This window comes from Roseateles asaccharophilus, assembly GCF_004362405.1.
In the GTDB taxonomy this organism is placed as follows: Bacteria; Pseudomonadota; Gammaproteobacteria; order Burkholderiales; family Burkholderiaceae_C; genus Kinneretia; species Kinneretia asaccharophila.
Map to the genome: position 1 here is coordinate 220,817 of NZ_SNXE01000003.1, position 56,050 is coordinate 276,866.

Annotated in this window: 52 protein-coding genes (2 of these 52 cut by a window edge); 28 read left to right on the forward strand and 24 right to left on the reverse strand. The window is 68.4% G+C overall.

Going from position 1 to position 56,050, the window contains the following annotated elements:
• The 8 genes from DFR39_RS08870 to DFR39_RS08905 form a co-directional block, all read right to left on the reverse strand.
• On the reverse strand, window positions 1–1,042 hold the 5' portion of the coding sequence (locus tag DFR39_RS08870) for a phenylacetate--CoA ligase family protein (RefSeq protein WP_133603195.1). The gene continues 221 nt to the left of window position 1, outside the view; only the first 1,042 of its 1,263 coding nucleotides appear in the window; its start codon is at window positions 1,040–1,042; its stop codon lies off the left edge, out of view.
• Window positions 1,035–1,331, reverse strand: coding sequence for a hypothetical protein (locus tag DFR39_RS08875; protein ID WP_133603196.1), 297 nt, complete (start codon window positions 1,329–1,331; stop codon window positions 1,035–1,037). The genes DFR39_RS08870 and DFR39_RS08875 overlap by 8 nt, the downstream gene beginning before the upstream one ends.
• A 122-nt stretch (window positions 1,332–1,453) precedes the next feature.
• Window positions 1,454–2,263, reverse strand: a complete 810-nt coding sequence (locus DFR39_RS08880; RefSeq protein WP_133603197.1) for an ABC transporter ATP-binding protein — start codon at window positions 2,261–2,263, stop codon at window positions 1,454–1,456.
• A 164-nt stretch (window positions 2,264–2,427) separates the two neighbouring features.
• The gene (locus tag DFR39_RS08885; RefSeq protein ID WP_133603431.1) at window positions 2,428–3,756 is read right to left on the reverse strand and encodes an ABC transporter substrate-binding protein; all 1,329 of its coding nucleotides are present in this window, start codon (window positions 3,754–3,756) and stop codon (window positions 2,428–2,430) included.
• Window positions 3,757–3,814: 58 nt separating this feature from the next.
• Window positions 3,815–4,891, reverse strand: coding sequence for a branched-chain amino acid ABC transporter permease (locus tag DFR39_RS08890; RefSeq protein WP_133603198.1), 1,077 nt, complete (start codon window positions 4,889–4,891; stop codon window positions 3,815–3,817).
• A gap of 94 nt (window positions 4,892–4,985) precedes the next feature.
• On the reverse strand, window positions 4,986–5,915 hold the full coding sequence (locus DFR39_RS08895) for a branched-chain amino acid ABC transporter permease (RefSeq protein ID WP_133603199.1): 930 nt from the start codon (window positions 5,913–5,915) through the stop codon (window positions 4,986–4,988).
• Window positions 5,916–5,925: 10 nt separating this feature from the next.
• On the reverse strand, window positions 5,926–6,711 hold the full coding sequence (locus DFR39_RS08900; RefSeq protein ID WP_133603200.1) for an ABC transporter ATP-binding protein: 786 nt from the start codon (window positions 6,709–6,711) through the stop codon (window positions 5,926–5,928).
• Window positions 6,711–8,669, reverse strand: coding sequence for an AMP-dependent synthetase/ligase (locus DFR39_RS08905; protein ID WP_246030756.1), 1,959 nt, complete (start codon window positions 8,667–8,669; stop codon window positions 6,711–6,713). The genes DFR39_RS08900 and DFR39_RS08905 overlap by 1 nt, the downstream gene beginning before the upstream one ends.
• Window positions 8,670–8,850: 181 nt before the next feature.
• Here DFR39_RS08905 and DFR39_RS08910 point away from each other — a divergent pair, with 181 nt between their 5' ends.
• The 8 genes from DFR39_RS08910 (at window position 8,851) to DFR39_RS08945 (ending at window position 17,725) form a co-directional block, all read left to right on the forward strand.
• Complete coding sequence (locus DFR39_RS08910) at window positions 8,851–9,588, forward strand: Crp/Fnr family transcriptional regulator (protein ID WP_133603202.1); 738 nt, start codon at window positions 8,851–8,853, stop codon at window positions 9,586–9,588.
• 154 nt (window positions 9,589–9,742) lie between these two features.
• Entirely contained in the window at window positions 9,743–10,573 is an 831-nt protein-coding gene (gene imuA, locus DFR39_RS08915) for a translesion DNA synthesis-associated protein ImuA (RefSeq protein WP_133603203.1), read from the forward strand.
• Window positions 10,518–11,906 (forward strand): Y-family DNA polymerase, encoded by a 1,389-nt coding sequence (locus tag DFR39_RS08920; protein ID WP_246030757.1) that lies wholly within the window; start codon window positions 10,518–10,520, stop codon window positions 11,904–11,906. The genes imuA and DFR39_RS08920 overlap by 56 nt, the downstream gene beginning before the upstream one ends.
• Before the next feature lie 15 nt (window positions 11,907–11,921).
• Window positions 11,922–15,095 carry an error-prone DNA polymerase gene (locus DFR39_RS08925; RefSeq protein ID WP_133603204.1) on the forward strand — a complete coding sequence of 1,058 codons (3,174 nt, stop codon included), beginning with the start codon at window positions 11,922–11,924 and terminating at the stop codon, window positions 15,093–15,095.
• A gap of 90 nt (window positions 15,096–15,185) precedes the next feature.
• Window positions 15,186–15,986, forward strand: a complete 801-nt coding sequence (locus DFR39_RS08930; RefSeq protein WP_133603205.1) for a CHAP domain-containing protein — start codon at window positions 15,186–15,188, stop codon at window positions 15,984–15,986.
• Between the two features lie 65 nt (window positions 15,987–16,051).
• Window positions 16,052–16,612 (forward strand): hypothetical protein, encoded by a 561-nt coding sequence (locus DFR39_RS08935; protein ID WP_133603206.1) that lies wholly within the window; start codon window positions 16,052–16,054, stop codon window positions 16,610–16,612.
• Window positions 16,613–16,637: 25 nt separating this feature from the next.
• Window positions 16,638–17,126, forward strand: coding sequence for an META domain-containing protein (locus tag DFR39_RS08940; RefSeq protein WP_133603207.1), 489 nt, complete (start codon window positions 16,638–16,640; stop codon window positions 17,124–17,126).
• Window positions 17,123–17,725, forward strand: coding sequence for a GNAT family N-acetyltransferase (locus DFR39_RS08945; RefSeq protein ID WP_133603208.1), 603 nt, complete (start codon window positions 17,123–17,125; stop codon window positions 17,723–17,725). Before DFR39_RS08940 ends, DFR39_RS08945 begins: the two co-directional genes overlap by 4 nt.
• On the opposite strand, the gene DFR39_RS08950 is transcribed toward DFR39_RS08945, so the two are convergent.
• A complete protein-coding gene (locus tag DFR39_RS08950; protein ID WP_133603209.1) occupies window positions 17,683–18,675 on the reverse strand; it encodes a LysR family transcriptional regulator in 993 nt (330 codons plus the stop codon). The genes DFR39_RS08945 and DFR39_RS08950 overlap by 43 nt on opposite strands.
• A 102-nt stretch (window positions 18,676–18,777) precedes the next feature.
• Here DFR39_RS08950 and DFR39_RS08955 point away from each other — a divergent pair, with 102 nt between their 5' ends.
• Window positions 18,778–19,815: a zinc-binding alcohol dehydrogenase family protein gene (locus DFR39_RS08955; protein ID WP_133603210.1), complete on the forward strand. Its 1,038-nt coding sequence runs from the start codon at window positions 18,778–18,780 to the stop codon at window positions 19,813–19,815.
• 12 nt (window positions 19,816–19,827) lie between these two features.
• On the opposite strand, the gene nudC is transcribed toward DFR39_RS08955, so the two are convergent.
• On the reverse strand, window positions 19,828–20,649 hold the full coding sequence (nudC, locus tag DFR39_RS08960; protein ID WP_133603211.1) for an NAD(+) diphosphatase: 822 nt from the start codon (window positions 20,647–20,649) through the stop codon (window positions 19,828–19,830).
• Between the two features lie 156 nt (window positions 20,650–20,805).
• Here nudC and DFR39_RS08965 point away from each other — a divergent pair, with 156 nt between their 5' ends.
• Both DFR39_RS08965 and DFR39_RS08970 read left to right on the forward strand, forming a co-directional pair.
• Entirely contained in the window at window positions 20,806–22,368 is a 1,563-nt protein-coding gene (locus tag DFR39_RS08965; RefSeq protein ID WP_133603212.1) for a methyl-accepting chemotaxis protein, read from the forward strand.
• Between the two features lie 143 nt (window positions 22,369–22,511).
• Complete coding sequence (locus tag DFR39_RS08970; RefSeq protein WP_162849468.1) at window positions 22,512–23,387, forward strand: hypothetical protein; 876 nt, start codon at window positions 22,512–22,514, stop codon at window positions 23,385–23,387.
• A 25-nt stretch (window positions 23,388–23,412) separates the two neighbouring features.
• Here the strand turns inward: DFR39_RS08970 and DFR39_RS08975 are convergent, their stop codons facing one another.
• The gene (locus tag DFR39_RS08975; protein WP_133603214.1) at window positions 23,413–25,407 is read right to left on the reverse strand and encodes an SDR family oxidoreductase; all 1,995 of its coding nucleotides are present in this window, start codon (window positions 25,405–25,407) and stop codon (window positions 23,413–23,415) included.
• Window positions 25,408–25,613: 206 nt separating this feature from the next.
• Here DFR39_RS08975 and DFR39_RS08980 point away from each other — a divergent pair, with 206 nt between their 5' ends.
• From DFR39_RS08980 to DFR39_RS09005, 6 genes are all read left to right on the forward strand, one after another.
• A complete protein-coding gene (locus tag DFR39_RS08980; protein WP_133603215.1) occupies window positions 25,614–26,324 on the forward strand; it encodes a phasin family protein in 711 nt (236 codons plus the stop codon).
• A gap of 24 nt (window positions 26,325–26,348) precedes the next feature.
• Entirely contained in the window at window positions 26,349–27,548 is a 1,200-nt protein-coding gene (locus tag DFR39_RS08985) for a patatin-like phospholipase family protein (protein WP_133603216.1), read from the forward strand.
• A gap of 121 nt (window positions 27,549–27,669) precedes the next feature.
• The gene (locus tag DFR39_RS08990; RefSeq protein ID WP_133603217.1) at window positions 27,670–28,287 is read left to right on the forward strand and encodes a DUF642 domain-containing protein; all 618 of its coding nucleotides are present in this window, start codon (window positions 27,670–27,672) and stop codon (window positions 28,285–28,287) included.
• Window positions 28,288–28,680: 393 nt separating this feature from the next.
• Window positions 28,681–29,274, forward strand: a complete 594-nt coding sequence (kefF, locus tag DFR39_RS08995) for a glutathione-regulated potassium-efflux system oxidoreductase KefF (protein WP_133603218.1) — start codon at window positions 28,681–28,683, stop codon at window positions 29,272–29,274.
• Entirely contained in the window at window positions 29,264–31,084 is a 1,821-nt protein-coding gene (locus tag DFR39_RS09000; RefSeq protein WP_133603219.1) for a cation:proton antiporter domain-containing protein, read from the forward strand. Before kefF ends, DFR39_RS09000 begins: the two co-directional genes overlap by 11 nt.
• Window positions 31,085–31,218: 134 nt before the next feature.
• Window positions 31,219–31,842: a DUF642 domain-containing protein gene (locus tag DFR39_RS09005; RefSeq protein WP_162849469.1), complete on the forward strand. Its 624-nt coding sequence runs from the start codon at window positions 31,219–31,221 to the stop codon at window positions 31,840–31,842.
• A 27-nt stretch (window positions 31,843–31,869) separates the two neighbouring features.
• Here DFR39_RS09005 and DFR39_RS09010 read toward each other — a convergent pair whose 3' ends face one another.
• Both DFR39_RS09010 and DFR39_RS09015 read right to left on the reverse strand, forming a co-directional pair.
• Complete coding sequence (locus DFR39_RS09010) at window positions 31,870–33,363, reverse strand: carboxypeptidase M32 (protein WP_133603221.1); 1,494 nt, start codon at window positions 33,361–33,363, stop codon at window positions 31,870–31,872.
• Window positions 33,364–33,394: 31 nt separating this feature from the next.
• A complete protein-coding gene (locus DFR39_RS09015; RefSeq protein WP_133603222.1) occupies window positions 33,395–33,883 on the reverse strand; it encodes a YqaA family protein in 489 nt (162 codons plus the stop codon).
• 105 nt (window positions 33,884–33,988) lie between these two features.
• Here DFR39_RS09015 and dusB point away from each other — a divergent pair, with 105 nt between their 5' ends.
• The 7 genes from dusB (at window position 33,989) to DFR39_RS09050 (ending at window position 41,665) form a co-directional block, all read left to right on the forward strand.
• Window positions 33,989–35,047, forward strand: a complete 1,059-nt coding sequence (dusB, locus tag DFR39_RS09020; RefSeq protein ID WP_133603223.1) for a tRNA dihydrouridine synthase DusB — start codon at window positions 33,989–33,991, stop codon at window positions 35,045–35,047.
• Window positions 35,044–35,277: a Fis family transcriptional regulator gene (locus DFR39_RS09025; protein WP_133603224.1), complete on the forward strand. Its 234-nt coding sequence runs from the start codon at window positions 35,044–35,046 to the stop codon at window positions 35,275–35,277. The genes dusB and DFR39_RS09025 overlap by 4 nt, the downstream gene beginning before the upstream one ends.
• 41 nt (window positions 35,278–35,318) lie before the next feature.
• Window positions 35,319–36,902 (forward strand): bifunctional phosphoribosylaminoimidazolecarboxamide formyltransferase/IMP cyclohydrolase, encoded by a 1,584-nt coding sequence (gene purH / locus DFR39_RS09030; RefSeq protein WP_133603225.1) that lies wholly within the window; start codon window positions 35,319–35,321, stop codon window positions 36,900–36,902.
• Window positions 36,903–37,233: 331 nt separating this feature from the next.
• On the forward strand, window positions 37,234–37,992 hold the full coding sequence (locus DFR39_RS09035) for a substrate-binding periplasmic protein (protein ID WP_133603226.1): 759 nt from the start codon (window positions 37,234–37,236) through the stop codon (window positions 37,990–37,992).
• A gap of 96 nt (window positions 37,993–38,088) precedes the next feature.
• The gene (locus DFR39_RS09040) at window positions 38,089–39,501 is read left to right on the forward strand and encodes a coniferyl aldehyde dehydrogenase (RefSeq protein ID WP_246030758.1); all 1,413 of its coding nucleotides are present in this window, start codon (window positions 38,089–38,091) and stop codon (window positions 39,499–39,501) included.
• Between the two features lie 5 nt (window positions 39,502–39,506).
• A complete protein-coding gene (locus DFR39_RS09045; protein ID WP_162849470.1) occupies window positions 39,507–40,052 on the forward strand; it encodes a hypothetical protein in 546 nt (181 codons plus the stop codon).
• The gene (locus DFR39_RS09050) at window positions 40,052–41,665 is read left to right on the forward strand and encodes a GMC family oxidoreductase (RefSeq protein WP_133603229.1); all 1,614 of its coding nucleotides are present in this window, start codon (window positions 40,052–40,054) and stop codon (window positions 41,663–41,665) included. The genes DFR39_RS09045 and DFR39_RS09050 overlap by 1 nt, the downstream gene beginning before the upstream one ends.
• Here DFR39_RS09050 and DFR39_RS09055 read toward each other — a convergent pair.
• The 8 genes from DFR39_RS09055 to ssuE all read right to left on the reverse strand — a co-directional run bounded on the left by DFR39_RS09055 (window position 41,593) and on the right by ssuE (window position 48,168).
• Entirely contained in the window at window positions 41,593–42,213 is a 621-nt protein-coding gene (locus DFR39_RS09055) for an RBBP9/YdeN family alpha/beta hydrolase (RefSeq protein ID WP_133603230.1), read from the reverse strand. The two genes, DFR39_RS09050 and DFR39_RS09055, sit on opposite strands and share 73 nt — an antisense overlap.
• Window positions 42,210–42,428, reverse strand: a complete 219-nt coding sequence (locus tag DFR39_RS09060) for a TOBE domain-containing protein (protein WP_133603231.1) — start codon at window positions 42,426–42,428, stop codon at window positions 42,210–42,212. Before DFR39_RS09060 ends, DFR39_RS09055 begins: the two co-directional genes overlap by 4 nt.
• Window positions 42,429–42,475: 47 nt before the next feature.
• A complete protein-coding gene (locus tag DFR39_RS09065) occupies window positions 42,476–43,348 on the reverse strand; it encodes an ATP-binding cassette domain-containing protein (protein ID WP_133603433.1) in 873 nt (290 codons plus the stop codon).
• Between the two features lie 41 nt (window positions 43,349–43,389).
• Window positions 43,390–44,187, reverse strand: coding sequence for an aliphatic sulfonate ABC transporter permease SsuC (ssuC, locus tag DFR39_RS09070; RefSeq protein ID WP_133603232.1), 798 nt, complete (start codon window positions 44,185–44,187; stop codon window positions 43,390–43,392).
• Window positions 44,188–44,197: 10 nt separating this feature from the next.
• Window positions 44,198–45,367, reverse strand: a complete 1,170-nt coding sequence (gene ssuD / locus DFR39_RS09075) for an FMNH2-dependent alkanesulfonate monooxygenase (protein ID WP_133603233.1) — start codon at window positions 45,365–45,367, stop codon at window positions 44,198–44,200.
• Window positions 45,368–45,400: 33 nt separating this feature from the next.
• Window positions 45,401–46,396, reverse strand: a complete 996-nt coding sequence (locus DFR39_RS09080) for an aliphatic sulfonate ABC transporter substrate-binding protein (RefSeq protein WP_133603234.1) — start codon at window positions 46,394–46,396, stop codon at window positions 45,401–45,403.
• 17 nt (window positions 46,397–46,413) lie between these two features.
• Window positions 46,414–47,409, reverse strand: a complete 996-nt coding sequence (locus DFR39_RS09085) for a sulfonate ABC transporter substrate-binding protein (protein ID WP_133603235.1) — start codon at window positions 47,407–47,409, stop codon at window positions 46,414–46,416.
• A gap of 183 nt (window positions 47,410–47,592) precedes the next feature.
• A complete protein-coding gene (gene ssuE / locus DFR39_RS09090; RefSeq protein WP_133603236.1) occupies window positions 47,593–48,168 on the reverse strand; it encodes an NADPH-dependent FMN reductase in 576 nt (191 codons plus the stop codon).
• Window positions 48,169–48,327: 159 nt separating this feature from the next.
• On the opposite strand from ssuE, the gene DFR39_RS09095 reads away from it, so the two are divergent.
• From DFR39_RS09095 to ruvC, 4 genes are all read left to right on the forward strand, one after another.
• A complete protein-coding gene (locus DFR39_RS09095) occupies window positions 48,328–48,957 on the forward strand; it encodes a lysophospholipid acyltransferase family protein (RefSeq protein ID WP_133603237.1) in 630 nt (209 codons plus the stop codon).
• Complete coding sequence (locus tag DFR39_RS09100; protein ID WP_133603238.1) at window positions 48,954–49,940, forward strand: phosphatidate cytidylyltransferase; 987 nt, start codon at window positions 48,954–48,956, stop codon at window positions 49,938–49,940. Before DFR39_RS09095 ends, DFR39_RS09100 begins: the two co-directional genes overlap by 4 nt.
• A 103-nt stretch (window positions 49,941–50,043) precedes the next feature.
• Window positions 50,044–50,961: a substrate-binding periplasmic protein gene (locus DFR39_RS09105; RefSeq protein WP_133603239.1), complete on the forward strand. Its 918-nt coding sequence runs from the start codon at window positions 50,044–50,046 to the stop codon at window positions 50,959–50,961.
• Between the two features lie 49 nt (window positions 50,962–51,010).
• Window positions 51,011–51,568, forward strand: coding sequence for a crossover junction endodeoxyribonuclease RuvC (gene ruvC, locus DFR39_RS09110; RefSeq protein WP_133603240.1), 558 nt, complete (start codon window positions 51,011–51,013; stop codon window positions 51,566–51,568).
• 30 nt (window positions 51,569–51,598) lie between these two features.
• Here ruvC and DFR39_RS09115 read toward each other — a convergent pair whose 3' ends face one another.
• The 3 genes from DFR39_RS09115 to DFR39_RS09125 all read right to left on the reverse strand — a co-directional run.
• Window positions 51,599–53,428 (reverse strand): S8 family serine peptidase, encoded by a 1,830-nt coding sequence (locus tag DFR39_RS09115; protein WP_162849471.1) that lies wholly within the window; start codon window positions 53,426–53,428, stop codon window positions 51,599–51,601.
• A 171-nt stretch (window positions 53,429–53,599) separates the two neighbouring features.
• Window positions 53,600–54,097 (reverse strand): PEP-CTERM sorting domain-containing protein, encoded by a 498-nt coding sequence (locus DFR39_RS09120; RefSeq protein ID WP_133603242.1) that lies wholly within the window; start codon window positions 54,095–54,097, stop codon window positions 53,600–53,602.
• Between the two features lie 22 nt (window positions 54,098–54,119).
• Window positions 54,120–56,050 carry the 3' portion of an ExeM/NucH family extracellular endonuclease gene (locus DFR39_RS09125; protein WP_133603243.1) on the reverse strand. Its footprint extends 898 nt past the window's final position, so only the last 1,931 of its 2,829 coding nucleotides appear in the window; its start codon lies off the right edge, out of view — the gene reads right to left on this strand; the stop codon is at window positions 54,120–54,122.

The following is a 56,050-nucleotide window of genomic DNA, read 5'->3' on the forward strand; positions in this document are numbered from 1 at the left end:
CCGGAAAGCGGCGCAGCAGCTCGGCCACCTGGCTGGCATGCACAAACATGCCGCGCACCTTGGCGCTCTGGTCGGCCCGGCCCATCCAGCCCTTGATGCGGGTGTTGCTGCGACCCGTGGGGCAGGCGCCGGGCAGCACGGCCGAGAGATCGCCGGTGCCGAAGCGTATCAGGGGGTAGTCGGGGTTAAGGGTGGTGACGACCACCTCGCCCACCTCGCCCTCGGGCACCGGGTCGCCGGTGCCGGGTCGCACGATTTCCAGGATCACACCCTCGTCCAGCACCAGGCCCTCGCGGGCCAGGGTTTCATAGGCGATCAGGCCGATATCGGCCGTGGCATAGCACTGGTAGGCCTGCACGCCGCGCTCGATCAGCCAGTCGCGCAGCGAGGGCGGAAAGGCCTCGCCGCTGACCAGGGCCTTGGCAATGGACAGGCGCTGGCCCGACTCCTGGGCCTTGTCCAGCAAGATCTTGAGGAAGCTGGGCGTGCCCACATAGCCTTGAGGCCGCAGCTCGGCCATGGCCTGCAGCTGCAGCTCGGTATTGCCCACGCCGCCGGGGAAGACCGTGCAGCCCAAGGCATGGGCACCGGTTTCCATCATGGAGCCGGCCGGCGTGAGGTGGTAGCTGAAGCTGTTGTGCAGCAGCTCACCGGCCCGCATGCCGGCCGCATGCAGGGCGCGGGCCACACGCCAGTAGTCGCCGCGCGCGCCCTCGGGCTCGTAAATCGTGCCGGGCGACTGGAACACGCGCCGCGCCGCGCCCCAGCCTATGGCCGAGAAGCCGCCAAAGGCATCGCCCCCGGCCGCACGCGACGCCTGCTGGCGCGCCAGCAGCTCGGACTTGCGCGTGACCGGCAGGGTAGCAAGCGTCGCGCGGGAGGCGATGCGCGCCGCCTCCACGCCCTGCAGCAGGCCCGCGAAGGCCGGTGCCCGCGCCTGGGCATGGGCGATCTGGGCCGGCAGCGCGGCCATCAGCGCCGCCTCGCGCTCGTCGGTCCCACGGGTTTCCTGCGCGTCGTAGAAGGACTCACTGCTACTCATCGCCATCACTCCATCCCGACAGGTTTTTCTTCAGCGTGGCCACGAAGTCGCGCAGCTGCGCGTGGTCCTTGACCGTCTTGCCCACCCACTCCGGCGTGCGCGCCGGCCGCTTGACCAGGGCCAGTTGCAGCACCGCCCCGTCGACCGCCGCCTTGGCAATGGCCTGCCCCTTGCGCTCGAACACGCCCGCGCGCTCGCTCAGCCCCAGATCGCGCAACTCCCGCCGCAGCTTGAGCAAGGCCTCCTCCGGCTTGAAAGCCGGCGGGGCAAAGAAGTCGTTTTCACTCATGTCGAAGTCCGCATCGGTCACACGAATCCCACGCTGCGACTGAGCGGAGCCCGAGGGTCCGGCTTTGCCGGCCCTACGGGCTCGCCCCCTTGAGGGGGCGCGCGCAGCGCGTAGGGGGTGGGCTAGGCCAACCAGCGCTTGCGCCGCTTGTAGCTCTTCACATCCTTGAAGCTCTTGCGATCGCCACCGCCCACGCCCAGGTAGAACTCCTTGACGTCCTCGTTCTCGCGCAAGGCCTTGGCCTCGCCGTCCATGACCACGCGGCCGCTTTCCAGGATGTAGCCGTAGTCGGCATAGCGCAGGGCCATATTGGTGTTCTGCTCGGCCAGCAGGAAGGTCGTGCCTTCCTTGGCATTGAGATCCTTCACGATCTCGAACACCTCTTCCACGATCTGCGGCGCCAGGCCCATGCTGGGCTCGTCCAGCAAGACCATCTTCGGATTGGCCATCAGGGCGCGACCGATGGCGCACATCTGCTGCTCGCCGCCCGAGGTGTAGGCGGCCTGCGAGGTCCGCCGCGTCTTCAGGCGCGGAAAGTAGTTGTAGACCTTCTCCAGCGTGGCCGCCACTGCGGCCTTGCCGTCCTTGCGGGTGTAGGCGCCGGTGAGCAGGTTCTCCTCGATGCTGAGGTGGGCAAAGCAATGCCGCCCCTCCATCACCTGGATCACGCCACGCTCCACCATGTCCGAGGTCGTGAGCTTCTCGATGCGCTCCCCGCGCAGCTCGATGCTGCCCTTGGTCACCTCGCCGCGCTCGCCGGCCAGCAGATTAGAAACGGCCCGCAGCGTGGTGGTCTTGCCCGCGCCATTGCCACCCAGCAGGGCCACGATGCCGCCCTCCTTGACCTGCAGGGACACGCCCTTGAGCACCAGGATCACATGGTTGTAGATCACCTCAATGCCATTGACGTTCAGAAGCACATTGCTACTCATGTCTTGCCTTTCAACTCAGCACAACGTCGCGCGCGGCGCTGTGATGAGCCCCCTCCCCTCGGGGGAGGGACGGGGTGGGGTTGCTGACCCCGCCCTCCCGGAGGGCGGGGCAGGGGTGGGAGCGAACAGGATCTGGCGCAGCCAGAGCTGATCCGCCTCGCCGATCAGCTCTGGCAGTCCGCCGGGGTGCGGCGCTCCAGCTTCTTCTCGGTGGCGTACTTGTCGGCGGCCTGCTTGACCATGGGCTTGAGGATCATCTCGTCGGCCTGGTACCAGTCGGAGCTGAAGGCCCACTTCTTGCCGTCCCAGGTCTGCACCCGCGCCCAGGCCGAGCCCATATGGTCGGCGCAGGAGGTGGACACCGGGCGCATCACGCCGGCAAAGCCCAGGCCGTCCAGCTTCTTCTGATCCAGGGCCAGGTTCTCCAGACCCCAGCGCACCTGCTCACCGCTCATGACCTTGCCCTTGCCGAAACGCTCCTGGGCGCGCTTGACGCCTTCGACGGCCAGCATCGCGGAGATCATGCCGCGCATATAGAGCACCTGGCCCACCTCTTCCTTGGGCCCCGTGCCCTGGCCCTTGGCATGGACCAGCTTGAGGATGTCCTGGGTCACCTTGGCATCGGGGTGCACGCCGTGCTGCATGGTCAGGGCGCTGTAGCCCTTGGCGCCCTCGGCCACGTCCTTGACATCGGGCTCTGCGCCGGCCCACCAGACGCCGAACATCTTCTCGCGCGGATAGCCGGTGGCCTGGGCCTCCTTGAGCGAGGTGGTGTTCATCACGCCCCAGCCCCAGAGCAGCACATAGTCGGGACGCTGCTGGCGGATCTGCAGCCAGGCCGACTTCTGCTCCACACCGGGGTGGGTGACCGGAATCGCGTTCAGCTCGAAGCCATGCATCTTGCTGCGCTCCTGCAGCAGGGGAATCGGCTCCTTGCCATAGGGGCTGTCGTGATAGACCAGGGTGATCTTCTTGCCCTTGAGCTTGTCGAAGCCGCCTTCCTTCTTGGCCAGATGCTGGATCAGCACGTCGGCCGCCATCCAGTAGGTGCCGATCAGGGGGAAGTTCCACTTGAAGACGCCGCCGTCCTGGCTCTCGCTGCGGCCGTAACCGGCGGTGATCAGCGGAATCTTGTCGGCCGGGGCCTTCTCGGTGAGCGCAAAGGTCACGCCGGTGGACAGGGGCTGGAACACGGTGGCGCCGCCGTTCTTGCCCTTCAGGCGCTCATAGCACTCCACGCCGCGGTCGGTGGCATAGCCGAACTCGCATTCCTCGTAGGAGATCTTCACGCCGTTCATGCCGCCCTGGGCATTGACCAGCTTGAGATAGTCCACATAGCCATTGGCCCAGGGCGTGCCATTGGGGCCATAGGCGCCGGTGCGATAGACCAGGACCGGGAAGAACTGCTCCTTGGCCTGGGCCAGAGCCTCTCCCACGCCGGCCAGACCGGCGGCAGCCAGCAGGGTCGCGGCGGCGACTTTCTTCAGTTGCATCATGACGCTTGTCTCCTAGGAAAAAGCACTCTGCGGTGCCGGGTTGAACTGCTGCAATTCAATGCGGGAAGGGCCAGAGCCGCAACTTCTCCTTGGCCGTGGACCAGAGCTTGGCCAGGCCATGCGGCTCGACGATCAGGAAGAACACGATCAGGGCGCCGAACACCATGAACTCCACATGGCTGACCAGGGCCGTATCGACATGGAAGCCGAACAGGCCGCCCAGGGCCGGCAGGGCCTGGTTCAGGAAGATGGGCAGCACCACGATGAAAGCCGCGCCAAAGAAGCTGCCCATGATGGAACCCAGACCGCCGATGATGACCATGAAGAGCAGCTGGAAGCTGCGGTCGATGGAGAAGGCCGCCGGCTCCCAGGAGCCCAGGTGCACAAAGCCCCACAGCGCACCGGCCACGCCCACGATGAAGCTGCTCACCGCAAAGGCGCTGAGCTTGGCGTGCACCGGCCGGATGCCGATCACGGCCGCCGCCACATCCATGTCCCGCATGGCCATCCAGGCCCGGCCGATATGGCCGCGCACCAGGTTCTTGGCGCCCCAGGCAAAGACCACCACCACGGCCAGGCAGAACAGGTACTTCTGCAGCGGGGTCTCGATGGGCTGACCCAGCACCTGCAGACCCGACACGCTCACCGAGCCCGAGGCCGAATCCAACGTGAACCACTTGATGCGCAGAAAGGCCCAGTCGCTGAAGAACTGCGCCGCCAGCGTGGCCACGGCCAGGTACAGGCCCTTGATGCGCAGCGAAGGGATGCCGAAGAAAACGCCCACCACCGTGGCACACAAGCCCCCCAGCAGCAGGGCCGGGATCAGGGGCATGCCGGGCACGCGGGCAAAGAAGTTGTAGGCCGCATAGGCGCCCACCGCCATGAAGGCCCCGGTGCCCAGGGAGATCTGACCGCAGTAGCCCACCAGGATGTTCAGGCCGATGGCCGCCAGGGACAGGATCAGGAAGGGAATGAAGATGGCGCGCAGCAGGTACTCATCGGCCATGGCCGGCACCAGCAGCACGGCCACGCCAATCAGGGCCCAGATCGCGAGGCGGTCCTGGGCAATCGGAAAGACCTGCTGGTCGGCGCGGTAGGAGGTCTTGAACTGACCGTTTTCTCTGTAGAGCATGACTTGTCTCTTTTCGACTGATCTTTTGGTTTCGACCCGCTTCGCCTAACTTCGCTGCGCGAAGTTAGTCTTCACCGGAAGATCATGGCCCGCGTCAGACGCGGTCAATGATCTTCTCGCCGAACAAGCCCTGCGGTCGCACCAGCAGGAACACCAGGGCCAGCACATAGGCAAACCAGATCTCGATGCCGCCACCCAGCATGGGGCCGATATAGATCTCGGAGAGCTTCTCGCCCACACCAATGATCAGGCCGCCGATGATGGCGCCGGGCACCGAGGTCAGCCCGCCCAGAATCACCACCGGCAGGGCCTTGAGCGCCACCAGGGACAGCGAGAACTGCACCCCCAGCTTGGAGCCCCAGATGATGCCGGCCACCAGGGCCACAAAGCCCGCCACGCTCCAGACGATGACCCAGATGCGCTTGAGCGGAATGCCGATGGACTGGGCGGCCTGGTGGTCATCCGCCACCGCACGCAGGGCGCGGCCGGTGGCCGTGTACTGGAAGAACAGGGCCAGCACGCCCACCAGGGCGGCAGCCACCAGGGCGGCGATCAGATCCTCCTGGCTCACCAGCACACCGCCCTCGAAAACCTTCTCGAACAGGAAGATCGGGTCCTTGGGCATGCCCACATCGATCTTGTAGATGTCCGAGCCGAACAGGGTCTGGCCAAAGCCGTCCAGGAAGTAGGTGATGCCCAGGGTGGCCATCAAGAGGGTGATGCCCTCCTGGTTGACCAGCTTGCCCAGCACCAGGCGCTCGATGGCCCAGGCCAGCACCACCATCAGGCTCATGGCCACGATGAAGGCCAGCACATTCACCAGCAGCTTGCTCTCCAGCCCGGTCCATTGCGGGATCCATTCGGAGAAGCGCGCCATGGCCAGGGCCGCGAACAGCACCATGGCGCCCTGGGCGAAATTGAACACGCCGCTGGCCTTGAAGATCAGCACAAAGCCCAGGGCGATCAGGGAGTACAACATGCCGGCCATCAGGCCGCCGATCAAGGTCTCGAGAAAGAATCCCATGGTCGTGGCCTCAGTGAGAAGTGCCCAGATAGGCGCGGATCACGTCTTCGTTGGCGCGCACCTCATCGGGTGCGCCGTCACCGATCTTCTTGCCGTAGTCCAGGACCACGACCCGGTCGCTGATGTCCATGACCACGCCCATATCGTGTTCGATCAGCACGATGGTGGTGCCGAACTCGTCATTCACGTCCAGGATGAAGCGGCACATGTCCTGCTTCTCCTCCACATTCATGCCGGCCATGGGCTCGTCCAGCAGAAGCACCTGCGGCTCCATGGCCAGGGCGCGCCCCAGGTCCACACGCTTTTGCAGGCCGTAGGGCAGGCGCCCCACCGGGGTCTTGCGGTAGGCCTGGATCTCCAGGAAGTCGATGATGCGCTCCACCTTCTCGCGCTGCGCGGTCTCCTCGCGCTCGGCGGCACCGAAGCGCCAGGCCTGCTGGAAGACATTGGTCTTCATCTGCAGATTGCGGCCCGTCATGATGTTGTCCAGCACGCTCATGCCCTTGAACAGGGCCAGGTTCTGGAAGGTGCGGGCCACGCCCATCTCCGCCACCTGGCGCGAGTTCATGTGCTTGAAGGTCTGGCCGCGAAAGGTGATGGAGCCCTGCTGCGGCTGGTAGACGCCGTTGATGCAGTTGAGCATGGAGCTCTTGCCCGCGCCGTTGGGGCCGATGATGGCGCGGATCTCATGCTCGCGCACATTGAAGCTGATGTCGGTGAGCGCCTTCACGCCACCGAAGCTCAGCGAGATGTTCTGCACGTCGAGGATGACCTCGCCGATCTTCTTGCTCGCCATCAGGCTGCCCTCCGGGCCGGGGTAAAGGTTTTCACATCAAGAATCTTCAGGTCCGCCGCCACGCTGCCCGTGCGGCCATCCTCGAACTTGACCGCCGTCTCGATGTACTGCGAGCTCTTGCCGCCGTACAGCGCATCGATCAGCACGGCGTACTTCTCGGCAATCGCGCCGCGGCGCACCTTGCGGGTGCGGGTGAGCTCGCCATCGTCCGCGTCCAGCTCCTTGTGCAGCACCAGGAAGCGGGTGATCTGGCTGCCGGCCAGGCGCTCGTCCTGGGCCAGATCGGCATTGACCTTTTCCACGCAGTCGCGGATCAGCTCATAGACCTCGGGCTTGGAGGCCAGATCGGTGTAGCCGGCATAGGGCAGGTTGCGGCGCTCGGCCCAGTTGCCCACGGCCTCGAAGTCGATATTGATGAAGGCGCAGACGCGGTCGCGCTGGTCGCCGAAGGCCACGGCCTCCTTGATATGGGCAAAGAACTTGAGCTTGTTCTCCACATACTTGGGCGCGAACATGGCCCCGTCGAACACGCCACCGCGCAGGCGTCCCACATCCTTGGCGCGGTCGATGATCTTCAGATGCCCGCCGGCATCGATGAAGCCCGCGTCCCCCGTGTGGTACCAGCCGTCGGCGGTGAGCACCTCGGCCGTTGCGGCCTCGTTCTTGTAATAGCCCTTGAGCAGGCCGGGCGAGCGCACCATGATCTCGCCGTTGTCGGCCAGCTTGATCTCCACGCCCTCGATGGGCACGCCCACCGTATCGGCCTTGGCCTCGTGGTCGGGCTGCAGGCACACGAACACCGCGGTCTCGGTGGAGCCGTAGAGCTGCTTGAGGTTGATGCCGATGCTGCGGTAGAAGCTGAACAGATCGGGGCCTATGGCCTCACCCGCCGTGTAGGCCACGCGCACCCGGGACAGGCCCAGGGTGTTGCGCAGCGGCCCGTAGATCAGCACATTGCCCAGGGCGTACTTGATGCGGTCCAGGCTGCTCACGGCCTGGCCGTCCATCAGAGCCGGACCCACGCGCCGCGCCAGGCTCATGCACTGGGCGAAGAGCCAGCGCTTGATCGCGCCGGCATCCTCCATGCGGATCATCACGCTGGTCAGCAGGCTCTCGAAGACCCGCGGCGGTGCGAAGTAGTAGGTGGGCCCGATCTCCTTGAGATCGATGGACACCGTGGTGGCCGATTCCGGGCAGTTCACCACATAGCCGCAGGCCAGCCACTGCGCGTAGCTGAAGATGTTCTGGCCGATCCAGGCCGGCGGCAGATAGGCCAGCACCTCCTCGCGCTCGGTCAGCTTGTCGAAGCGCATGCCGGCCTGGGCCCGGTCGATCAGGGTGGCATGGGTGTGCACCACGCCCTTGGGGTTGCCCGTGGTGCCCGAGGTGAAGAACATCGCGGCCACATCACCCGCCTGCCCCGCCTGCACCTGGGCCTCGAAGAAGCCGGGCTGGCTGGCCAGGCGCTGGCGGCCACGCTCGCACAGGGCGTCCAGCGACTCCAGGCCGCTCTCGCGGTAATTGCGCAGACCGCGCGGATCATCGAACCAGATGCGCGTGAGGCGCGGGCACTGCTCACGGATCTCCAGCAGCTTGTCCACCTGCTCCTGGTCCTCCACCACGGCGAAGGCCACCTCGGCATTGTTGAGCGGGTAGGCAAACTCCGCGGCCACCGCATCCTGGTAGAGCGGCACCGGAATCGCGCCCAGGGCCTGGGCCGCAAGCATGGTGGCGTAAAGCCTGGGCCGGTTCTCGCCCACCACCACCAGATGCTGGCCGCGGCCCAGACCGGCGTCCGCCAAGCCATGGGCCAACTCGCGCACCAAGCCCGCCAGCTGTACCCAGCTGAGGGTCTGCCAGATGCCGTACTCCTTCTCGCGCAGGGCCGGCGCGTCGGGGCGCCGGGCTGCGTGCTCGAGCAAGAGCTGGGGAAAAGTCACTGCTGCTGCTGTCGTCACCACCGCTGTCTCCTGTACGGTGCGCGGCACCCATCTGTGGGGCATCTCGCGCTGGACTGACACGCATACTAGGACTAGCTTTGACGTCATGTTGTCGTTAGGACGACATTCCTAGGGTCTATCCGGGGGCGAGATAACCCGGAGTCCGAAATCGAGGCTTTATCGCCATGCTTGCAGCCCCATGAGTGCCACTGGCTTTCTTGCCGAACCCGCGGTGCCGGCCCCGCTGCGCCAGCGGGCTCGCCGCGCCACCAGCGCCGAGCTGGCGGCCATCCCCTGGCTGGGCGTGCTGGACGCCAGCCAGCGCCAGCAGGCCATCGCCCAGCTGCAGGTGGCCGATGCCGAGGTGGGCGAGCGCGTCTGCCGCATCGGCAAGCCCGCCAGCTACTGGTTCGGCGTGGTGGACGGCCTGCTCAAGATGAGCAATGACGACAGCAGCGGCCAGGCCATCACCTTCACCGGCGTGCCGCCCGGCGGCTGGTTCGGCGAAGGCACCCTGCTCAAGCGCGAGGTCTACCGCTACAACATCCAGGTGCTGCGCAAGAGCGTGGTGGCCGGCCTGCCCCTGGACACCTTTCACCAGCTGCTGGAACAGAGCATCGGCTTCAACCGCTTTGTGCTCAACCAGCTCAACGAGCGCCTGGGCCAGTTCATCGCCGCGCGTGAGACCGACCGCATCGGCAACCCCGATGTGCGCGTGGCTCGCAATCTGGCCGCCCTCTTCCACCCCCTGCTCTACCCCGGCGTGGGCAGCCTGCTGCGCATCACCCAGCAGGAGCTGGCCTATCTGGTGGGCCTGTCGCGCCAGCGCGTGAACGAGGCGCTCAAGCGCCTGCAGCAGCAGCGCCTGATCAGCGTGGAGTACGGCGGCGTGCGGGTGCTGGATCTGCAGGGGCTGCGGCAGTACCAGTACCCATAAGACTCCGCCCGCGGGCGATGGCCCACATGCGCTGGCGCGGCTTGCGGCATTGAACTGCGCCCGGGACTTGGCAGGCTCCAGCCTGTAAACTACTGTACATCTATACAGCACCACGCCATGCCACCGGCGTGCCTCCCGCGCCCGGCCTGCCCCCATGTCCCTGCCTATCGCATCAGCCGCGTCCTGCGGCCCTGCCCCGGCTTGCTCCGCGGCCGCCAGCCTGCTCCAGGGCCCCCTGGGCCGGGCGCTGTGGCGCGGCTCGGAGCTGGCCGGCGGCCCGGCCAGCGCCTGGTCCAGCGGCTTTGCCGCGCTGGATGCCGTGCTGCCCGGCGGCGGCTGGCCGGCGCAGGCGCTCAGCGAAATCCTGCAACCCAGGCCCGGGGTCTGCGAATTCCGCCTGCTGGGCCCGGCCCTGGCACCGGCCCTGGCCGGCGGGCGCCCCCTCTTGCTGATCAACCCGCCCTTCACCCCCCATCTGCCCGGCCTGGCGGCCTGGGGCCTCGCGCCGCGCCAGCTGCTCTGGCTGGCGCCCGCCACACCGCTGCAAGCGCTCTGGGCCCTGGAGCAGGCGCTCAAGTCCAATGCGGCCGGCGCCCTGATGGCCTGGCTGCCCGAGGCCAGTCCCGAGCAGCTGCGCCGCCTGCAGGCCTGCGCCCTGGGCGCCCATGCGCCCTGCTTTGTGTTCCGCCCAGAGGCCGTGGCCACCCAGTCCTCGGCCGCACCGCTGCGCCTGCGGCTCAGGCCGCAGGCGAACTGGGAGCTGGAGCTGCATCTGCTCAAGCGCCGCGGTCCGGCCCTGGCGGCCCCGTTGCGCCTGCGCGCCGTGCCCCCGGCCCTGGAGCCCCTGCTCTCGCAGCGCCTGCTGCAGGACGAGCCGCTGCCGCTGGCCACGCCCACCCCCATCACCCTGACCGCCCCGGAGTCCCGCGATGTCCTCGCCGCACTGGCTCGCCCTGCTCGCCACGCCCAGGGACTTGGGGTCTGAGCCGGCCGCCGGCACCGGGCCGGCGGTGGCCAGCACGCGGGCGGCCCAGATGGCCCAGGCAGCCCAGGCGGCCGAGCAGGAGGCCGCCCTGCGCGCCCTGGGCTGGTGGGCGCTGCAGTTCACGCCGCGCGTCGCGCGGCTGGAGGAGGCCGTGGTGCTGGAGGTGGGCGCCAGCCTGCGCCTGTTCGGCGGCGCCCAGCGCCTGCACCGGCGCCTGTGGCGCGAGGCCCGGGCCCTGGGCCTGAGCGGCATGGCCTGGGCCCCCACCAGCCTGGGCGCCCTGGCCCTGGCCCGCGCCGGCCAGCACGAGGGCCTGGCCCGGCCCCTGGATGAGCTGCTGGACGCCCTGCCCCTGGCCTGCCTGAGCGCGGCCCAGGCCCACCACGCCATGCTGCTGCGCCTGGGCTGCCGGCGCCTGGGCCAGCTGCGCGCCCTGCCGCGCCGCGCCCTGGGTCGGCGCTTTGGCGACGGCCTGCTGCTGGCCCTGGACCGGGCCTACGGCCACAGCGCCGAGGCCCATGTCTGGCTGCAGCTGCCCGAACGCTTCGAGGCGCGGCTGGAGCTGCCTTTTCGCATCGAGCATGCCCCGGCCCTGCTGCACTACGCCGAGAGCCTGCTGCGCCAGCTCTGCGGCTGGCTGGCCGCGCGCCAGGCCGGCGTCAAGCGGCTCACCCTGAGCTGGCAGCACGACGCCATGCGCGGCCGCGATGTGGCCCTGGACGGCGCCCTGCAGCTGGGCACCGCCGAGCCCACGCGCGAGCCGCGCCATCTGAGCCGCCTGCTGGGCGAGCATCTGGCGCGCCTGGAGCTGGCCGCGCCGGTGGGCGAGCTGAGCCTGCGCGCCGACGAGATCATGCTCAAGCCCGAGCAGGCGGCCAGCCTGCTGCCCAGCGCGCCCGACGAGGCCACCGAAGCCCTGCCCCAGCTGCTGGAGCGGCTCTCGGTGCGCCTGGGGCCGGCCCAGGTGCGCGCCGGCCAGCTGCTGGAAGACCACCGCATGGAGCTGATGCAGCGCTGGCAGCCCTGGCCCGGCCCCGCCCGGCCGGCCGCCGCGCGGCCACCGCTCTACCCCCAGCCCGCCTGGCTGCTGGAGCCGCCGCTGCGCCTAGACGCGCCGCGCAGCCAGCCCCGCTATCTGGGCCAGCCCCTGCAGCTGCTGAGCCGGCCGCAGCGCGTGGAGGGCGGCTGGTGGGCCGGCCAGGCCGGCGGCCCGGGCCTGGTGCAGCGCGACTATGTGCTAGCGCAGAGCGCGCAGGCGGGGCTCCTGTGGATCTTCCAGCAGCGGCTTTCGGGCGAGGAGTCGGCCTGGTTTCTGCACGGCGTCTTCGCATGAACGACCGGGGGCACCGTGATTCCTGAGTACGCCGAGCTGCACTGCCTGAGCAATTTCAGCTTTCTGCGCGGCGCCTCCAATCCCGAGGAGCTGGTGGAGCGCGCCCACCGCCTGGGCTATGCGGGCCTGGCCCTCACCGATGAATGCTCGCTGGCCGGCGTGGTGCGGGCCTACGCCCAGCTCAAGCGCCTGCGCGAGGCCGAGGGCCCCGAGGCCGTCCTGCCCCGCCTGCTGATCGGGGCCGAATTCCTGGTGCGCGACGACGACACGGGCGAGCCGGACTTCAAGATCGTGGCCATCGCCCGCCATCTGGAGGGCTACGGCAATCTCTGCCAGTTCATCACCCGGCTGCGGCGTGAAAGCGCCAGCAAGGGCCAGTACCGGCTGCGGCGCTCCCAGCTGATGCCGGGGCGGCTGGCGGGCTGCCAGATCATCCTGCTGCCGCGCCGCGAGGCCAGCGAGGCCGAGCTGCTGGCCCCGGCCCTGTGGCTCTTGCGCCATCACCCGGGCCAGGCCTGGATCGGCGTAGAGCTGCTGCGCGAGCTGGGCGACGAGCTCTGGCTGCAGCGTCTGCGCGCGGTCTCCGAGGCCACCGCCCTGCCCCTGCTGGCCTGCGGCGATGTGCATATGCATGTGCGCTCGCGCAAGGCCCTGCAGGACGTGATGACGGCCACCCGCCTGGGCCGGCCGGTGCGCGACTGCGGCTTCGATCTGCAGCCCAATGCCGAGCGCCATCTGCGCAGCCGCCTGCGCCTGGCCCAGCTCTACCCGCCGGAGCTGCTGGCCCAGAGCCTGGTGCTGATGCAGAGCTGCAGCTTCTCATTGGACGAGATCAGGTACCAGTACCCCAGCGAGGTGGTGCCACCGGGCCAGACGCCCAGCAGCCATCTGCGCCGGCTGACCTATGCGGGCATGGCCAAGCGCTGGCCGGCCGGCGTGCCCGCGCCCTGGCGCGAGCGCATCGAGCATGAGCTGACCCTGATCGAGGAGCTGCGCTACGAGCATTACTTCCTGACCGTGGCCGATATCGTGGCCTACGCCCGCTCCATCGGCATCCTCTGCCAGGGCCGCGGCTCGGCGGCCAACAGCGTGGTCTGCTACTGCCTGCACATCACGGCCGTGGACCCGGGCCGCAGCACCCTGCTGTTCGAGCGCTTCATCAGCCGCGAGCGCAAGGAGCCGCCGGACATCGATGTGGACTTCGAGCATGAGCGCCGCGAGGAGGTGATCCAGTACCTCTACCGCAAATACGGCCGCGAGCGCGCCGCCCTGGCCGCCACCGTGATCAGCTACCGGCCCAAGAGCGCGATCCGCGATGTGGGCAAGGCCCTGGGGCTGGACGAGGCCCTGCTGGAGCGCCTGGCCCTGGATCACCATGGCTGGTCCGAGCAGTCCCTGCCCGATGCGCGCCTGCACCAGCTCTGCCAGGAGCTGGGCCTCGACGAAGAGGGTCAGGGCTTGCGCCAGCTGGTGCAGCTCTCGCGCCAGCTCATGGGCATGCCGCGCCACCTGAGCCAGCATGTGGGCGGCTTCGTGCTCACCCAGGGACCGCTGGACCGCCTGGTGCCCATCGAGAACGCGGCCATGGCGGACCGCACCGTGATCGAGTGGGACAAGGATGACCTGGACTCGGTCGGGCTGATGAAGGTGGATGTGCTGGCCCTGGGCATGCTGAGCTGCCTGAAGCGCTGCTTCGATTTCTACCGCCAATGGCGTGGCAAGGACTACGAGCTGGCCAGCATCCCCGAGGGCGACGTGCCGACCTACGACATGATCTGCAAGGCCGACACCGTGGGCGTGTTCCAGATCGAGAGCCGCGCCCAGATGTCCATGCTGCCGCGCCTGCAGCCGCGCAACTACTACGACCTGGTGGTCGAGGTGGCGATCGTGCGGCCCGGCCCCATCGAGGGCGGCATGGTCCACCCCTATCTGAAGAACCGCGCCGACCACCGCGCCGGCCGCACCATCGACTACCCCCAGGGTCTGAAGCCGGCGCTGGAGCGCACCTTCGGCGTGCCCATCTTCCAGGAGCAGGTGATGCAGGTGGCCATGATTGCCGCCAACTTCACGGCCGGCGAGGCCGACCAGCTGCGCCGCGCCATGGCGGCCTGGAAGCGGCCCGGCGATCTGCAGCAGTTCTACGACAAGATCGTCAGCAATATGCGCCGCAATGGCTACGCGGACGAGTACGCCGAGCGCATCTTCAAGCAGATCAAGGGCTTCGCCTCCTACGGCTTCCCCGAGAGCCATGCCGCCAGCTTCGCCCTGCTGACCTATGTGTCCTGCTACATCAAATGCCATGAGCCCGCGCTCTTTCTCTGCGCCCTGCTGAACTCCCAGCCCCTGGGCTTCTACACCCCCAGCCAGCTGGTGCAGGACGCGCGGCGCCACGGCGTGGAGGTGCGGCCGGCGGATGTGTGCCACAGCCTGGAAGAAAGCAGCCTGGAGCCGGCCCCGAGCAGCCACACCGGCCTGGCCGTGCGCCTGGGCCTGCACCTGGTCTCGGGCCTGGCGGCCGAGGCGGCCCGGCGCATCGTCGTGGCGCGTGCCGAGGCGCCCTTTGCCGATGCACAAGACCTGGCCCTGCGCGCCCGGCTCGAACAGCGCGAGATGCAGCAGCTGGCCGCGGCCGACGCGCTGCAGTCCCTGGCCGGCCACCGCCGCCAGCAGGTCTGGCAGGCCACGGCCTGGCAGCGCCTGCCGCCCCTGCTGCGCGAGGCCGGCGCCCACGAGGTGGAGGGCGAGGCCCAGCTGGCCCTGGAGGCCGCGCCCGAGGGCGAGGAGGTGCGCTGGGACTATGCGGCCACCGGCCTGAGCCTGCGCCGCCATCCCCTGGCCCTGCTGCGGCCCCAGCTGGCCGAGCGCGGGCTCAAGAGCTCGGCCGAGCTGGCCGACTGGCGCAGCGGCCGCAGCGCCCGCAGCTGCGGCATCGTCACCGTGCGCCAGCGCCCGCAGACGGCCAAGGGCACCCTCTTCATCTCGCTGGAAGACGAGCATGGCAGCGTGCAGGTCATCGTCTGGGCCGATGTCTATGCCAAGTACCGCTCCACCATCATCAGCGCGCGCCTGCTGGCCGTGCAGGGCCGCTGGCAGAAGCAGAACGGCGTGGCCCATCTGCTGGCCCAGCATTTCGAGGATCTGAGCCCCCTGCTGGGCGCCATCTTCACGCCCAGCCGCGATTTCCACTGAGGCACAAGCCGCGCCCAACGCCTTGGGGATGGTGCACGCCTCAGCGCGGCGCCTAGCATCGCCTCACCCCCACTGGCATTGGAGCCCGCGATGGACTACCCCGGCCGTGTGATCAAGCAGGGCGAGCAGGACGCCGCCCTGGTCAGGGCGCTCAAGCGCCAGCTCAATGAGGCCCTGGGCCTGCGCCCGGGCGGTGAGGGCCTGAAGCCCCTGGACGAGAGCAATCCCAATTTCGGGCCGGCCATGAAGCAGGCGGTGCGCCTCTTTCAGGCCCGCCATGTCGATGCCCAGGGCCGGCCGCTCAAGGCCGATGGCGAGATCGGTGCCATCACCTGGTCCGTGCTCTTTCGCCAGCAGGCCGCGGCCGCCACGCAGGCGAGCCGCGACGCCCTGCTGAGCAAGGTGCTGCAGATCGCCGCGGCCGAGTGCGAGCGCGGCGTGCGCGAGATCCCGCCCAACTCCAACCGCGGCCCCGATGTGGAGGGCTATCTGAAACGCGTTGGCCTGGGTGCTGGCTATCCCTGGTGCTGCGCCTTTGTGTACTGGTGCTTCGACGAGGCGGCCCAGGCCTTGCATCGCCCCAATCCCATGCTGCGCACCGCCGGCTGCCTGGCCCATTGGCAGGGTGCCACGGCCCGCGGCGCGCACCGCATCACCCGCGCCCAGGCCCTGGCCAGCCCGGACCTGATCCGGCCCGGCATGATCTTCATCATGGACTTCGGCGGGGGCGCCGGTCACACCGGCCTGGTCGAGCGCGTGGGTGGCGGCCTGATCGAGACCCTCGAGGGCAATACCGATGCCAGCAAGACCCGCGAGGGCGGCGGCGTCTACCGCCTCACGCGCAAGCTGCTGGACATCAACAAGGGCTTCATCGTCTACGACGGGCTCTGACAAGCGGCCGGTACGCAGCGTTATGCTCAACAGCACTCAAGACCTGCCCCCTGCACCGGCACGCCATGGAATTCCGACTGGTTTACGAAGGTCCCCTGCATGGCCAGGGCGCCAAGTCTCCCCACAAATGGGAGATACGTCGCGCCCTGCATCCACAGCTGCAGCGCCTGTGGCAGACCCAGCGACCGCTGCGCGAGCAGGCCGCGCATCTGCTGGCCCACCCGGCCCTGCCGGACCGGCCCTCCCTCATCATCGAGAAAGGGGGGCTGCTGTTCGCGCCCCTGGTCAGCCCCAAGCTCGATCTCTATGCCGAGATCTCGGTGCTGCTGCTGCGCCAGCAGCCGCGCGGCCAGCTGATCACCGATGGCGGCGATATCGACAACCGGCTCAAGACCCTGCTGGACGGGCTGCGCGTGCCCCACGGCTCGAACGAGGGCCGCAGCGAGCCGCCCGAGCCCGCCGACCCCAGCCCCTTCTTCTGCCTGCTGGAGGACGATGCCCTGGTCAGCAAAGTCACGGTGGAGTCCGACCAGTTGCTGCGCCCGGCCCCGCCCGACGAGGTGGTGGCCATCATCAGCATCCATGTCAAGAAGACCACGCTCACCCCGCTCAATATGGCGCTGTGAGCCCCGCATTCCCTAGGAGAACCCCATGAAGTCTGGTCTGCCCCGCCTCCTCACCCTGCTGGGCCTGCTGCAGCTCGCCGCCTGCGCCCAATCCCCGGGCGGCCCGGGCGCCCCAGCCGCCCAGCCCCCGGCGCCAACGACCCAGGTCGCGGCCGATCCGAAGCTGACGGCCCAAGCCCGGCCCTGGCGCCTGGTGGAGCTGATGGGCCAGCCCGTCAAGCCCGATGAACAGGGCCGCGTGCCCACCCTGATCTTCAGCGCCGATGGCGCCTCGGTGAGCGGCTTTGCGGGCTGCAACAGCTTCAGCGGCCAGGCCACCCTGGGCCAGGGTCCGCAACGCCTGCGCCTGGGGCCCCTGGCCGCCACGCTGCGGGCCTGCCCCGATATGGCGCTGGAACAGGCGTACCTGCGCATGCTGGACCAGGTGGACGGCTACTTCGCCGACGGGCGTCAGCTGCACCTGCACCGCGCCCGCATGGCGCCGCTGGCGCGTTTTGAGCAGAGCGGGCCTTGAGCGCTGAGGCCTTGTTCTCGGCCGGGCCGGGCCTGCATGCCCGCCCCTTCGCAGCGGATCAGGCGCCCAGGCTGCAGGCCTTCATGGCAGCCAATCCGGAGTACTGGCTGCGCGTGAGTGGCGCTCCGCCGGGCCCGCGGGAGGCCGAGGAGGAGCTCGCCAGTCGCCCGCCCCCCGAGCTGAGCTGGCGCGAGCATTTCAATCTGGGCCTGTGGCAGGAAGACGCCCGCACCGAGCCCCTGCTGCAAGGCTTTGTCATGCTGGACAGCGATCTGGTGCTGCCGGGCTGCTGGCATATCGCGCTCTTTCTGATGGCCACGTCCCTGCATGGCAGCGGGCTGGGCCAGCGCTGGTACGAGGCCCTGGAGGCCTGGGCCCGGCAACAAGGCGCGCAATGGCTGCGCCTAGGCGTGGTGCTGGGCAATACCCCGGCCGAACGCTTTTGGGTCCGGCAGGGCTTTGCGGAACTCAGGCAACGCCAGGGCGTGGTCGCGGGCGAGCGCCGCAACACGGTGCGCATCATGCTCAAACCGCTGGGACAGGCCGGAGCGGCCGACTATCTGGCCCGCGTGCCACGCGACCGCCCCGAATCGGGCTGAGGTGACACAGCAGGCGCAGCCAGCCCCTGGGCCAGATGGTCCACCAGGGCGCGCAGGCGCAGGGGCAGGAAACGCTGGCTGGGCAGCACCGCGTGCAGGGGCATGGGGCGGCCCACCCAGTCGGGCAGCACCTCCACCAGGGCGCCGCTGGCCAGGCTGTCGCGCACATCCAGCTCGCTCTTGTAGGTCAGGCCACGCCCCTCCAGCGCCCATTGATGGGCAATGCCGCCATCGTCCGCGCTGCGCTGGCCCTGCACCGCCACCACCAGGGGCGCGCCCTGGGGCGCGGCACGCGGCCAGAAGGCCCAGTCGCGCTCCAGCCGGTTGCCGATCTTGAAGCGTATGCACTCATGGCCGTCCAGCGCCTGCGGATGCCGCGGCCAGCCGCGGCGGCGCAGATAGTCGGGCGAGGCCACCAGCAGGCGGCGCCCGCTCCAGAGCTGGCGCGCCACCAGGGCCGAATCGGCCAGCTCGCCGTAGCGCAGGGCCAGGTCCACCTGGTCACGCACCACGTCCAGCAGGGAGTCGCCCACCTGCAGCTGCAGCTCCACGCCGGGATGGCGGGCCAGGAACTCGTCCAGCAGGGGCAGCAGCACCCGCCGCGTCAGATCGCTGGAGGCGCTCACGCGGATGCGCCCGCGCAAGCTCGCGGCCGCCGCGGCGCCAGCCCGCCCGGGCGCGGCGCCGCCCTCGCTGAGCTGGGCCACGCCTTCTTCGAGCAGCTCCAGCACGCGCTGGGCGTAGTCACGCAGCTGCTCGCCGGCCGGGGTGAGCCGCAGGGCCCGGGTGCTGCGCTCGGCCAGGCGCACGCCCAGCCGCGCCTCCAGGCGCTTGAGCAGGGCGCTGGCCGCGGCCGGGGTGATCTGCAGCTCGCGCGCCGCGGCGCTCAGGCTGCCGCCGCGGGCGCACTCCACCAGCAGGCGCAGCTCCTGGATATTTTCAATTTCCATTTGAAACTGATAGCGATTCAAGCGTCTTCATTGATTCTGCCCCAGCCCCCAAGATACGGCCATCGCGCCCAGTTCCGTGGCGCTTCCGGAGAAAGCATCAGCATGAAAGCCGTCGGTTACTTCAAGAGCCTGCCCATCAACGATCCCGAGTCCCTGCTGGACCTGGAACTGCCCACGCCCACGCCGGGCCCGCAGGACCTGCTGGTGGAAGTGAGCGCCATCGCCCTCAACCCGGTGGACACCAAGGTGCGCCAGCGCCGCGCCAGTGCCGATGGCCAGACCCCCGTGGTGCTGGGCTGGGACGCCGTGGGCGTGGTGCGCGCCCTGGGCTCAGCGGTGCGCGGCTTCGCCCTGGGCGACCGGGTCTGGTATGCGGGCGACATCACCCGCCCCGGCAGCAATGCCCAGTTCCAGGCGGTGGATCACCGCATCGTGGCCCGCGCCCCGGCCTCGCTCAGCGACGCCGAGGCCGCCGCCCTGCCCCTGACCGCCATCACCGCCTGGGAGCTGCTCTACGACCGCCTGCAGGTGCAGCAGCAGGCCGAGCGCCCGGTGAGCCTGCTGGTCACCGGCGCGGCCGGCGGCGTGGGCTCCATCCTCGTGCAGCTGGCCCGCCAGCTGCCGCATCTGACGATCATCGGCACGAGCTCCGAGCCCGAGGGTGCGGGTGGCGCCTGGCTGCGCGAGCTGGGCGCCCACCATGTGATCAGCCACCGCGAGCCCCTGGCGCCGCAGATCGCGCGCCTGCAAGCCGAGCAGGGCCTGCCGCCGCTGCGCTATGCCGCCAGCCTGACGCACACGCCGGCGCATTTCGCCGATCTGGTGGCCGCGCTGGAGCCGCAGGGCCGCCTGGGCCTGATCGATGACTTCGGCCCCGGCGATATCGATGTGATGGCGCTCAAGGGCAAGGCCCTGTCCCTGCACTGGGAGCTGATGTTCACCCGCTCCATGCACGGCACGCACGACATCGCCGAGCAGGGCCGGCTGCTGGCCGAGGTGGCGCGCCTAGTGGATGCCGGCCAGCTGCGCAGCACCCTGGCCGAAGTGATGGGCCCCATCAATGCCGCCACGCTCAAGCGCGCCCACGCCCAGCAGGAAAGCCAGCGCCAGCGCGGCAAGCTGGTGCTGCAGGGCTTCTGAGCGCGGCCGGCCTCAGCCGCCCAGCTGGGCCACCAGATCGCGGATCAGGTGGCCCGCGATGGAAAAGCGGGGCGGGATGCCCGGCAGGGCGTCGAGCGGGAACCATTGGGCGTCCTCGATCTCGCCGGCCTGGGGCACGATCTCGCCGCCAGCCCACTCGGCCGTGAAGGCCAGCATCAGGCTGTGCGGGAAGGGCCAGCTCTGGCTGCCGTAGTAGCGCAGGCCCTGCACGCGCAGCCCCACCTCCTCCAGCACCTCGCGGTGCATGCAGTCCTCCAGGGACTCGCCCGCTTCCACAAAGCCGGCCAGGGCGCTGTACATGCCCGGGGCAAAGCCCGGCGCCCGCGCCAGCAGCAGTTCGGGGCCGCGCGGGCTCGGGCGCCAGATCAGGCACATCATGGCCGGGCTCAGGCGCGGATAGGCCGTGTGGCCACAAGCCGGGCAGCGCCGCGAGCGCTCCTGCGCCTGGGCCTCGGTGGCCGTGCCGCACACGCCGCAGAAGCGGTGCGTCCTGTCCCACTCCAGCACCTGGGCCGCGCGGCCGGCCAGGGCCATCAGCGGCCCGGGCAGGCTCATCATCGCGGCGCGCAGGCCCTGGGCCTGCCAGCCCGGCGGCGCCTCGGCCAGGCGCAGGGCCCAACAGTCCAGGCCCTCCAGCCGGCCCAGATAGTGGCGGGCCTGCAGGCCGGGCTCGAAGTGCTGCAGCGCCAGCGGGGCCAGGCCTTGCTCGGGCAGCGCCTGCGGCAGCAGCAGCCGCCCCTCCACAAAGGCAAAACACCAGGCGCTGGCACTGGCGGACTGAGCATCGGGAACGATGGCGGCTTGGAAATCCATGCCGCCACTGTAGCCTCCGGGCCAGCACTGCGGCCAGTCCGCCCCCCCGCCGGCAAAGCCCTAAAACGGTGACATCTGGTTGCCTGGCGCACAAGTCGCGGGCAAGATGGCCCGCAGGTGATCGCCACTGCAGGCGCACCCAAGGGAGACAAAAAAATGCTGCTTGACGCCTTGTTCGCGCGCGTGCCGAGCGTGCGCGCCCGCCTGACCCTGCTCACCGCCCTGCTCTGCCTCTTGATGGCCCTGCTGGCCCTTGGGGGCGTGCTGCTGCTGTCCCAGGCCAACGAATCTTTGCGAACGGTGTACGACGACAGGGTCGTCCCCCTGCGCCAACTCAAGACCGTGTCGGACATGTATGCGGTGAACCTCGTGGACACCACCCACAAGGTGCGCATGGGCAGCCTGGACTGGGCCCAGGGCGCACGCCTGGTGGACCAAGCTGGCCAGAAGGTAGCGCAGGAATGGCGGGCCTACACCCAGACATTTCTGGTCCCGCAGGAACGCACGCTGGTCAGCGAGATCACGCCCTTGATGGCGCGTGCCGAAGCGCTGCGGCTGCGCCTGCTGGCCCTGATGCAGGCCCGTGACTTGGAGGGCCTGGAGGCACTGGCGCGCGAGCAGCTCTACGCCACCATCGACCCGCTAAGCGACAAGCTCAATGCCCTGGTCGAGGTGCAGCTACAGGTGGCGCAGCAGGAGTACGACAAGGGCCTGCGCCGCTACGAGCAGGCGCGCTGGAGCGCCCTGCTGGGCCTGGGCGCGGCCTGCCTGCTGGGCATAGGCCTGGCTGGGGTGATCACGCGCCGCATCCTGCGCTCCCTGGGCGCCGAGCCCAGCGCGGTGCGCGAGGTGGCCCAGGGCATTGCCCGTGGCGCCCTGAACCAGCGCTTGGCCGTGGCCCAGGGAGATCAGAGCAGCGTGATGGCCTTCATGCACAGCATGCAGCGCAGCCTGGCCAGGGTGGTGGGCGAGGTGCGCGCGAATGTGGACGAGCTGCACGCCGCCTCGGGTCAGATCGCCCAGGGCAATCTGGATCTGTCCAGCCGCACCGAGGAAACCGCCGCCACCACCCAGCGCGCCAGCGCGCGCCTGGACGAGGTGATGCAGCGCCTGCGCCAGCGCATCGTGCATGCGGGCGAGGCTCGCAGCCTGGCCGAGGCCGGCCAGGCGGTGGCGCGCCAGGCCGGTCAGGAGATGCAGGCCGCCATCGAAGCCATGCGTGGCATCGACGGCTCCACCCAGCGCATTACCGAGATCATCGGCGTGATCGACGGCATTGCCTTCCAGACCAATATCTTGGCCCTCAATGCCGCGGTGGAGGCCGCGCGCGCCGGCGAGAGCGGCCGCGGCTTCGCCGTGGTGGCGGCCGAGGTGCGGGCCCTGGCCCAGCGCTCGGCCAGCGCGGCGCGCGAGATCAAGGGCCTGATCAGTGAGGCGGCCACCCGCAGCGAGCAGGGCACGCAGCAGATCGAGGGCACCGGCCGCACCCTGGCCCGCATGGTGGACGAGATCCAGCGTCTGAGCAGCTTGATGGCGCGCCTGGACCAGAGCTCGGGCCAGGACAACGAAGACATTGCCGAGCTGCAGCTGCAGGTGCACGAGCTGGACCGCGTGGCCCAGCAGAACGCGGCCCTGGTGGAGGAGATGGCGGCCTCCAGCGAGCAGCTCAAGGACCAGGCCGGCCGCCTGGCCCAGGCGGTGCAGGTGTTCCAGGTCTGAGCGTCAGGCCGCCGCGGGCGGCACGGCGGTGCAGGGCTCAAAGCTGCGATGATGCGCGGCGCCCCGCCCCGCCCCGCCCTACCCATACCATGCAACTGCTAGGCCAGCCTCATCAGCTCAGCTGCCCGCAATGCGCTGCCCCCATGCAGCATCTGAGCCTGCCCGCCCACAGCGGGCGCAGTGTGCCCGTGGACCACTGCCCGCCCTGCCGCCTGGTCTGGTTTGACACCCTGGAGTCCGTGCAGCTCAACGGCCTGGGCTGGATTGCGTTGCTGCGTGAATTGCAGGAGCAGCCGGGAATGCCCGCGGCCACGGTGGCGACAGGCGCCACGGTGCTGGACTGTCCGCTCTGCCGTCGCCCCCTCAAGCCCGTGCAGAACCAGACGCGCTATGGCCGCTTCCCCGCGCTCGAATGCAGCGGCTGTGGCGGCCATCTGCACAGCCATGCCGGCGTGCTGGCCGAGCGCGGCCTGGTGCGCGCCGTGCTGCCGGCCGATCGCGGCGCGCTGGAGCGCGAGGGGCGCAGCCTTTGCTGCCTCAACTGCGGCGCCCCCGCACAGGGCGCGGAGACACAGTGCCGCTACTGCGAGAGCCCGCTGCTGGTGCTGGACCTGCCGCGTCTGACCCAGGCCTTGCGGCCCAGTCCGGGCCGCGATCCCGAGACCGGCGCGGCCCGAGCGGCCGCGGCCCTCTGGGCCTGGGCCTGCCATGGCTGCGGTGCCGCGCTGGACCCCGGCCGCCAGACGCACTGCGAGCGCTGCGGTCATGCGGTGCTGGCCCCCTCGCTGCTGGACCTGAATCCACTGCTGGACAAGCTGGAGGCGCAATGGCGCCACGACATCGCCTCCCGCCAGCCGGCCGCCACCGCACGCCCGACACGGCGCCCACGCGACTGGCGCGATACCGGCCTGGCGCGCTTGCTGCACCGGCTGCGGCCGGACGAGGACATGGGCAGCACGCAGGCCTGGCAGGCCGCGCTGGGGCTGGGCCTGCTGCTGCTCTGGTGGCTGTTCTTCTAGCCGCTCACTCGGCCGGCGCCACGGCTCAGAAGTGGATGCCGCGCATCATCTGCTGCAGGGCAATGGCCTCGGCCGAGAGCTGGGGGCGGCCGGCCTTGTCGCCACGCGCCGCCTCGCTGTCGGGGAACATGCGGAAGCTGGTGTTCATCACGATCTGGGCCACGCGCGGCAGCAGGGCATGCAGCAGCTGGCCCGTGATGCCCAGGCGGGTGGCAATGCGCACCGGCTTGGCGATGCAGGCCTGGGCGATCATGTCCGCCGCCTCCTCGGGCGCCAGGGTGGGCACATTGTTGTAGATCTGGGTGGGCGCGATCATGGGCGTGCGCACCAGGGGCATATTGATGGTGGTGAAGGTGATGCCCAGATCCGCGTACTCGCTGGAGGCGCAGCGCGTCCAGGCGTCCAGCGCCGCCTTGGAGGCCACATAGGCCGAGAAGCGCGGCGCATTGGTCAGCACGCCGATGCTGGAGATGTTCACCACATGGCCACGCTTCTTGGCCACCATGCCGGGCAGCAGGCCCATGGTCACGCGCAGGCAGCCGAAGTAGTTGAGCTGCATGGTGCGCTCGTAGTCGTGGAAGCGGTCGTAGCTGCTCTCGATGGCACGGCGGATGGAGCGGCCGGCGTTGTTGATCAGGAAGTCCACGCCGCCGAAGTTCTCGTTGATCCAGGCCACCATCTCGGCGCAGCTCTGCTCGTTGGCGATATCGGCCGAGTAGCTGTGGACCTGGGCCTTGGGGCCGGCATGCTCGCGGATCTCCTTGAGTGCGGCGGCCAGCTTGTCCTCGTCGCGGGCGCAGATCAGGGTGATGGCGCCGGCCTCGGCGAACTTCTTGGCGGCGGCCAGGCCAATGCCCGAGGAGCCGCCCGTCACCAGCACCACCTTGCCGGCCGTGGCGCCCTTGAGGCTGCGGTCGATGAAGAGGTCGGGGTCGAGATGGCGCTCCCAGTAGTCCCACAGACGCCAGGCATAGTCGTGCAGATTGGGGCAGCGTATGCCCGAGCCCTTGAGCGCCTTCTCGGTCTCGCGGCAGTCAAAGCGCGTGGGGTAGTTGATGAAGGTGAGCATCTCGTCCGGCAGGCCCAGATCCTTCATCACCGCATTGCGGATGCGACGCACCGGCGCCAGGGCCATCAGCCCCTTCTTCACGCTCTTGGGAATGAAGCCCAGCAAGGCCGCATTGACGAATAGGCCCATCTTGGGCGCGTGAGCGGCCTTGGAGAAGATGTCCAGCACGTCGCCCACGCGGTAGCCCACCGGGTCCACGATGTGGAAGCAGCCGCCGCTCTTGCGCTCCTGGTGGCTGATGTGCACCAAGGCGTCCACCACGAAATCCACCGGCACGATGTTGACCCGACCACCCTCCAGGCCCAGGGAGGGGATCCAGGGCGGCAGGATCTGGCGCAGGCGCTGGATGAGCTTGAAGAAGTAGTAGGGGCCGTCCACCTTCTCGGCCTCGCCGGTCTGCGAGTCGCCCACCACCATGGCCGGCCGGTAGACGGTCCAGGGCCGCTTGCATTCGCGGCGCACGATCTTCTCGCTCTCGTGCTTGGTCATGAAATAGGGGTGATCGAGGTTCTCGGCCTCGTCGAACATATCCTCGCGGAACACGCCCTCGTACAGACCCGCCGCCGCGATGGAGGAGACATGGTGCACATGTCCGGCGTCAATGGCCTGCGCAAACTCCACCAGGGCGCGCGTGCCCTCGATATTGGCCCGCACCTGGGCCTCCTCGGGTGCGGCCAGGTCGTAGATGGCGGCCAGATGGAAGACATGCTGGATCTGGCCCTTGAGCGCCTTGATCTGCTCGCTCGCCACGCCCAGGCGCTTGGCATCCAGATTGCCGTACACCGGAATCGCCCGGTTCTTGCTGACGCCCCAGAAGGCCAAGAGCTCGGGGAGCTTGTCCGCGCTCTCCTCGCGCAGCAAGAAGTACACCGTGCTGCCGCGTCGGGCCAAGAGCTTGGCCACCAATCGCTTGCCGATGAAGCCCGTCGCGCCGGTCACGAAATACTGCATGCCTCGTCTCCTGAATAGCAGTGAACACCCATGAAATCCTGGGTTTGGGCTCGATTCTTGTCCAGGGCCAAGAGCCCCAAGCTGCGCGCTTTCCCGGAGTCGTCGGTAGAGCACACTCACTAGGATTGCGCGTGGTTCTGCCACAGGACGGGCCTATAGTGGACCCAAGCACCGATTCCATCGACGACACAGAAGGACTGCACATCATGGTCAAGAAGCTTCAGAAGATGGCCGCCAAGAAAAAGGCCGCTGAGAGCACCGCCATCCCCGGCATTCCCGCCGGCCTGCTGGACAGCGCCATCGCCCAGTCGGTCAAGGATTCGGCGCAGCAGATCTGGGCCGCAGGCCTGGGCGCCTTCTCCAAGGCCCAGGGCGAGGGTGGCAAGGTCTTCGAGGCCCTGGTCAGCGAAGGCATGAAGCTGCAGAAGAAGACACAGAGCGCCGCCGAGGAACGCCTGTCCACGGTGACGGCCAAGATGAGCGGCATGGCCGGTGAGGTCGGCGCCAAGGCCGGCCAGCATTGGGACAAACTCGAGTCCATCTTTGAGGAGCGCGTGGCCAATGCGCTCAAGCGTCTGGGCGTGCCCACGGCCAAGGAGGTCGAAGTGCTGATCGCGCGCATCGATGCGCTGAGCGCGGCCATCCAGCCGCCCGCCAAGAAGGCCTCTGGCAAGAAGGCCGCGCCGACGAAGCTCGCCCCCAAGGCGACACCGAAGTCCGCCGCCAAGGCGGCGACCAAGCCGGCCGCCAAGAACGGGGCAGCGCCCGCCGCCAAGAAGTCGCCCGCGCCCCGCAAGGCCGCCAGCCCCGCCAAGAAGTCGGCCTCCGCCGCACCGGCAGCACCCGCCGTGGCCAAGAAGGCCGCGCCGGCCCGCAAGCGCAGCGCCGCGCCCAGCACACCGGCCGCCGCGGTCTGAGCACGCGGGGTCGGCTGATCCACGATGAGTTCCCAGCGTTCTCCGGCCAGGCCGCCGCGCATTGGCTTGGCCCTGGCCGGCGGCGGACCGCTGGGAGCCATCTACGAGATCGGCGCCCTGTGCGCGCTGGAGGACTCCATCGAGGGTCTGGACCTGCGCCGCTGCGAAAGCTTCATCGGCGTCAGCGCCGGTGGCTTCATTGCCGCCGGCCTGGCCAACGGCCTGAGCCCGCGTGAGCTCTGCGCCGCCTTCATCGAGAACAGCGGTCCGGAGCAGGACCGCTTCCATCCCGAGCTCATGCTGCGTCCGGCCTGGGAGGAATACGCCCAGCGCCTGCAGCAGCTGCCCAGCCTGCTGGGGCAAGCCCTGTTCCAGAGCCTGCTGCAAGGGCGCTCGGTGCTCGCCGCCTTTGAACGGCTGGGGCGCGCCCTGCCCACCGGTCTGCTCTCGGGCGAGGCCCTGGCCCGCCAGCTGCACGAGCTGTTCCAGCGTCCTGGCCGCAGCGATGACTTCCGCCAGCTGGGCAAGCGCCTGGTCCTGGTCGCGACCGATCTGGACAGCGGTGAGGCCGTGCCCTTCGGCATGCCGGGCCATGATCATGTGCCCATCTCGCGCGCGGTGCAGGCCAGTGCGGCCCTGCCGGGCCTGTTTCCGCCGGTGGACATCGACGGCCGGCACTATGTGGACGGCGCCCTCAAGAAGACCATCCATGCCTCGGTGCTGCTGGAGGAGGGGCTGGATCTGCTGATCTGCCTCAATCCCCTGGTGCCCTACGCCGCCGGCCATCAGCACTCCCGCATCCCGCGCCTGGTCGACGGCGGCCTGCCCCTGGTGCTGAGCCAGACCCTGCGCTCCCTGATCCATTCACGCCTGGAACTGGGGCTCAAGCGCTACACCCTGAGCCATCCGCAAACCGACATCCTGCTCTTCCAGCCCGACCCGCAGGATGCCGAGATGTTCATGGCCAACACCCTGAGCTACAGCCGGCGCCGCCATCTGGCCGAGCATGCCTTCCAGTCCACGCGACAGCATCTGCGCGCACGCAGCCCCAGCCTGGTGGCCCAGTTGGAGCGCCACGGTCTGCGCCTGCACGAGGGCCGGCTGCGCGACGACTCACGCCGCCTGGTCGGGCGCGCCGGCAGCCCCGCGGCCGCCCGCACCGAGGCGGCGCTGGGGCGCCTGCATGACTGTCTGGATCAGCTGGAAGAGCGACTCAAACCGTGACGTAGTTCACAGGCTGGCGCAATCGCCCCTGCTATCGCGGGGATGTCGACCGCCGCAGGCCTGCAGACAATGACAGCCATGCATCGCGCACCGTGCGACGCCTCACCATCCACCGGAAACCATGCGCACTCTCGCCATCGCCCTGCTCGCCTTCCCCTTGATCGCCAGTGCCGGCACGGTCAATCTGATTCAGAACGGCAGCTTCGAGTCCAACCAGGTTGCGAGCTGGGCCAAGTTCAACAGCCTGAGCGGCTGGACGGCGGGTGCCCTCGGCGTGGAACTGCGCAACAACGTCTCCGGCAGCGCCCTGGACGGCAAAAACTTCGTGGAGCTGGACACCACGGGCAATAGCTGGATCAGCCAGACTTTTGCCACCGTGGTCGGCCAGACCTACACGCTGAGCTTTGCCTATGCCCAGCGCCCCGACCAGAAAAAGCCGACCAGCGATGGCAAGAGCAGCAATGGCCTGCTCTGGTCGGCCGGCAATGTCAGTTCCTTCCTCGTGGGTCAGGACGCCAACACCGCCTGGACGCCCGTGGTGGCCCAATTCAAGGCCACCAGCAGCAGCACCACGCTGAAGTTTGAGGCCGCGGGTCTGTCGGACTCCTACGGCACCTCGCTGGACAATATCAGCGTCACCAGCGCCGTCCCCGAGCCCAGCAGCTATGCCCTGATGCTGGCCGGCTTGGGCGCCATGGGCCTGGTAGCTCGCCGCCGCGCGAAGCGCAACGCCGTCTAAGTCTCTCGACGTCCAAGCCTGGACTCGGCCGCACGCCAAATGTGCGGCAGCGACTGATTCGGCATGGTGTCATGTCGACGGTTTTACAAAACTTAAGACAGCCAGAGCAAGTGCTAAGGGATAGTCGAACTCCGCAGCTGCTCCTCGGCTGATGGTCCTCTGCCTTGCCGCTGGCGACGCTTGTTTCGGCGTTCCGGCGGCGGCAGTGTCATTGCACGGCCACGCCAGATCCAGGCTCATCGACTTCAAGAGCCAGGGCGGTAGCGGGCTTGCCACGGCATGATGTGAACTGCGGCGACGCATTTCTGCGACCGCGTCACACGCCGAAAACTCGCTCGGGGCCGGCTGCCCCGCCGAGCCGGCGTTTTCATATACCCTGGCCTGCCAACGCCCATGATCACCGTGCTCTATGCGCATCCCTACCCCCGGCACTCGAGAGCGGGGCGTGAACTGCAAAGAGGCATACAGGGCTTGCCACAGGTCCAGACCCGGAATCTGTACGAGCTCTATCCCGACTTCCATATCGACGTGGAAGCGGAACAGCAGGCCCTGCTGCGCAGCGGCACCATCGTGCTGCAGCACCCGCTGTACTGGTATCACATGCCTGCCTTGCTGAGCCTGTGGTGCGAGAAGGTGCTCACGCATGGCTGGGCCTACGGCCACGCGGCTGACGGCAGTTCGGCACGGGCCCTGGCCGGAAAACGCTTGCTATGGGTGGCAACGACCGGTGGAGATCGAGGCGCGTACAGCGAAGCCGGCTACAACCACTACCCCATGGAACGTATCGCCACCCCTATCCAGCAGTTGGCGAGGTTCTGCGGCATGGAATGGTTGCCGCCCTACACCGTGTATCACGCCGGTGCGCTGAGCGACGAGGCGCTGCTCCTCGCGGCACAAGGCTACCGGACTCGCCTCCTCGAAGAGCTCGTCTTTCATGGCCTGGAGGGCAGCCTGAGCACCCACGAGGAGCCGCGCCATGAAGGCTGAAGCCAGCGTTCTGGTCTACATCCTGATCTACCTCGCGGCCATGGTCCTGGTCGTGCCCCTGGCCAGACGCTTCGGCCTGGGCGCTGTGCTGGGCTATCTGCTGGCGGGAGTGTTGATCGGCCCCTATGGCCTTCAGCTGGCGGATGGCAGCCCGGGCGTGGCCCTGCTGGCGGAGCTGGGCGTAGTGCTGATGCTCTTCACCATCGGCCTGGAGCTTGACCTCAAGAAGCTCTGGTCCATGCGGGCCCAGGTGCTGGGCCTGGGCCTCTTGCAGATGCTGGTCACCGGCTGCGTGCTGGGTCTGGCCGTGCTGAGCTGGGGCCTGCCCCAGCTGCCGGCCCTGCTCATCGGTCTGACGCTGGCCTTGTCATCGACCGCGGTGGCGGTGCAGCTCATGAACGACCGCCGCATCATGGGCACCCCGGTGGGCAAATCGGCCTTCGGCATCCTGCTCTTCCAGGACATGGCGGCCATCCCTCTGCTGATCGCCACCAGCGTCCTGTTTCCAAGCAGCGGCGCGCCCACCTTCAAGGCCTGGCCAGCCCTGGCCGCCGTGGCCGGACTGATCCTGGCCGGACGCTATCTGATTGGGCATGGCTTGCGATGGATTGCGGCCAACGGCTCGCGCGAGCTCTTTGTGGCCGCCGCACTGCTGCTGGTGATCCTGGTGATGGAGTTGATGATCAGCGTGGGCGTGTCGGCCGGGCTGGGCGCCTTCATTGCCGGCGTGATGCTGGCCAGCTCCGAGTATCGGCATGAGCTGGAGGCGGATCTGGAGCCCTTCAAGGGCCTGTTCCTGGGGCTGTTCTTCATCACCATCGGCGCCGGCATCAACCTGGGGCTGCTTGCCCAGCTGCCCTTCACGATTCTGGCCCTGCTGCTGGCCTTCATGGCGGTGAAGTTCCTGACCTTGTATCTGCAGGCCTGGCTGGCCGGCATGAGTGTGAGAGAGCGCCTGAGCTTTGCGACGCTGCTCGGCCAAGGTGGGGAGTTCGGCTTCGTCGTGATCGGTGCGGCCTTGGCAGGCGCCATGCTCAGCGCCGAGCATGCCGGTCTGCTCAACCTCGTGATTGCCTTGTCCATGGCGGCGTCGCCCCTGCTGATGAAGTTCAACGACCTCGTGGCGGCGCGCTATCTGAGCCAGGCCGAGACCGCCCCCACCCACAGCGAGCCGATGGAACACAGCCCGGTCATCATTGCCGGCTTTGGTCGCTACGGCCAGATCGTGGCGCGCCTGCTCATGTCCAACGGCATGAGTGCCACGGTGCTGGACCATGGGGCCCAGCACATTGCGAACATGCAGCAGTTCGGATTCAAGATCCACTACGGTGATGCCGCCCGGCTGGACCTGCTGGAGGCGGCCGGGGCCCATCATGCTCAGGTGCTGGTGGTGGCCGTGGACGAGCGGGAGACGGCCCTGAAGATCGTCAGCTTGGCCAAGAAGCACTTCCCGCATCTGCGGCTTGTGGCCCGGGCACTTGACGTTCCCCATGCCTACGAACTCATGCGTATGGGTGCCGATGTCATCGAACGCGAGCTGTTCGAAAGCTCGCTGCTGGCGGGGCGACGCGTGCTCGAGTTCCTGGGCTTTGATGCACATGAGGCTCGCGAACTGGCCGACCGCTTCCGCGCCACGAACAAGGCCCAGTTGCAAGCCAGTGCGCAGCTCTCCACCACGCTGGATCGCAAGGAGTTCATCAGCCTGCTGCGTCGCGGCCGGGAGGAGCTGGAGCACCAGCTGACTCAGGAAGCCCGCATGCCGCGAATCGTCAAAAGCTGGCGCCAGACCACGGATCGCCCCGACAGCTGAATTGGCCGCTCGTCGACGATGAGGCGTCGGTCTTTGCCATGAGGCCTGAGCCGCGTCGTGGCTTAACACTCCTTAAGACAGCCAAGTGTCGGTTTACACCACAGTACGGGCTCGCACAACGAAGGAGTGAAGCGATGAAGCACCTACTGGCGATTTGTCTTGCTGCTGCCCCGGTATTCGCCCAGGCAAATCTGCTGCAGAACGGCAGCTTCGAAGCCAACTCGCAAGCCCTTGGCAGCCGCTGGAGCTTTCTGAGCAACCCGGCTGGCGGCTGGCTTACGCCGCGCGGCGCGGTGGAACTGCATACAAGGTCTTACGCGTCCCCCTCGGCACAAGAGGGCAGCAATGCCATCGAATTGGAGGGGCAATGTGGCTTTTGCCAACTCAGCCAGAGTTTCTCCACCGTCGTGGGACAGAGCTACGAGATCAGCTTCTGGATCGCGCAACGCTTTGACTCACTGGGTGCGGCGAGCAACGGGCTGACCTGGCAGATCTCCTCCAGCCCCGAAGCTGAACTCGTCGGCCAAGACAACAATAAGCGCTGGACCCAGATCAGACGTAACTTCCTGGCCACCGAGTCTCAGACCACGCTGACTTTTGCCGCCGCGGGCGCACAGGACGGCTACGGCACGCTGCTGGACAATGTGTCGGTCGTCCCGCTGAGCCCCATCCCCGAACCGCCAAGTTACGGACTGATGGGTGCAGGCTTGGTCGTGATCCTGTTCGCGGCGTGGCGCCGCAAGAACAAGAAGCGCTGACCGGCGCCTGCTAGGCCCTCGCGGGCCTCAGCCCAGATAGCGCCCTTCCAGATGGGCGCGGAAATGCGCCGGATTCAGGCCCGGCTCGCCGCTGGCGCGCTGCACCAGCTCGGCGGTTTCCCAGCGCGAGCCCTGGCTCCAGATGCGCGCGTTCAGCCAGTCGAAGACGGGACTCAGCTCGCCGGCGGCGATGCGCTGGTCCAGGTCGGGCATCTCGCGGCGCATGGTGGCGAACCACTGGGCCGCGTACATGGCACCCAGGGTGTAGCAGGGGAAGTAGCCAAAGAGGCCGGCGCCCCAGTGCACATCCTGCATGGGGCCGTCCTTGTAGTTGCCGCGGGTGTCTATGCCCAGCAGCTCCATCATCTTGGCGTCCCACAGGGCCGGGATGTCGTCCACCTCGATCTCACCCTCCACCAGGGCGCGCTCAATCTCGTAGCGCAGGATCACATGGGCGGGGTAGCTCACCTCGTCGGCATCCACGCGGATATGGCCAGGCACCACGCGCGTGAGCAGGCGATTGATGTTCTCGGGCGCAAAGGCGGGCTGCTCGCCCAGATGCTTGACGATCAGCGGGCTCAGCAGGCCGGCGAAGGCGGGGTGGCTGCCCAGCTGCATCTCGAAGGACAGGCTCTGGCTCTCGTGCAGGCCCATGGAGCGAGCGCGGGCCAGCGGCAGGCCCAGCCACTCGCGCGGCAGGTTCTGCTCATAGCGGCCATGGCCGGTTTCATGGATGGTGCCGGTCAGGCTGGGCAGGAAGCTGTCCTCGCGGTAGCGCGTGGTCATGCGCACGTCCTCGGGCACGCCGCCGCAGAAGGGGTGGGCGCTTTCGTCCAGGCGGCCGGCCTCGAAGTCGAAGCCCATCAGCCGCATCGCGTCCTGGCCCAGGGCACGCTGGGCGGCCGTGGCGAAGGGCCCCTCGGGCACCTGCACGGCTTCGCCGCGCTGGCGCTCCTGCACACGCTGGATCAGGCCCGGCAGCCACTGACGCAGATCGCCAAAGACGCGGTCCACCTCGGTGCTGCGCATGCCGGGCTCGTACTGGTCCATCAGCGCGTCGTACTTGGACAGGCCGCTGTCCTCGGCCAGCAGGCGCGCCTCCTCGCGGGTGAGGCGCAGCACTTCGCGCAGGTTCTCGGCATAGCCGGCCCAGTCATTGGCCGGACGCTGGCTGCGCCAGGCATGCTCGCAGTGCGAGATGGCCAGGCTCTTGGCCTCCACCAGAGACTGCGGCAGCGCATTGCTGGCGCGCCAGGCGCGGCGCATCTCGCGCAGATTGGCGCGCTGGGTCTCGTCCAGGCTCTCGCCCTCGGCGCTGTCCAGCAGGCCCTTGAGCGCGGCATCGGTGGCTTGCTGGTGCAGCAGACCGCCCATCTCGGCCAGGGCCAGGGCACGGGCCTCATTGCCCTTGGGCGGCATGAAGGCCGACTGGTCCCAGGAGGCGATGGACTGCAGGTGGGCCAGGCGGTGCAGGCGCTGGTGGCGGCGGCACAGCTCGTCGTAAGCGGGGGTCTTGCTCATCGTGATGTGTGGTGGCTTGGTCGCGACATTGTCAGGGATTGGGAAAGACCCAGAGCAAGGCCGCGGTCATGCTCAGGTAGCGGGCAAACTTGCCCAGGGCCATGAAGAACACGCAGGGCCAGAAGGGCAGGCGCAGCCAGCCCGCCAGGGCGCACAGGGGGTCGCCGACCACGGGCAGCCAGCTCAGCAGGCAGGCCTTGGCGCCAAAGCGCTGCAGCCACTGCAGGGCCCGGCGCTCGCGCGGCGGCCGCTGGGCGGCCCGCTCGTACAGCCGCTCGGCCCCATAGCCCATCCACCAGCTGATGGCACCGCCCATGGTATTGCCCACGGTGGCCACCAGCACTGCCGGCCAGAACAGCTCGGGGTTGAGCTTGACCAGACCGAAGACGGCGGGCTCCGAACCCATGGGCAAGAGGGTGGCCGACACCAGGGCGACGATGAAGACCGCCGGCAGCCCCAGCTCGGGCAGGGCCAGCCAGGCCAGCAGGGCGTTGATATGTTCTTGCAGCCAGACTTCCATGCGGGCGCATTATCCGGACCCGCCATGCCGGGGAGGGGCTCGGTTTGGGGCCGGCGCTATAATCCTGCCTCTTTTTTCAGCACCCTCCTCCCCCCCCGCCTGCCCATGTTCATCGGCCCCCATGAGCTGCCGAACCGCCTCTTCGTGGCACCCATGGCGGGCGTCACCGACCGGCCGTTCCGGCAATTGTGCAAACGCCTGGGGGCGGGCTATGCGGTCTCCGAGATGGTGACCTCGCGCAAGGACCTCTGGAACAGCCTCAAGACCTCGCGCCGGGCCAATCACGAGGGCGAGACCGCGCCCATCGCGGTGCAGATCGCCGGCACCGAGGCGGCCATGATGGCCGAGGCCACGGTCTACAACATCCAGCGCGGCGCCCAGATCATCGACATCAATATGGGCTGCCCGGCCAAGAAGGTCTGCAACAAATGGGCCGGCTCGGCCCTGATGCAGGACGAGCCCCTGGCCCTGGAGATCATCGAGGCGGTGGTCGAGGCCGCGCGCCCGCACGGCGTGCCGGTGACCCTGAAGATGCGCACCGGCTGGTGCGAGGCCGAGAAGAACGCGGTGGCCCTGGCACGCCGCGCCGAGGCCGCGGGCGTGGCCATGGTCACGGTGCATGGCCGCACCCGCGAGCAGGGCTACAAGGGCTTTGCCGAGTACGACACCATCCGCGCGGTCAAGGCCGCACTCAGCATTCCGGTGGTGGCCAACGGCGATATCGACAGCCCGGCCAAGGCCCGCGAGGTGCTGGCCTACACCGGGGCGGATGCGCTCATGGTGGGTCGCGCCGCCCAGGGCCGGCCCTGGATCTTTCGCGAGATCGCGCATTTCCTGGCCACCGGCGAGGAGCTGCCCGCGCCGCCGGTGCTGCAGGCGCGCGACTGGCTGATCGAACATCTGCACGATCACTACAGCCTCTACGGCGCGCTGACCGGCATGCGCAGCGCCCGCAAGCACATCGGCTGGGCGGTGCGCGCCCTGCCCGGCGGGGAGGATTTCCGCCAAAGCATGAATCTGCTGGACAGCTGCGAGGCCCAGGTGGCAGCTCTGGGCGAGTTCTTCCAGATTCTGGCGGACCAGCACGAGCGACTGCCCTACCTGCCTGCGCAGACGGCGGTCGAAGACCCAGACCAAGAAGAAAGCACAAGGTTGCCGGCATGACGCCCAAGCCCATCGATACCGTGGTTCGCGAGAACCTCGAAGCCTATTTCCGCGACCTCGACGGCGAGGAACCCCACTCCATGCACGAGATGCTGATCAAGCTGGTGGAGAAGCCCCTGCTGGAGGTCGTGATGCAACGCAGCGGCGGCAACCAGAGCAAGGCCGCCGACTGGCTGGGCATCAACCGCAACACCTTGCGCCGCAAGCTGTCCGACCACGGACTGCTCTGAGCCGCGCACGCCCCCGCATTCCACCCCTGAAGTCACCCACCATGACCCAACTCACCGCCCTGATCTCCGTGTCCGACAAGACCGGCATCGTCGAGTTCGCCCGCGAGCTCCATGCGCTGAACGTGCGCCTGCTCTCCACCGGCGGCACGGCCAAGCTGCTGGCCGATGCCGGCCTGCCCGTGACCGAGGTGGCCGACCACACCGGCTTCCCCGAGATGCTGGACGGTCGCGTCAAGACCCTGCACCCCATGATCCACGGCGGCCTGCTGGCCCGCCGCGATCTGCCCGAGCACATGGCCGCCGCCGGCCAGCATGGGATCACGATGATCGACATCCTGGCGGTCAACCTCTATCCCTTCGAGGCCACCGTGGCCAAGCCCGGCTGCACCCTGGAAGACGCGATCGAGAACATCGACATCGGCGGCCCGGCCATGGTGCGCAGCGCGGCCAAGAACTGGAAGGACGTGACCGTGCTGACCGAAGCCGGCCAGTACGCCCAGGTGCTCGCCGAGCTGAAGAGCGCGGGCAAGACCAGCGACAAGACCCGCTTTGCCTGCAGCGTGGCTGCCTTCAACCGCATCGCGCAGTACGACGCGGCCATCAGCAACTACCTAAGCGCCCGCCAGGACGATGGCTCGCTGTCGGCCTACCCCGGCCAGCTCAACAGCAGCTTCATCAAGGTGCAGGACCTGCGCTATGGCGAGAACAGCCACCAGAGCGCCGCGCTCTACCGTGACCTGCACCCCGCGCCCGGCTCCCTGGTCACGGGCAAGCAGCTGCAGGGCAAGGAACTCAGCTACAACAATATCGCCGACGCCGACGCCGCCTGGGAATGCGTCAAGAGCTTCGAGGCCCCGGCCTGCGTGATCATCAAGCACGCCAACCCCTGCGGCGTGGCCATCGGCCTGAACGCCGCCGAGGCCTATGCCAAGGCCTTCAAGACCGACCCCACCAGCGCCTTCGGCGGCATCATCGCCTTCAACCGTGAGGTGGACGCCGCGGCCGCCGAGCAGGTGGCCAAGCAGTTTGTCGAGGTGCTGATGGCCCCCAGCTTCAGCGCCGAGGCGCTGGAGATCTTCAAGAGCAAGGTCAATGTGCGCCTGCTGCAGATCGATCTGCCCAAGGCCGGTGGCAACACGCCCTGGGAGCAGGGACGCAATGCCCAGGACATCAAGCGCGTGGGCTCGGGCATCCTGGTGCAAACGGCGGACAACCACTTCCTGAAGCCGCAGGACCTCAAGATCGTCACCAAGCTGCAGCCCACGGCCCAGCAGATCGAGGACCTGATGTTCGCCTGGACCGTGGCCCAGTACGTCAAGAGCAATGCCATCGTCTTCTGCGGCGGCGGCATGACCCTGGGCGTGGGTGCCGGCCAGATGAGCCGCGTGGACTCCACCAAGATCGCTGCGATCAAGGCCGCCAACGCCGGTCTCTCGCTGACGGGCTCGGCCGTGGCCAGCGATGCCTTCTTCCCCTTCCGCGACGGCCTGGATGTGCTGGCCGACGCCGGCGCCAGCTGCGTGATCCAGCCGGGCGGCTCCATGCGTGACGCCGAGGTGATCGCCGCTGCCGACGAGCGCGGCATCGCCATGGTCTTCACCGGCGTGCGCCACTTCCGTCACTGAGGCGGGACCGAAGACAGTGCCTGCGCACTGTCTGACGCCCGCCGAAGGCCTTGACCCGTCTCGCGGGGCAAGGCTGAGATAGGACCGAGCCGCCAGGGCCGGGACGGCCCTGGCCCTCACCAGGCAGGAACCGTCCTCAGGACGCTCCCTGTCCGGGTTCGGCCCCTGCGGGCTCGGCGACGCCCAGCGAAGGACGCGGGCTGTCCTGCAGTCCGCGGCTGAGGCGGGACCGAAGACAGTGCCTGCGCACTGTCTGACGCCTGCCGAGATGGCACCGAGCCGCCCGGGTCGCTAAGATCCTCGAAAACCAAAGGTTCAGGGGGAACCACGCATGGATCGCCGCCGCTTTCTCGCGGCCGCCTGCATGGCCGGCGGCAGCTCGGCCGTCCAGGGTGGCAATCAGGCCGCGCTGGAAGTGCTAAGCCATTACGACTACCCCCCCTTCCTGACCGGCCCGGGCACCGGCCTGAGCTACGAGTTGCTGGACTGGCTGCACAGCGAATTGCAGCTGAGCGCTGAACTCCTGCTGCTGCCTCGCCGGCGCCTGGACATGCGGCTGACCGAGTCGGGCTGGCAGGGCTTTGTGCCCTGGGTCAACCCGATCTGGTTCGGCGATACGCAGCGGCGGCGCTTCGGCTGGTCGGAAGCGCTGATGAACGACGAGGATCTGGTCCTTCACCGACCGGGCTTGAACCTCGACTACCGCGGTCCCGAAAGCCTGCGCGGGCTCTTGGTGGGTGGGGTCACGGGTCATGTCTATGCCGATATCGAGCCCGACGTTCAGGCCGGGCGCACACGCCGTGAAGACGCCATCAGCACCGAGCTCTCCCTGCGTAAGCTGATGCTGGGGCGGGTCGATGTGGTTTTCCTCTCGCGCAGCGGCCTGCCCTGGTGGGCTCAACAACTGCCCGATCTGCTCAGGTCGGTGCAGGTCGCAGCCACACCACGCCAGCGTTTCCAGCGCTTTCTGCTGCTGAGCCCGCACATGCCCGCCCGCAGCCGTGAGCTCCTGCTGGAAGGCGTGGCCCAGATGCACCAGAGTTCGCGCTGGCGCCAGATCCTGGCGCGCTACGGGCTGTCGCCCTTGTGACAGGCCGCGCCAGCCTAGAGCCGTTCCCCTAGTCCAGGGCCTGCACGCTTGGCGAAGCCTCCTGCACGGGTTAGCCTCAGCCGTACAGGAGTTGTCTTGAACCAAACCCCCGACGAATTGCTGCGGCTGGCTCTGGAGGCGCAGCGCGCCGCCTTCCGCGCCGAGCCCATGCCCAGCCTGGCCACGCGCCGCGATCGCCTGGCCCGCGTGCTGGCGATGACGCGCCAGTACGCCGAGCCACTGGCCGAGACCATCTCGCGCGATTTCAGCCACCGCTCGCGCCACGAGACCCTGCTGGCCGACGTGGCAACCGTGGAGATGGCGGCCAAGCATGCCTCGGCGCATCTGGGTCGCTGGATGCGCGAGCGCCGCATGCCCACCGCCCTGCACTACCTGCCGGCCAGCAACCGCCTGATCCCGCAGCCGCTGGGCGTGGTGGGCGTGATCGCCCCCTGGAACTACCCCTACCAGCTGGCCATGAGCCCGGCCATTGCCGCACTGGCGGCCGGCAACCGCGTGATGATCAAGCCCTCGGAGCTGACGCCCGAGACCTCGGCGCTGATGGCGCGCATGGTGGGCGAGTTCTTCGCCCCCGAGGAGATGCAGGTCATCACCGGCGATGCCTCGGTGGGCCGCGCCTTCGCGGCCCTGCCCTTCGACCACCTGTTCTTCACCGGCTCCACCGCGGTGGGCAAGCTGGTGGCGCAGGCCGCGGCGCAACACCTGACCCCAGTGACGCTGGAGCTGGGCGGCAAGTCGCCCGCCCTGGTAGATGCCAGCGCCGATATCGCGCAGCTGGCCGAGCGCCTGGCCTTCGGCAAGCTGCTCAATGCCGGCCAGACCTGCATCGCGCCCGACTACGTCCTGGCGCCGCGTGCCCTGGTGCAGCCGCTGGCCGATGCGCTGATCGCCGCGGTGCGCCGTCTCTACCCCAGCATCGCCGGCAACGCCGACTACAGCGCCATCGCCACGCCACGCCATCTGGCGCGCCTGCAGGGCCTGCTGGACGATGCCCGCGCCAAGGGCGCCCGCCTACTGCCCACGCATGAGGGCAGCGGCGAAGGCCGCCAGCTGGTGCCGCATCTGCTGCTGGACGTCCACGAGGGCATGGCGGTGATGCAGGAAGAGATCTTCGGCCCGCTGCTGCCCATCCTGCCCTACGACAGCGAGCAGCAGGCGCTGGACTACATCAAGGACCATGAGCGCCCGCTGGCGCTGTACTGGTTCGGTCGCGACCGTGGCGCGCGCGAGCGCGTGCTGGCACAGACCCACGCCGGCGGCGTGACGCTGAACGACTGCATCTGGCACATCGGCCAGGAGGACCAGCCCTTCGGCGGCGTCGGCGCCAGCGGCCAGGGCGCGTATCACGGCATCTGGGGCTTCAACACCTTCAGCAAGATGAAGCCGGTGTTCAGCCAGCCGCGCTGGTTTGCCGGCACCCAGCTGTTCTACCCGCCCTATGGCGCCACCTTCGAGCGCCTGCTGGCACTGCTGAAGAAGATCGCCTGATGCGCATGAACAGCCAGAGCCCCATGAGCAGCCCCGACCCCAAGCGCCGCCGGCTGCTCAAGCTCGGTCTGGGCGCGGCCGCCCTGCTGGCGGTGGCGGGCGGCGGCGTCGCCCTGCTCAAGCCGGGGCTGCTGGAGTCCAACACCCGCCTGGCGCCCGCGGCCCGCGGCCTGATGCGCGGCGTGGCCCTGGCCGTGCTGGACGGCCTGTGGCCCGCCCCCGGCCCGGCCCGCGAGGCCAGCATGGAACGCCAGCTGGCGGCCCTGGATGCCAGCATCGCCGCCCTGCCCGCGGCCACGCGCGCCGAGCTGGCCCAGCTGCTGTCCCTGCTCTGCAGCGCCCCGGGCCGGCTGGCCATGACGGGGCTGAAGCAGGACTGGCCGCAGGCCTCAGTGGCCGAGATCGGTGCAGCACTGGAAGGGCTGCGTCACTCGCGCCTGGCGCTGCGCCAGCAGGTCTATTTCGCGCTGCGCGATCTGAACGCCGCCGTGTTCTTCACCCAGCCCGAGCACTGGGCGCTGATGGGCTACCCCGGCCCGCGAGACATCTGATGAGCAGCACCATCAAGGATCCGATTCTGGAGGGCCTGGCACGCGGCTGGAAGGTGCTGGGCGCCGAGCACGGCCCCATCCCCCAGGCGCTGGAATGCGATGTGCTCATCGTGGGCAGCGGCGCGGGGGCCGGCATCACGGCCGAGCTGCTGGCCAAGGCCGGCCTGCGCCTGATCATCGTCGAGGAGGGGCCGCTGCGCTCCTCCAGCCAGTTCCGCCAGCGCGAGGCCGAGGCCTACCCCGCGCTCTACCAGGAGAGTGCGGCGCGCAAGACGGCCGACAAGACCATCAACATCCTGCAGGGCCGCTGCGTGGGCGGCTCCACCACCGTGAACTGGACCAGCAGCTTCCGCACCCCGGCGGACACCCTGGCCTGGTGGCAGCAGGAGTTCGGCCTGCGCGAGCTGGGCGAGGCCCAGATGGCCCCCTGGTTCGAGCAGGTGGAACGCCGCCTGCACATCGGCGAATGGGGCGGCGAACCCAATGGCAACAACCAGGTCTTGCGCCGCGGTGCCCAGAAGCTGGGCATTGCCGTGCCCACCATGCGCCGCAATGTGCATGGCTGCTGGAATCTGGGCTCCTGCGGCATGGGCTGCCCGACCAATGCCAAGCAGTCCATGCTGGTCACCACCATCCCGGCCGCGCTGGATCTGGGCGCCACCTTGCTGGTGCAAAGCCGCGCACTCGCGCTGGAATGGGACAGCACGGAGATCCAGCGCCTGGTCTGCCAGCCCGTGGCACTGAATGGCGACGCGCAGGGCCCGCGCTTCAGCATCCGGGCGCGCCACTACATCATCGCGGGCGGCGCCATCAACACGCCGGCTCTGCTGATGCGCTCACAGCTGCCCGACCCGCATGAGCGCCTGGGGCAGCGCAGCTTTCTGCACCCCACCGTGATCTCGGCCGCGCAGTTCGATGAGCGCATCGAGGGCTGGGCCGGGGCACCGCAAAGCGTCTACTCCGACCACTATCTGCAGCAAGGCCCGCTCGGCGGCCCCATGGGCTACAAGCTGGAGGTCGGGCCCACCCATCCGGTGCTGCTGGCCTCCACCATGGCCGGCCATGGTCAGGCCCTGAGCGAGGTGCTCAAGGCCTTCCCGCAGTCCCAGGCCATGCTGGCCCTGCTGCGCGACGGCTTCCATGCCCAGTCGCCGGGCGGGCGGGTGCGACTGCAGTCGGACGGCAGCCCGGTGCTGGACTACCCGCTCAACGCCTATGTGCTGGAGGGCGCGCGCCGCGCCCTGCTCTCCATGGCCGAGCTGCAGTTTGCCGCCGGCGCCCGCAGCGTGACGCCCGTGCATGAAAGCGCCGGCCCCTACGAGAGCTGGGCCCAGGCCCGCGCCGCCATCCAGGCCCTGCCCATGCAGCCCTATCTGACCCGGGTGGTCAGTGCCCATGTGATGGGCGGCTGCGCCATGTCCGCCGAGCCCGAGCGTGGCGTGGTGCGGCCGGACGGCCGCCACTGGCAGATCAGCAACCTCTCGGTGCATGACGGCTCGCTCTTCCCCACCAGCATAGGCGCCAACCCCCAGCTCTCCGTCTATGCGCAGGCGGCCCGGCTGAGCACGGGGCTGGCCAAGGTCCTGGCAGGCAAGTCGGTGTCACTGACCTGAGCGGGCGCAGCCCCCAGGTCTCCCTGGCGCTGCAAGGCCTGGCTCACCCAATGCTCCGCCCAGGCCCAGCGCCCGTGGCCGGAGGCGATATTGATATGGCCGGCGTCGCCCAGCTGCACCACGGCACTGCCCCAGCGCCCCGCCCAACGCTGGCCCACGCTCAGCCGCATCCAGGGATCGCTGCTGCTGAGCACCAGGGTGTGCGGCAGCGCGAGCCGCTGCTGCGGCAGCAGCTCGGCCAGGCCGAACTTGTCGGGGTCGGCCGGTGCCACCAGCAGGGCGGCGACCACGGGCGAGGCGGCATCCAGGCGCAGATGGCGCAAGAGCGCCAGCACGCCAAAGCTGTGCGCCACCGCCACGCAGGGCCCGCTGCCGCGCGCGAGCACCGAACCCACCCGGGCGGCCCAGCGGTCCAGGTCCGGCGTGACCCAGTCGTGCTGAACCACTCGCTGCGCCTGCGGAAAGCGCAGCTGCAGCTCGCTCTGCCAGTGACCCGACGGGCTGTCATTGAGCCCCGGCACGACGATCAGGCGCGGCGCGGCACTCATAAGGTGGCGATGGAAACTTCGGTGGACTTGACCAGGGCCACCACCGCCTTGCCCGGCACCAGGCCCAGCTCCTTGACCGAGCGTGTGGTGATGACCGAGGTGACCAGCAGGCCCTCGGGGGTCTGCACATCGACCTCGCTGACCACCGGGCCTTCGATGATCTCCTTGATCGTGCCGCGGAACTGGTTGCGCACATTGATGGCGGTGATGCTCATGGAACGGAACTCCTTGTGGGTTGAGGAAACTGTGAGGCCGGGCCGGCTCAGACGGCGAAGCGCAGCGCGCCCAGGCGCAGCGGCTCCTGGGGCCAGCGGCTGTCCGGCGCCTCGCCGTCCGCGGGCTGGGGCTGGCGCAGGACACGCTGCAGGATGCGGGCCTCGATGGCCGCGGCCCTGGTGTCGGCGCGTTGGCGCGGTCGCGGCAGCGGCACCGGCTCATCCAGGGCGATGCGGCCGTCCTCGATCAGCACCACGCGATCGGCCAGGGCCACGGCCTCGGCCACGTCATGGGTGACCAGGACCGCGGTAAAGCCCTGCTCGCGCCAGAGCGACTCGATCAGGGCGTGCATCTCGATGCGGGTGAGCGCATCCAGGGCGCCCAAGGGCTCGTCCAGCAGCAGCAGGCGCGGGCGATGCACCAGCGCGCGGGCCAGGGCCACGCGCTGCCGCTGGCCGCCGGAGAGCACGGCCGGCCAGTCCTGGGCACGGTCGGCCAAGCCCACTTGGGCCAGGGCAGCGCGGGCGCGCTCAGCTGCCCCCTCTGCGTCCAGCCCCAGGGCGATGTTGTCGAGCACGCGCTTCCAGGGCAGCAGGCGCGAGTCCTGGAACATGATGCGAACGTCCTCGCGCCGCGCCCCGGTCTGCGCCTGCCCATCCAGCGCCAGCGTGCCGGCGCTGCCCTGCTCCAGGCCGGCCAGCAGGCGCAGCAGGGTGCTCTTGCCGCAACCGCTGCGGCCCACGATGGCCACAAACTCGCCCGGCCGAATCTTCAGATCGATGCCCTGCAGCACGGGGCGCTCGCCAAAGGACTTGTCCAGCGACGCGATCTCGATGGCCAGCCCGGCACTGGGTTGGGGCGCTGGCGCCGCCGGCACTGCCGCGGGCTCGGCCTCGCGGTGCAGGCCGAAGGCCAGCATATCGATGTCCTTCATCATCAGCATGGTTTGAAACTCCTTGGTCAGACCGTGGCCTGAGCGCGATAGCCCGGGTGCCAGACCAGCCACCAGCGCTCCAGGCCCTTGGCCAGCACATCGGCCAGCTTGCCCAGCATGGCGTACAGCAGGATGCCCACCAGGACCACATCGGTCTGCAAGAACTCGCGGGCATTCATCGTCAGATAGCCGATGCCGGCCTGGGCCGAGATGGTCTCGGCCACGATCAGCAAGACCCACATCAGCCCGAGCGAGAAGCGCAGGCCCACCAGGATAGAGGGCAAGGCGCCGGGCAGGATGACCTGGCGGTAGAGCTGCCAGCCCGACAGGCCATAGCTGCGCGCCATCTCGATCAGGCCCGCGTCCACCGAACGGATGCCATGGAAGGTGTTGAGATAGATCGGAAAGAACACGCCCACCGCGACCAGGAAAAGCTTGGCGCTTTCGTCGATGCCGAACCACAGGATGACCAGGGGGATCAGGGCCAGAGCCGGGATGTTGCGCAGCATCTGGAAGCTGGTGTCCAGCAAGGTCTCGGCCAGACGCAGGCTGCCCGTGAGCAGGCCCAGCAGCAGGCCCAGGCCGCCGCCTATGGCCAGGCCCGCCAGGGCTCGTCCGCTGCTGACCGCCACGTGGTGCCAGAGCTCGCCGGAGCGCGCCAGGTTCCAGAAGGCCTGCAGGACCGCCAGCGGCTCGGGCAGCACGCGGCTGGACAGCCAGCCCTGCCGCGCGGCCAGTTCCCAGGCCAGGAGCAGGCTCAGCGGCAGCAGCCAGGGCAGCAGGCGCCGCAGCGCGGGTCGCGAGGAAACAGCCAGGGTGCTCATGCGCCGCCCCTCAGCTCTGCGCCACGCGCGGGATGTAGGTGTTGGCCACCACCTCGCCGAACGGACCCGTCAGGGCCTGGCCCGGCAGCTTCTGCTGCAGCGCCAGCGGTAGCAGCGGGAAGACCAGCTCGGCGAAGCGGTGCGCCTCGTCCAGATGCGGATAGCCCGAGAGCACGAAGTACTCCAGGCCCAGCTCGGCATATTCCTTCAGCCGGTCGGCCACCTGCTGCGCGCTGCCCACCAGGGCCGTGCCGGCGCCACCACGCACCAGGCCGACACCCGCCCACAGATTGGGCGAGATCTCCAGGCCCTCGCGCACATTGGCCTTGTTGAACTTGCCGCGGTGCAGCTCGGCCATGCGACGCTGGCCCACGGAATCCATCTGCGCAAACTTGCGCTGCGCGGCGGCCACTGTGGCTTCATCGAGCTCCGAGACCAGCTCCGCCGCGGCGCGCCAGGCCTCGTCCTCGGTCTCGCGCACGATCACATGCAGGCGGATGCCGAACTTCAGCTGGCGGCCATGGCGGGCCGCGCGGGCGCGCACATCGGCCACCTTGGCGGCCACGGCGGCGGGAGGCTCGCCCCAGGTCAGATAGGTCTCCACCTGTTCGGCCGCCAGCTCGTGGGCGGGCTCGGACGAGCCGCCGAAGAATATCGGTGGATAGGGCTTGCTGACCGGTGGATAGAGCAGCTTGGCGCCCTTGACCTGCAGATGCTTGCCTTCGAAATCGAAGGCCTCGCCGCTGTGCGAACGCTCGATGATCTCGCGCCAGATGCGGATGAACTCGGACGACTGCTCATAGCGCTCGGCGTGACCGAGGAACTGGCCGTCACCCGCCAGCTCCTCCGCATCGCCGCCCGTGACCAGGTTCACCAGCACGCGACCGCCCGAGAGACGGTCCAGGGTGGCGGCCATGCGGGCCGACTGGGCGGGCGCCACCAGACCCGGCCGCAGCGCGACCAGGAACTTCAGGCGCCGCGTGGCATCGATCAGGCTGGACGCGACGATCCAGGAGTCTTCGCAGGACCGGCCGGTCGGGATGAGCACACCTTCGTAGCCCAGGCTGTCGGCCGCGATGGCAATCTGCTTGAAGTAGTCCAGATTGGCGACGCGCGCGCCCTTGCTGGTGCCCAGGTAACGGGAGTCGCCATGGGTGGGAATGAACCACAGGATCTTCATGGGGGGTCTTTCAGGGCGTAAGTGCGAAGGAGTTCAGCGCAGTGCGGCCAGGGCTCGGCCCGGCTGCCAGACGATCTCGGCCACGCGCAGGGGCTTGGGGATCAGACCCAGCTGCGCGAAGGCATCGGCCACCTGCTGCTGCTCAGCCACCAGGGCCGGGGTCAGCGGCCCGACGGGCGAAGCCGGACGCCGCTCCAGCACACGCTGCACCGTGCTCAGCGGCAGGCCGGAGAACTGGGCGAAGCGTTGCGCGCTGTCCTCGGGCCGGCTTTGCACATAGGCATCGGCCTCGGTGAGCGCGGCGAACAGCGCCCGCAGCGTGGGCTCGTGACTGGCCAGACGGCGCGAGGCCAGGTAGAAGCTGTTGTTGCTGCTCAGCTCGCGGCTGGTGGCCAGCACGCGCACCGCGCCGGCCTGCTCGGCGGCGGCATAAAACGGGTCCCAGATCACCCAGGCATCGACGGCCCCACGCTCGAAGGCGGCACGCGCGTCCGCCGGCGGCAGGTAGACGGGCTGGATCTCGCTCCACTGCAGGCCCGCCTTCTTGACCGCCTGCACGAGCAGGAAGTGTGCGCTCGAGCCTTTCTGCAGCGCGATGCGCCGACCCTTCAGATCGGCCAGGGTCTTGAGCCCCGCGTCGGGCCGGACCAGGATGGCCGAGGTGTCGGGCTTGGGGGGCTCGGCCCCGACATAGAAGAGGTCCTTGCCGGCGGCCTGTGCGAACACGGGTGGCGAGTCACCGGTGGCACCAAAGTCCACGCTGCCCACCGCCAGGGCCTCCAGCAGCTGGGGCCCGGCCGGAAACTCCACCCAGCTCACCTGGCTGGCCGGCGCCTGCTTCTCCAGCAGGCCCAGGCTCTTGAGCAGCACCAGATTGATGGATCCCTTCTGAAAGCCGATGCGCAGCGGCGTCAGCGTGGCGGCGCTGGCGGTCTGGGCCCGGCCCAGACCCCACCAGCTGGCGGCGGTCAGGGCCAGAACCCGCAAGGCCTGGCGGCGCGGCGAGGAGGCGGGGGGGTCAAAGCTCATGATCACGGCCCCCTCGCTCACTTCGTCGGCAGCGCATCGGCAATGCGCACCGGCTTGGGGATCAGACCCAGACCCAGGAACACATCGGCAATCTTCTGCTGCTCGCTGGCCACCTCGGCCGTGAGCGGCCGCACGCCAAACTGGTAGCGCTGCAGCGCACGCTCCACCACCTCGGTGTCCAGCCCTTGCAGGGGGGCGATCTGCGCGGCGGCGGCCTTGACATTGGCCTTGAGCCACTGGGCCTGTGCCACCGTGTCCTCGAACAAGGCCTGGATGATCTGCGGGTTGCGCGCCGCGTAGCCACGCTCGGCGAGGTAGTAGGCGTAGTTGTTCACCAGCCCGCGGCCATCGGCCACGATGCGCGCGCCGGTCTGGCGCTCGACCGCGGCCAGGAAGGGATCCCAGATGACCCAGGCATCGACCGCCCCGCGCTCGAAGGCGGCACGTGCATCGGCAGGTGGGAGGAAGACCGGCTGGATATCGCTGTACTTCAGCCCCGCCTTCTCCAGTGCCCTCACCAGCAGGTAGTGCACATTGCTGCCCTTGTTGAGTGCCACCTTCTTGCCCTTGAGCTCGGCCACCGACTTGATGGGCGAGTCCTTGGGCACCACGATGGCCTCGGCCTCGGGGGCCGCAGGGTCGTTGCCGATATAGACAAACTGCGCGCCGGCGGCCTGGGCAAAGATGGGCGGCGCCTCGCCCACAAAGCCCACATCCACCGCGCCGACGTTCAGCCCTTCCAGCAATTGCGGGCCGGCGGGAAACTCCACCCACTTCACCGATACGCCGTGAGGCGCCAGCCGCTTCTCCAGGCTGCCCTGGGACTTCTGAAGTGTGAGCAGGCTGGCGGACTTCTGGAATCCGATGCGCAGCTGGCTGGCCTTGTCTTGTGCCTGGGCCTGGGCCAGTCCCGGCACCACAAGACCGATGAAGGCCAGGGCCGAGATGCCGCCCAGCAGCCAGCGGCGGGAGGTTTGTGCGGAGAACAGGGAAGCGAGATGTCGAGCGCTCATGGTGAAGGCAGATCCTTGGAAGATGGTGAAAAGGCGCCCTGGCGGCTCCGTAAAACGGACAGCATTGGTGTGCCGCCAGGGCTAATCACTCCGCAAGGGAGCGAGGAGACAAAGAGGCGATCGGGCGAACAAGGCCCGCATCGGCGAGAGAGTGGAGGCGCGCAGCGTGAGGCGCGAAACGCCTCAGCGCGTCAGGGCCTGCGCCGGGTCGCGAACATCCCGACATCGCACGGCCTGCGCCTGGGGCAGCCCCTCCAGGGCCCGATCCAGGCGCTGCAGCAGGGCGGCATCGGGCAGGTAGCCACTCTCGTGGGCCGTCAGCTGGGCGTCTGTGGCGAACACGCCGTCGAGGATGTGGCGCGCGCCCAGCGCCGTCAGCAAGGGACGCAGCGAGTAGTCCAGGGCCAGCAGATGCGCGGCACTGCCCCCGGTCGCGAGCGGCAGCACGATCTTGCCGCGCAGCCCATCCTGGGGCAGCAGGTCCAGCAGCAGCTTGAGTGCGCCGCTGTAGGCCGCCTTGTAGATGGGCGTGGCCACCAGCACCACATCCGCGGTGGCCAGTGCGGCCAGGGCCTGCGCAATCTGGGGCTCCCGGACATCGGCATGCAGCAGGGCCTGGGCCGGCAGCTCCCGCGGCAGGATCAGCCGCTGTGAGGCGCTGACCGACTCCAGCCTGGCCAGGGCCAGCTGCAGCAGCGCCAGCGATCGCGAACGCGCGGAGGGGCTGCCGGAGATGGCGACGATATGGAACTCAGACATGGGGCTTGGAACTCTTGCGGCGGGATCTGATGCCCTGCACGATAGCCAGCGCTCAAGCCGCAGAGAACCAAGAAATTCAGCCAAGCAATGCAGCACATGCTTATCTGCCTGGATGGATAGGCGTGCCCACGCAAGCAAGCCTGGGATAATCCTGGCCTCATGTCATTTGCCGATATCACCGGCCTGTTCCTGGCTTGGCTGGCGCGCCTCATCACCGGCGCGCAGGGCCACTGGAAGGGCTGCCCGCCCACCGCGGAGCAGCGCATCTATTTCGCCAATCACCAGAGCCATTTCGACTGGGTGCTGATCTGGGCCGCCTTGCCGGCCGAGCTGCGCGCCCGTACCCGTCCCATTGCCGCGCGCGACTACTGGACGGCCAGCCGCCTGCGCGCCTGGCTCACCGGGGCGGTGTTCAACGCCATCTATGTGTCACGCACCCGCAGCACACCCGATGAGGATCCGCTGGAGCCGCTGGTTGAGGCCCTGCGCCAGGGCGACTCCCTGGTGATCTTTCCCGAGGGCACCCGCTCCAACAAGGGCGATCCCCAGCCCTTCAAGGCCGGCCTCTATCACCTGGCGGAGCAGTTTCCGCAGGTGCAGCTGATTCCGACCTGGATCGACAATGTGCAGCGCGTCATGCCCAAGGGCGAGGTCGTGCCCGTGCCGATTCTGTGCACCGTGACCTTTGGTGAACCCTTGCAGCTGCAGCCCGGCGAGGACAAGCGTGATTTCCTGGAACGCGCCCGCGCGGCGGTGATGGCCCAGCGGCCGGTGCAGGAGCCGGCATGAAGTCATTGCGCCTGATGAGTGCTACCGACCAGGTGGCCCTGCTCTTCCTCATCCTGTTCGGCCTGCTGACCCTGATCACCCTGGTCGGCTTCCTGCGCTCGCTGCGCCAGGGCGACACGCCCCGCAGCGAAGCCTCCGAGAACAACTGGCGTCAGTTCAAGCGCGACCTCAAGGCCATCTGGGTGGGCTCCGGCCTGTTCTGGGTGGCCTGGGTCTCGGGCCCGCTGGGCGCCACGGTGCTGTTCGGCATCCTGTCCTTCCTGGCCCTGCGCGAGTTCATCACCCTGATGCACACGCGCCGCGGCGACCACCGCAGCCTGATCCTGGCCTTCTTCGCCATCCTGCCCCTGCAATACGTGCTGGTGGGCATGCGGCAGTTCGACATCTTCAGCGTGCTGATTCCCGTCTATGGCTTTGTGGCCATCCCGGTGGCCAGCGCCCTGGCTGGCGACCCGCAGCGCTTTCTGGAACGCAATGCCAAGATCCAGTGGGGCATCATGGTCTGCGTCTACGGCCTCTCGCACGCACCGGCCCTGCTGCTACTGGACTTCAAGGGCTATGAGGGGCGCGGACCCTTCCTGCTGTTCTTCATGGTCTTTGTGGTGGGCATAGGCCAGATCGTGCAGGAAGCGGCCAGCCGTTCCCTGCGGCGGCGCCCGGTGGCGCGGCGCATCAGCCGCAGCTTCTCGCTGCGCGCCTGGTGGCTGGGCCTGCTGGCCGCCGCGGTGGCGGGCACCCTGATGTACTGGATCACCCCCTTCAAGGCCGGCCAGGCCCTGGTGATGGCCGTGATCGCCACGGCGGCGGGCACCATGGGTGGACTGGTGATGAAGGCGCTCAAGCGCGATGCGGGCGTGATCTACTGGGGCAACCGCAGCTCCATCACCGGCGCTGTGGGCCTGCTGGACCGTATTGCCGTGCTCTGTTTCGCCGCGCCGGTGTTCTTCCATTCCGTGCGCTGGTACTTCAAGCTGGATCTCTGAGGCCTGCTCCCCGAAGGCGCGCTGAACACAGGGGCTGTGCGATGGCCCTGGCTATACTCGCAAGTCATCGACACGGCCCCGGTACCGGAATCAGACCGATGTAGTGCCCGAAGCCCGTGCGACCACGCTGATCAAACGGCGAGAGGAGGTCGATGTGATGCCCCTGGCGAGACATCAATCGCGCTGGCACAGCTCAGCCTGGGCACTCGCCATGGTGCTGATGATGGCGCTGCTGCCCATCGAGTTACGCGCCAGCAGTGCTCCGGTCGATAGCAACACGGCCAAGTCGAATCGAGTTGTACGCATTGCCACAGACGACGCGGCGGCGCCCTACAGCCACGCCGTCAACGGGCGAGCTGCCGGTTATTACCTGCGGCTTGTGCAGCGTGCCGCGGAGTCCATGCCGGGCTGGCGACTTGAGTTCACCCCTATGCCCTGGGTGCGCGCGCTGCGCCAAGCGGAGCTGGGTGAGGCCGATGCCGTGTTGCCCCCCTACCGCGGTCTGGGACGCGAGTGGATCGCCCACTACGTGAGGCTGCCGCACCGCGAGGAGGTGGTGCTGAGCTGCCATGCTGAGAGCGGCTTGGGCGCCAACAGCCAATGGCCGCAGGATTTCGGCGGCCGCCATATCGGGGTGACACGCGGCTATCTGATAAGCCCGGCTCTCGTGGACACGGTTCAGCGGCGCTGGGTACACAAGGTCGAGTTTCGCAACGCTCGCGATGCGCTGGCGGCACTGGGCGCTGGCGACATCGACTGCTATGCCAACGAGCGGCTCAGCATCGAGGTCAACTACCAGCAGGCCCGCTCCGACCCGCTCTGGGCAAACCGCCTGCCCACCGAGCTGAAACGCCCCCTGCTGCTGTCCGAGCAGCAGGCCTATCTGGCCATTTCCCGCCAGGCGCTGCGCAAGCGCCCCGAACTCCAGGAGTTCGCTCGCGATTTGCAGGTCGAGCTCAATCGCCTGAGCGAGAGCACGGAAATGCAGCGGCTGCAAAACGAGTTGATCGAGCGGCCTTGAGTCGGCGGGTTCTCGGTCAAACGGGCCATACAGCTGCGACACTCCCGGCATGAGAATCCTCGGTATCGACCCCGGCTTGCAAACCACGGGGTTTGGCGTGATCGACGCCGACGGCCCGCGCCTGGCCTATGTGGCCAGCGGCACCATCAAGACCACCGGCTCGCAAGGGGCCGAGATCGGCGATCTGCCCGGGCGGCTGAAGATCCTGTTCGAGGGCATCCGCGAGGTGCATGCCCGCTACCAGCCGCATTGCGCGGCGGTGGAGATCGTCTTCGTCAACGTCAACCCGCAGTCCACCCTGCTGCTGGGTCAGGCGCGCGGCGCCGCACTGACGGCCCTGGTGTCTTGCGATCTGCCGGTGAGCGAGTACACCGCACTGCAGATGAAGAAGGCCATCGTGGGCCATGGTCACGCCAAGAAGGAGCAGATCCAGCTCATGGTGCAGCGCCTGCTCAATCTGCCGGGCGAGCCCGGCAAGGACGCGGCCGATGCGCTGGGCATCGCCATCATGCATGCGCATGCGCGCGTGTCCTTCGAGGCCATGAGCAAGAGCGCCACGCTGCAGCGCAAGCAGCACGCCCAGTTCCGCGGGGGCCGGACCTACTGAGGCCGGCCCGCCCCCGCCGGGCACAGCGGCTTAGAGCGCGGCCATGGCCTTGGCCGGGTGGATCAGCTTGCGCCGCCCGTCGGCCGTGGTCTCGGCGGTGGACTTGATCAGCGCAATCACCTGCTGGGGCTTGAGGGTCGGCTTGGCCGCCAGCATCTTGGCCGCCAGATTGGCCACATTGGGTGCCGCCATCGAGGTGCCCGAGTAGGCCACGCGCGAGCCGCCGGGCAGGAAGCTCTCCACCTGGTAGCCATTGGCATGCACCGCCACGGTGGGGCCGTAGCTGGTGAAGGGCGCTTCGTCGCCGGCCTTGTCCACCGCGCCCACCGTCAGCAGATTGGGCAGCACGATGCTGGAAGGGATGAACTCGCCGAAGGAAGAGTCCGAGTTGCTATTGCCCGCGGCCGTGATGAACAGGATCTCCGGCGCGCTGGCGAAGGCCTTGATCAGGGCCCGCTTCTCGATCTCGAAGTACTCGCGCGCCAGCGTCTTGCGCTCCTCGGCGCTCTTGCCGATGCCGCACAGCTCCAGCGCCTGCTCACCGGCCTTGACGCTGCCGCCCCAGCTCATATTGACCACCCGCACCTGGTGCTTCTTGAAGAAGTCCACAAAGGCCTGATGGGCCTTGGCACTGCGCAGGGCCAGGGCCTTGCTGGGGCAGGGATCGGGCTGCAGCTTGTAGTCAAAGGAGATGCGCGCCGTCACCAGCCGCGCCCAGGGGTTGCCCTCCAGCGCGATGCCGGCCACATGGGTGCCATGCGCATAGTTGCCGGTGAGCCCCAGCCCTTCCATGGCGGGCTTGAACTCCTCGGGCTTGAGGCCCGACATGAACTTCTTCACCTCGCTGGCTTCCGGGGAGTCGATATTGGACTGCAGGTCCGAGAAGCCCTTGCTCTGTGCCAGCAGCTGCGCCAGCTTGGGCTGGTAGAAGGCCGGGATGGGGAAGAGCTCGCCCTGGGTGCGCTGGCTGTTCAGGTCAAAGGCAATCACCAGGGGCTGGCCCTTGGCGTCCTTGAGCAACTGCTGGGGAAAGAGCTGGGTGTCCACGCCGCTGTCCCACACCGCCACGCGCACCGGGCTGTACTTGCCGCTGGCCGGCAGCGTGATATTGCGTGCGGCCCAGATGTCGGCCTTCTCCACCTTGTGCTGGTCCAGGTAGGCGCTGTAGGTGGAGACCAGGGTCTGCTTGAGCGGGATGGCCGTTTCCAGCGCGTAGCGGGCACTGATCAGACCCGGCGCCAGATCGGAGCTCAGCACCCCGCCGTTCTTGTCCAGCGTGGCCTGCAGCACATCGCGCACGCCGCCCAGGATGCGGCCCTCGCCCGCTACCTCGGCGCTGGCCTTGTAGCTCTTGATGTCGTTGGAAATCAGGGCAAAGGGATAGCCATCGAGCTCCTTGCGGATGGCGCGCCCCACGGCCTCGAAATAGGCCGGGGTGTTGAGCCCGCCCGTTTGCTTGACCGCGGCGACCATGGCGCGCAGTCGCAGACCCGAGAGCAGCTTGTCGGCGGGCTTTTCTTCCAGCGCGCGCATCTTCTCGGACAGGGCCAGGGCGGCGTCATAGTTGCCCAGCAGGAACTCCAGCTGCATCAGCGAGGCCAGGTACTGACGCTCCGAGGCCTTGTCGGCGATGTCATAGGCCGCCAGCACCGACTCCATATCGGTGCGCATCTTGCCGGCCGTCCTGTCAAACAGGGCTTTGTCGCGAACCACCCGCTCCAGCGGCTCCGCAATGCTGTAGCTGAAGCGCGGGATATCGGCCTCCTTCTCGATGCGCCGCTTGTCGGCGGCCGTGGCCGAGAACGCGCTGAGCAGGGCCAGCAGCAAGAGGGTGGGACGAGCAATGTTCGCGAGAGGCATATGTCGGAATCCCCATGTGATGTCGGACCGCCGCGGCCCGGTGCTGGGCAGTGTAGGGCAGCGCCGGGTCGCAGCACACCAGGCTGTTGAACGCCCCAAAAGCGATGAGGCCCCGCAGGGCCTCATCCATCGAAGCCCCGGACCCAGCCGGGGCTGTGCATCACGCCGCGCTCAGACGGCGGCCTTGCGGCGGCGCGCCACGGCGCCCACGGCCAGCAGACCGGCCAGGCTCATCAGCCAGGTGCTGGGCTCGGGCACGGCGCTGATGCTGTAGCTGCCAAAGCCCTCGCCGGCCGGGGTGCGATAGCCCACATAGGCGTTGGCAAAGTCCACGACGCCGTCGGCCAAGGTCAGGCCGTTGCTGCCAGACACGAAGCTGCCGTTCAAGCCGACAAACACGCCATCCCAGAAAGCGGCCTGCGGCTGATCACCCACGGTGCCGGAGGTGAAGGTCTGGCCCAGCGCGCTGATGCTCCAGGCGCTCAGGTCCAGCAGCTCGGAGCCTGCACCGGTCAGGGCGCGCTCGTCGTAGCTGAAGCTGCCGGTAAAGGTCTGGCCACTCAGCGGACCATCGGCCAACTGGCCCGTCAGGTTGAAGCTCGCGGCCTGGGCGTTGAGGCCGGCGATGGCCAGCGCGGCTGCGAGCAGGGTGTGACGCATCGTCATCATGATGAGGAATCCTTTAATCGGGTCAGAACTTGAAATTGGCAGGACTCAGCGCTGCGCAGCTGACGCCCTTGAGCACGGCCATGGTGCGGGTCTTCAGCGGACCGGCGCTACCGTCGGTGTCGATGCCCACCAAGGCGCCGGCGGCGGAGTTGGTGCAGGTGATATGACCGCTGGCCAGAGGATCAGGGCTGTTGACGCCGCTGACCTGCAGCAGCTTGGTGAACAACAGCATGTCCTCGGCGGGGCTGAAGTCGGTGATGGTGTCCACACCGTCCAGCGCGCTGCCATAGACGAACTGGTCACGACCCGCACCGCCCGTCAGCGTGTCGGCACCGGCGCCGCCCTCGATCACATCGTCGCCCGCCGTGCCGACCAGGGTGTCGCGACCGGCCGTGCCCAGCACCGACTTCACCAGGTTCAGGCCCAGCACCACCGGATCATGGTCCGAGGAGCGGTAGGGCGTGGCGCTGTAGTAGTCGGGACCACAAGTGGCGCAGGCCGGCTTCTTGAACTCCAGGTTGTAGTCGATGATCAGCGGCTCATCGGCATTGATATGCCAGCTGCTGGCGCCGAGGATCTTGGCCGACAGGGTGGGCGTCGCCAAGGCATGGTCCAGGCGGCCCGCCAGGCCGTCGAACACATAGCTGTAGGCGGCCGGGTCGAAGCGGCCTTCCTGATCGATCACGAAACCGTCCTGGGTCAGGGTGTGGATGGGGTCTTCCTTGGCATAGGCATTGAAGTCACCCAGCAGCAAGGCATCCTGGGTGCCTGCAGCCGCCTGCACCTGGCCCACGAACTCGCGCAGACGCTGGGCCTGCTTCACGCGCAGATCGTTCCAGCAGGCCTGGCCGTCGCCGCGGTCGTCATCCGCACTACCGTCCTTGGGGCAGCTGCCCTTGGACTTGAAGTGATTCACCAGCACCGCAAAGCGCTGCCCGTTGGGCGCCTGGAAGCCTTGGGCAAAGGTCGGGCGGTTGTTGATGGCATTGGTGTCGGACATGGCCGCACCGATCAGACCCAGACGGGCGGGCTTGTAGATCAGGGCCACGCGGATGGCGTCGTCGCCGGTGTCCAGGCTGCCCTTGGGCACGACCCTGTAGGTATTGGCACCCAGCTTGGCGTTGAGCGCGTCGACCAGGTTCTGCACCGCCACATCGCCGTTGTTCTGGATCTCCATCAGACCCACCACATCGGCATTGATGGCCGAGAGCGAGGCCACCAGCTTGGTCTGCTGGCGCTGGAACTCGGCCAGATTGTTGGCGCCGCGGCAGTTCGTCTTAGACACGCTGGAACCCAGGCTGCAACCCTGGCCACTTTGACCGCTGACGGTGTTGCCGTCCGCAAAGGTCGTGAAGTAGTTCAGCACATTGGCGCTGACCACCTTGTAGTTGCCGCCCACGGCGGCCGGTGCGGCCGTGCGGGCATTGCTGCGCTCGAAAGTCACTGGCTGGGTGGGCTGCAGCTTGAACATGGCAGCACCCGTGCTGCTGCTGGTGGCCAGGCCGTGGTCGATCACACCGGTCAGGGCGGCCGCGGTATCGCCGGCGCGCACGGTATTGCCCTCGCCCAGATAGGGCGTGGGATCGGGGTTCTGCGCCGTGCTGTTGTCATCCAGGATGAACATATGGCGCGCGTTCTCGGCGGCCAGGTTCAGCGCGTCTGCAGAGCCGGGGCGGTGCAGATTGGTGGGCTGCTGCTTGCGGCCGCCGGCGGCCATGGTCAGCTGGCCGAAACGGCCCAGGAAGTAGTTCTGCTGCACTGTCAGCGGGCCCTTGAGCGTGACCAGCATGCCCTCATAGGCCTCCAGCCCGCCGGCCGGCAGCCCCAGCAGATCCACCTCGGTAGGCGTGATCGCATGGCCACTGCTCAGCACGGTCAACGCGCTGGGGCTGTTGAGCTGAGTGATGGGATTGGCCTGGGAGTCGGCGCTGCCGGCCGCCACCACGAACTCCG

Bases quoted from the DNA above. Each gene is read 5' to 3' on its own strand.
- DFR39_RS08980 (WP_133603215.1), top strand. From the start codon at position 25,614: ATGGTCAAGAAGCTTCAGAAGATGGCCGCCAAGAAAAAGGCCGCTGAG.
- kefF (WP_133603218.1), top strand. From the start codon at position 28,681: ATGATCACCGTGCTCTATGCGCATCCCTACCCCCGGCACTCGAGAGCG.
- DFR39_RS08985 (WP_133603216.1), top strand. From the start codon at position 26,349: ATGAGTTCCCAGCGTTCTCCGGCCAGGCCGCCGCGCATTGGCTTGGCC.
- nudC (WP_133603211.1), bottom strand. From the start codon at position 20,649: ATGGATTTCCAAGCCGCCATCGTTCCCGATGCTCAGTCCGCCAGTGCC.
- DFR39_RS09080 (WP_133603234.1), bottom strand. From the start codon at position 46,396: ATGAGCTTTGACCCCCCCGCCTCCTCGCCGCGCCGCCAGGCCTTGCGG.
- dusB (WP_133603223.1), top strand. From the start codon at position 33,989: ATGTTCATCGGCCCCCATGAGCTGCCGAACCGCCTCTTCGTGGCACCC.
- DFR39_RS09095 (WP_133603237.1), top strand. From the start codon at position 48,328: ATGTCATTTGCCGATATCACCGGCCTGTTCCTGGCTTGGCTGGCGCGC.
- DFR39_RS08990 (WP_133603217.1), top strand. From the start codon at position 27,670: ATGCGCACTCTCGCCATCGCCCTGCTCGCCTTCCCCTTGATCGCCAGT.
- DFR39_RS09025 (WP_133603224.1), top strand. From the start codon at position 35,044: ATGACGCCCAAGCCCATCGATACCGTGGTTCGCGAGAACCTCGAAGCC.
- DFR39_RS08940 (WP_133603207.1), top strand. From the start codon at position 16,638: ATGAAGTCTGGTCTGCCCCGCCTCCTCACCCTGCTGGGCCTGCTGCAG.
- DFR39_RS09115 (WP_162849471.1), bottom strand. From the start codon at position 53,428: ATGCCTCTCGCGAACATTGCTCGTCCCACCCTCTTGCTGCTGGCCCTG.
- ssuE (WP_133603236.1), bottom strand. From the start codon at position 48,168: ATGTCTGAGTTCCATATCGTCGCCATCTCCGGCAGCCCCTCCGCGCGT.
- DFR39_RS09005 (WP_162849469.1), top strand. From the start codon at position 31,219: ATGAAGCACCTACTGGCGATTTGTCTTGCTGCTGCCCCGGTATTCGCC.
- DFR39_RS08885 (WP_133603431.1), bottom strand. From the start codon at position 3,756: ATGCAACTGAAGAAAGTCGCCGCCGCGACCCTGCTGGCTGCCGCCGGT.
- DFR39_RS09060 (WP_133603231.1), bottom strand. From the start codon at position 42,428: ATGAGCATCACCGCCATCAATGTGCGCAACCAGTTCCGCGGCACGATC.
- DFR39_RS09000 (WP_133603219.1), top strand. From the start codon at position 29,264: ATGAAGGCTGAAGCCAGCGTTCTGGTCTACATCCTGATCTACCTCGCG.
- DFR39_RS08955 (WP_133603210.1), top strand. From the start codon at position 18,778: ATGAAAGCCGTCGGTTACTTCAAGAGCCTGCCCATCAACGATCCCGAG.
- purH (WP_133603225.1), top strand. From the start codon at position 35,319: ATGACCCAACTCACCGCCCTGATCTCCGTGTCCGACAAGACCGGCATC.
- DFR39_RS08950 (WP_133603209.1), bottom strand. From the start codon at position 18,675: ATGGAAATTGAAAATATCCAGGAGCTGCGCCTGCTGGTGGAGTGCGCC.
- DFR39_RS08910 (WP_133603202.1), top strand. From the start codon at position 8,851: ATGAGTGCCACTGGCTTTCTTGCCGAACCCGCGGTGCCGGCCCCGCTG.
- DFR39_RS09120 (WP_133603242.1), bottom strand. From the start codon at position 54,097: ATGATGACGATGCGTCACACCCTGCTCGCAGCCGCGCTGGCCATCGCC.
- DFR39_RS08930 (WP_133603205.1), top strand. From the start codon at position 15,186: ATGGACTACCCCGGCCGTGTGATCAAGCAGGGCGAGCAGGACGCCGCC.
- DFR39_RS08895 (WP_133603199.1), bottom strand. From the start codon at position 5,915: ATGGGATTCTTTCTCGAGACCTTGATCGGCGGCCTGATGGCCGGCATG.
- DFR39_RS09055 (WP_133603230.1), bottom strand. From the start codon at position 42,213: ATGAGTGCCGCGCCGCGCCTGATCGTCGTGCCGGGGCTCAATGACAGC.
- ssuD (WP_133603233.1), bottom strand. From the start codon at position 45,367: ATGAAGATCCTGTGGTTCATTCCCACCCATGGCGACTCCCGTTACCTG.
- DFR39_RS09015 (WP_133603222.1), bottom strand. From the start codon at position 33,883: ATGGAAGTCTGGCTGCAAGAACATATCAACGCCCTGCTGGCCTGGCTG.
- ssuC (WP_133603232.1), bottom strand. From the start codon at position 44,187: ATGAGCACCCTGGCTGTTTCCTCGCGACCCGCGCTGCGGCGCCTGCTG.
- DFR39_RS08890 (WP_133603198.1), bottom strand. From the start codon at position 4,891: ATGCTCTACAGAGAAAACGGTCAGTTCAAGACCTCCTACCGCGCCGAC.
- DFR39_RS08970 (WP_162849468.1), top strand. From the start codon at position 22,512: ATGCAGCATCTGAGCCTGCCCGCCCACAGCGGGCGCAGTGTGCCCGTG.
- DFR39_RS09035 (WP_133603226.1), top strand. From the start codon at position 37,234: ATGGATCGCCGCCGCTTTCTCGCGGCCGCCTGCATGGCCGGCGGCAGC.
- DFR39_RS09050 (WP_133603229.1), top strand. From the start codon at position 40,052: ATGAGCAGCACCATCAAGGATCCGATTCTGGAGGGCCTGGCACGCGGC.
- DFR39_RS08935 (WP_133603206.1), top strand. From the start codon at position 16,052: ATGGAATTCCGACTGGTTTACGAAGGTCCCCTGCATGGCCAGGGCGCC.
- DFR39_RS09065 (WP_133603433.1), bottom strand. From the start codon at position 43,348: ATGCTGGCCTTCGGCCTGCACCGCGAGGCCGAGCCCGCGGCAGTGCCG.
- DFR39_RS09010 (WP_133603221.1), bottom strand. From the start codon at position 33,363: ATGAGCAAGACCCCCGCTTACGACGAGCTGTGCCGCCGCCACCAGCGC.
- DFR39_RS08900 (WP_133603200.1), bottom strand. From the start codon at position 6,711: ATGGCGAGCAAGAAGATCGGCGAGGTCATCCTCGACGTGCAGAACATC.
- DFR39_RS08975 (WP_133603214.1), bottom strand. From the start codon at position 25,407: ATGCAGTATTTCGTGACCGGCGCGACGGGCTTCATCGGCAAGCGATTG.
- DFR39_RS09100 (WP_133603238.1), top strand. From the start codon at position 48,954: ATGAAGTCATTGCGCCTGATGAGTGCTACCGACCAGGTGGCCCTGCTC.
- DFR39_RS09085 (WP_133603235.1), bottom strand. From the start codon at position 47,409: ATGAGCGCTCGACATCTCGCTTCCCTGTTCTCCGCACAAACCTCCCGC.
- DFR39_RS08965 (WP_133603212.1), top strand. From the start codon at position 20,806: ATGCTGCTTGACGCCTTGTTCGCGCGCGTGCCGAGCGTGCGCGCCCGC.
- DFR39_RS08920 (WP_246030757.1), top strand. From the start codon at position 10,518: ATGTCCTCGCCGCACTGGCTCGCCCTGCTCGCCACGCCCAGGGACTTG.
- ruvC (WP_133603240.1), top strand. From the start codon at position 51,011: ATGAGAATCCTCGGTATCGACCCCGGCTTGCAAACCACGGGGTTTGGC.
- DFR39_RS08880 (WP_133603197.1), bottom strand. From the start codon at position 2,263: ATGAGTAGCAATGTGCTTCTGAACGTCAATGGCATTGAGGTGATCTAC.
- DFR39_RS09045 (WP_162849470.1), top strand. From the start codon at position 39,507: ATGAACAGCCAGAGCCCCATGAGCAGCCCCGACCCCAAGCGCCGCCGG.
- imuA (WP_133603203.1), top strand. From the start codon at position 9,743: ATGTCCCTGCCTATCGCATCAGCCGCGTCCTGCGGCCCTGCCCCGGCT.
- DFR39_RS08875 (WP_133603196.1), bottom strand. From the start codon at position 1,331: ATGAGTGAAAACGACTTCTTTGCCCCGCCGGCTTTCAAGCCGGAGGAG.